56 protein-coding genes and 1 pseudogene (1 of these 57 only partly in view) are annotated in these 55665 nt (G+C 60.0%); 24 read left to right on the top strand and 33 right to left on the bottom strand.

All coding sequences use genetic code 11. The features are described from left to right. The 8 genes in view from AC1DNK_RS13055 to AC1DNK_RS13020 are tightly spaced (at most 40 nt apart) and all read right to left on the bottom strand, a layout consistent with a single transcriptional unit that may run on beyond the window. On the bottom strand, positions 1-435 hold the 5' portion of the coding sequence (locus tag AC1DNK_RS13055) for a beta-N-acetylhexosaminidase (RefSeq protein ID WP_477941478.1). The gene continues 1587 nt to the left of window position 1, outside the view; the window shows 435 of its 2022 coding nt (coding positions 1-435); the start codon lies at positions 433-435; its stop codon lies beyond the left edge, outside the window. A gap of 16 nt (positions 436-451) precedes the next feature. Further along, positions 452-928, bottom strand: a complete 477-nt coding sequence (locus AC1DNK_RS13050) for a GNAT family N-acetyltransferase (RefSeq protein WP_477941476.1) — start codon at positions 926-928, stop codon at positions 452-454. A 12-nt stretch (positions 929-940) separates the two neighbouring features. Beyond that, a complete protein-coding gene (locus AC1DNK_RS13045; RefSeq protein WP_477941475.1) occupies positions 941-1873 on the bottom strand; it encodes an ABC transporter ATP-binding protein in 933 nt (310 codons plus the stop codon). Beyond that, the gene (locus AC1DNK_RS13040; protein WP_477941473.1) at positions 1870-2685 is read right to left on the bottom strand and encodes an ABC transporter ATP-binding protein; all 816 of its coding nucleotides are present in this window, start codon (positions 2683-2685) and stop codon (positions 1870-1872) included. The genes AC1DNK_RS13045 and AC1DNK_RS13040 overlap by 4 nt, the downstream gene beginning before the upstream one ends. After that, positions 2682-3584 carry an ABC transporter permease gene (locus AC1DNK_RS13035; RefSeq protein WP_477941471.1) on the bottom strand — a complete coding sequence of 301 codons (903 nt, stop codon included), beginning with the start codon at positions 3582-3584 and terminating at the stop codon, positions 2682-2684. Before AC1DNK_RS13035 ends, AC1DNK_RS13040 begins: the two co-directional genes overlap by 4 nt. After that, positions 3584-4564: an ABC transporter permease gene (locus AC1DNK_RS13030; protein WP_477941469.1), complete on the bottom strand. Its 981-nt coding sequence runs from the start codon at positions 4562-4564 to the stop codon at positions 3584-3586. Before AC1DNK_RS13030 ends, AC1DNK_RS13035 begins: the two co-directional genes overlap by 1 nt. Positions 4565-4584: 20 nt before the next feature. Next, on the bottom strand, positions 4585-6273 hold the full coding sequence (locus tag AC1DNK_RS13025; protein ID WP_477941468.1) for an ABC transporter substrate-binding protein: 1689 nt from the start codon (positions 6271-6273) through the stop codon (positions 4585-4587). A gap of 40 nt (positions 6274-6313) precedes the next feature. Next, complete coding sequence (locus AC1DNK_RS13020; protein WP_477941467.1) at positions 6314-6562, bottom strand: hypothetical protein; 249 nt, start codon at positions 6560-6562, stop codon at positions 6314-6316. An 80-nt stretch (positions 6563-6642) separates the two neighbouring features. Here AC1DNK_RS13020 and AC1DNK_RS13015 point away from each other — a divergent pair, with 80 nt between their 5' ends. Beyond that, positions 6643-7473 carry an inositol monophosphatase family protein gene (locus AC1DNK_RS13015; protein WP_477941465.1) on the top strand — a complete coding sequence of 277 codons (831 nt, stop codon included), beginning with the start codon at positions 6643-6645 and terminating at the stop codon, positions 7471-7473. Here AC1DNK_RS13015 and AC1DNK_RS13010 read toward each other — a convergent pair. The 5 genes from AC1DNK_RS13010 to AC1DNK_RS12990 are packed head-to-tail and all read right to left on the bottom strand — an operon-like array spanning position 7470 to position 12283. After that, positions 7470-8318 carry a glycerophosphodiester phosphodiesterase gene (locus tag AC1DNK_RS13010; RefSeq protein WP_477941463.1) on the bottom strand — a complete coding sequence of 283 codons (849 nt, stop codon included), beginning with the start codon at positions 8316-8318 and terminating at the stop codon, positions 7470-7472. The genes AC1DNK_RS13015 and AC1DNK_RS13010 overlap by 4 nt on opposite strands. Beyond that, positions 8311-9387 (bottom strand): ABC transporter ATP-binding protein, encoded by a 1077-nt coding sequence (locus AC1DNK_RS13005; protein WP_477941462.1) that lies wholly within the window; start codon positions 9385-9387, stop codon positions 8311-8313. Before AC1DNK_RS13005 ends, AC1DNK_RS13010 begins: the two co-directional genes overlap by 8 nt. A gap of 33 nt (positions 9388-9420) precedes the next feature. Continuing rightward, positions 9421-10251: an ABC transporter permease gene (locus AC1DNK_RS13000; protein ID WP_477941461.1), complete on the bottom strand. Its 831-nt coding sequence runs from the start codon at positions 10249-10251 to the stop codon at positions 9421-9423. Beyond that, the gene (locus tag AC1DNK_RS12995) at positions 10248-11138 is read right to left on the bottom strand and encodes an ABC transporter permease subunit (RefSeq protein WP_112514435.1); all 891 of its coding nucleotides are present in this window, start codon (positions 11136-11138) and stop codon (positions 10248-10250) included. Before AC1DNK_RS12995 ends, AC1DNK_RS13000 begins: the two co-directional genes overlap by 4 nt. Then, entirely contained in the window at positions 11138-12283 is a 1146-nt protein-coding gene (locus AC1DNK_RS12990) for an extracellular solute-binding protein (RefSeq protein ID WP_112597365.1), read from the bottom strand. The genes AC1DNK_RS12995 and AC1DNK_RS12990 overlap by 1 nt, the downstream gene beginning before the upstream one ends. A 400-nt stretch (positions 12284-12683) precedes the next feature. Here AC1DNK_RS12990 and AC1DNK_RS12985 point away from each other — a divergent pair, with 400 nt between their 5' ends. From AC1DNK_RS12985 to AC1DNK_RS12970, 4 genes are all read left to right on the top strand, one after another. Continuing rightward, positions 12684-13670: an aldo/keto reductase gene (locus AC1DNK_RS12985; RefSeq protein ID WP_477941459.1), complete on the top strand. Its 987-nt coding sequence runs from the start codon at positions 12684-12686 to the stop codon at positions 13668-13670. Position 13671: 1 nt separating this feature from the next. Further along, the gene (locus tag AC1DNK_RS12980; protein WP_477941458.1) at positions 13672-14694 is read left to right on the top strand and encodes a hypothetical protein; all 1023 of its coding nucleotides are present in this window, start codon (positions 13672-13674) and stop codon (positions 14692-14694) included. 167 nt (positions 14695-14861) lie between these two features. Next, entirely contained in the window at positions 14862-15323 is a 462-nt protein-coding gene (locus tag AC1DNK_RS12975; RefSeq protein ID WP_112514431.1) for a helix-turn-helix domain-containing protein, read from the top strand. Between the two features lie 228 nt (positions 15324-15551). After that, on the top strand, positions 15552-15794 hold the full coding sequence (locus AC1DNK_RS12970) for a hypothetical protein (RefSeq protein WP_112514430.1): 243 nt from the start codon (positions 15552-15554) through the stop codon (positions 15792-15794). 200 nt (positions 15795-15994) lie between these two features. Here AC1DNK_RS12970 and AC1DNK_RS12965 read toward each other — a convergent pair whose 3' ends face one another. Beyond that, positions 15995-16948, bottom strand: coding sequence for a sulfonate ABC transporter substrate-binding protein (locus AC1DNK_RS12965; protein WP_112514429.1), 954 nt, complete (start codon positions 16946-16948; stop codon positions 15995-15997). A gap of 209 nt (positions 16949-17157) precedes the next feature. Further along, entirely contained in the window at positions 17158-18201 is a 1044-nt protein-coding gene (locus AC1DNK_RS12960; protein ID WP_112444394.1) for a LacI family DNA-binding transcriptional regulator, read from the bottom strand. Between the two features lie 161 nt (positions 18202-18362). Between AC1DNK_RS12960 and AC1DNK_RS12955 the strand changes: the two genes are divergently transcribed. Both AC1DNK_RS12955 and AC1DNK_RS12950 read left to right on the top strand, forming a co-directional pair. Next, positions 18363-19631: an ABC transporter substrate-binding protein gene (locus tag AC1DNK_RS12955; protein ID WP_477941457.1), complete on the top strand. Its 1269-nt coding sequence runs from the start codon at positions 18363-18365 to the stop codon at positions 19629-19631. Between the two features lie 19 nt (positions 19632-19650). Further along, the gene (locus AC1DNK_RS12950; RefSeq protein WP_477941800.1) at positions 19651-21303 is read left to right on the top strand and encodes an acyltransferase; all 1653 of its coding nucleotides are present in this window, start codon (positions 19651-19653) and stop codon (positions 21301-21303) included. A 95-nt stretch (positions 21304-21398) separates the two neighbouring features. Here AC1DNK_RS12950 and AC1DNK_RS12945 read toward each other — a convergent pair whose 3' ends face one another. Then, positions 21399-23741, bottom strand: coding sequence for a methyl-accepting chemotaxis protein (locus AC1DNK_RS12945; RefSeq protein ID WP_477941456.1), 2343 nt, complete (start codon positions 23739-23741; stop codon positions 21399-21401). 326 nt (positions 23742-24067) lie between these two features. Between AC1DNK_RS12945 and AC1DNK_RS12940 the strand changes: the two genes are divergently transcribed. Continuing rightward, complete coding sequence (locus AC1DNK_RS12940; protein ID WP_112388787.1) at positions 24068-24271, top strand: cold-shock protein; 204 nt, start codon at positions 24068-24070, stop codon at positions 24269-24271. 140 nt (positions 24272-24411) lie between these two features. After that, on the top strand, positions 24412-24846 hold the full coding sequence (locus AC1DNK_RS12935) for a ProQ/FINO family protein (protein WP_477941454.1): 435 nt from the start codon (positions 24412-24414) through the stop codon (positions 24844-24846). A gap of 9 nt (positions 24847-24855) precedes the next feature. Here AC1DNK_RS12935 and AC1DNK_RS12930 read toward each other — a convergent pair whose 3' ends face one another. Next, entirely contained in the window at positions 24856-25485 is a 630-nt protein-coding gene (locus AC1DNK_RS12930) for a TetR/AcrR family transcriptional regulator (RefSeq protein WP_112388789.1), read from the bottom strand. A 145-nt stretch (positions 25486-25630) separates the two neighbouring features. Here AC1DNK_RS12930 and AC1DNK_RS12925 point away from each other — a divergent pair, with 145 nt between their 5' ends. The 4 genes from AC1DNK_RS12925 to repC all read left to right on the top strand — a co-directional run bounded on the left by AC1DNK_RS12925 (position 25631) and on the right by repC (position 31887). Further along, positions 25631-27667: an NADH:flavin oxidoreductase gene (locus tag AC1DNK_RS12925; RefSeq protein ID WP_112538250.1), complete on the top strand. Its 2037-nt coding sequence runs from the start codon at positions 25631-25633 to the stop codon at positions 27665-27667. A 487-nt stretch (positions 27668-28154) separates the two neighbouring features. Continuing rightward, the gene (gene repA, locus AC1DNK_RS12920; protein ID WP_477941453.1) at positions 28155-29369 is read left to right on the top strand and encodes a plasmid partitioning protein RepA; all 1215 of its coding nucleotides are present in this window, start codon (positions 28155-28157) and stop codon (positions 29367-29369) included. Between the two features lie 51 nt (positions 29370-29420). Beyond that, the gene (gene repB / locus AC1DNK_RS12915; RefSeq protein WP_477941452.1) at positions 29421-30467 is read left to right on the top strand and encodes a plasmid partitioning protein RepB; all 1047 of its coding nucleotides are present in this window, start codon (positions 29421-29423) and stop codon (positions 30465-30467) included. Positions 30468-30618: 151 nt separating this feature from the next. Continuing rightward, positions 30619-31887 (top strand): plasmid replication protein RepC, encoded by a 1269-nt coding sequence (gene repC / locus AC1DNK_RS12910; RefSeq protein WP_477941799.1) that lies wholly within the window; start codon positions 30619-30621, stop codon positions 31885-31887. A gap of 129 nt (positions 31888-32016) precedes the next feature. Here repC and AC1DNK_RS12905 read toward each other — a convergent pair whose 3' ends face one another. The 6 genes from AC1DNK_RS12905 to AC1DNK_RS12880 form a co-directional block, all read right to left on the bottom strand. Continuing rightward, the gene (locus AC1DNK_RS12905; RefSeq protein ID WP_477941451.1) at positions 32017-33213 is read right to left on the bottom strand and encodes an MFS transporter; all 1197 of its coding nucleotides are present in this window, start codon (positions 33211-33213) and stop codon (positions 32017-32019) included. A gap of 78 nt (positions 33214-33291) precedes the next feature. Continuing rightward, positions 33292-34728, bottom strand: a complete 1437-nt coding sequence (locus AC1DNK_RS12900; protein WP_477941450.1) for a M81 family metallopeptidase — start codon at positions 34726-34728, stop codon at positions 33292-33294. Between the two features lie 10 nt (positions 34729-34738). Continuing rightward, positions 34739-36655, bottom strand: a complete 1917-nt coding sequence (locus tag AC1DNK_RS12895; RefSeq protein ID WP_477941449.1) for a beta-N-acetylhexosaminidase — start codon at positions 36653-36655, stop codon at positions 34739-34741. A gap of 31 nt (positions 36656-36686) precedes the next feature. Further along, positions 36687-37463 carry an SDR family oxidoreductase gene (locus AC1DNK_RS12890; RefSeq protein ID WP_477941448.1) on the bottom strand — a complete coding sequence of 259 codons (777 nt, stop codon included), beginning with the start codon at positions 37461-37463 and terminating at the stop codon, positions 36687-36689. A gap of 22 nt (positions 37464-37485) precedes the next feature. Further along, positions 37486-38352, bottom strand: coding sequence for a MurR/RpiR family transcriptional regulator (locus AC1DNK_RS12885; protein WP_477941447.1), 867 nt, complete (start codon positions 38350-38352; stop codon positions 37486-37488). 25 nt (positions 38353-38377) lie between these two features. Beyond that, entirely contained in the window at positions 38378-38764 is a 387-nt protein-coding gene (locus tag AC1DNK_RS12880; protein WP_112388797.1) for a RidA family protein, read from the bottom strand. Positions 38765-38875: 111 nt separating this feature from the next. Between AC1DNK_RS12880 and AC1DNK_RS12875 the strand changes: the two genes are divergently transcribed. From AC1DNK_RS12875 to AC1DNK_RS12860, 4 genes are all read left to right on the top strand, one after another. Next, entirely contained in the window at positions 38876-39361 is a 486-nt protein-coding gene (locus tag AC1DNK_RS12875) for a hypothetical protein (RefSeq protein WP_112514418.1), read from the top strand. A 30-nt stretch (positions 39362-39391) separates the two neighbouring features. Further along, a complete protein-coding gene (locus tag AC1DNK_RS12870) occupies positions 39392-40867 on the top strand; it encodes a M81 family metallopeptidase (RefSeq protein ID WP_477941446.1) in 1476 nt (491 codons plus the stop codon). A gap of 1 nt (position 40868) precedes the next feature. Next, positions 40869-41969 carry a D-TA family PLP-dependent enzyme gene (locus AC1DNK_RS12865; RefSeq protein WP_477941445.1) on the top strand — a complete coding sequence of 367 codons (1101 nt, stop codon included), beginning with the start codon at positions 40869-40871 and terminating at the stop codon, positions 41967-41969. A 73-nt stretch (positions 41970-42042) separates the two neighbouring features. Further along, positions 42043-42252, top strand: a complete 210-nt coding sequence (locus AC1DNK_RS12860; RefSeq protein WP_477941443.1) for a hypothetical protein — start codon at positions 42043-42045, stop codon at positions 42250-42252. Positions 42253-42289: 37 nt separating this feature from the next. Here the strand turns inward: AC1DNK_RS12860 and AC1DNK_RS12855 are convergent, their stop codons facing one another. The 5 genes from AC1DNK_RS12855 to AC1DNK_RS12835 form a co-directional block, all read right to left on the bottom strand. Then, positions 42290-43423, bottom strand: coding sequence for a sn-glycerol-3-phosphate ABC transporter ATP-binding protein UgpC (locus AC1DNK_RS12855; RefSeq protein WP_112538258.1), 1134 nt, complete (start codon positions 43421-43423; stop codon positions 42290-42292). Positions 43424-43508: 85 nt separating this feature from the next. After that, positions 43509-44711 carry an ABC transporter substrate-binding protein gene (locus AC1DNK_RS12850; RefSeq protein WP_477831183.1) on the bottom strand — a complete coding sequence of 401 codons (1203 nt, stop codon included), beginning with the start codon at positions 44709-44711 and terminating at the stop codon, positions 43509-43511. Between the two features lie 66 nt (positions 44712-44777). Next, positions 44778-45638 carry a carbohydrate ABC transporter permease gene (locus AC1DNK_RS12845; protein WP_112597407.1) on the bottom strand — a complete coding sequence of 287 codons (861 nt, stop codon included), beginning with the start codon at positions 45636-45638 and terminating at the stop codon, positions 44778-44780. Further along, positions 45635-46519 (bottom strand): carbohydrate ABC transporter permease, encoded by an 885-nt coding sequence (locus AC1DNK_RS12840; RefSeq protein WP_442208402.1) that lies wholly within the window; start codon positions 46517-46519, stop codon positions 45635-45637. The genes AC1DNK_RS12845 and AC1DNK_RS12840 overlap by 4 nt, the downstream gene beginning before the upstream one ends. A 12-nt stretch (positions 46520-46531) precedes the next feature. Further along, a complete protein-coding gene (locus tag AC1DNK_RS12835; protein WP_477941441.1) occupies positions 46532-47689 on the bottom strand; it encodes a Gfo/Idh/MocA family protein in 1158 nt (385 codons plus the stop codon). Positions 47690-48034: 345 nt separating this feature from the next. Here AC1DNK_RS12835 and AC1DNK_RS12830 point away from each other — a divergent pair. From AC1DNK_RS12830 to AC1DNK_RS12815, 4 genes and pseudogenes are all read left to right on the top strand, one after another. Then, positions 48035-48178: pseudogene (locus tag AC1DNK_RS12830) on the top strand (helix-turn-helix domain-containing protein); the annotation flags it as partial. 238 nt (positions 48179-48416) lie between these two features. After that, a complete protein-coding gene (locus AC1DNK_RS12825; RefSeq protein ID WP_477941439.1) occupies positions 48417-48551 on the top strand; it encodes a hypothetical protein in 135 nt (44 codons plus the stop codon). A gap of 219 nt (positions 48552-48770) precedes the next feature. Then, the gene (locus AC1DNK_RS12820) at positions 48771-49262 is read left to right on the top strand and encodes a hypothetical protein (RefSeq protein WP_477941438.1); all 492 of its coding nucleotides are present in this window, start codon (positions 48771-48773) and stop codon (positions 49260-49262) included. Between the two features lie 642 nt (positions 49263-49904). After that, positions 49905-50105, top strand: coding sequence for a ParB N-terminal domain-containing protein (locus AC1DNK_RS12815; RefSeq protein WP_477941437.1), 201 nt, complete (start codon positions 49905-49907; stop codon positions 50103-50105). Positions 50106-50247: 142 nt separating this feature from the next. Here the strand turns inward: AC1DNK_RS12815 and AC1DNK_RS12810 are convergent, their stop codons facing one another. Then, entirely contained in the window at positions 50248-50883 is a 636-nt protein-coding gene (locus AC1DNK_RS12810) for a hypothetical protein (RefSeq protein WP_477941436.1), read from the bottom strand. A gap of 1023 nt (positions 50884-51906) precedes the next feature. Between AC1DNK_RS12810 and AC1DNK_RS12805 the strand changes: the two genes are divergently transcribed. Both AC1DNK_RS12805 and AC1DNK_RS12800 read left to right on the top strand, forming a co-directional pair. Then, positions 51907-52635 carry a thermonuclease family protein gene (locus tag AC1DNK_RS12805; protein WP_477941435.1) on the top strand — a complete coding sequence of 243 codons (729 nt, stop codon included), beginning with the start codon at positions 51907-51909 and terminating at the stop codon, positions 52633-52635. A gap of 30 nt (positions 52636-52665) precedes the next feature. After that, positions 52666-52845: a hypothetical protein gene (locus tag AC1DNK_RS12800; RefSeq protein WP_477941434.1), complete on the top strand. Its 180-nt coding sequence runs from the start codon at positions 52666-52668 to the stop codon at positions 52843-52845. Between the two features lie 192 nt (positions 52846-53037). Here AC1DNK_RS12800 and AC1DNK_RS12795 read toward each other — a convergent pair whose 3' ends face one another. The 4 genes from AC1DNK_RS12795 to AC1DNK_RS12780 form a co-directional block, all read right to left on the bottom strand. Further along, positions 53038-53424 (bottom strand): DUF1515 domain-containing protein, encoded by a 387-nt coding sequence (locus tag AC1DNK_RS12795; RefSeq protein ID WP_477941433.1) that lies wholly within the window; start codon positions 53422-53424, stop codon positions 53038-53040. A 261-nt stretch (positions 53425-53685) separates the two neighbouring features. Continuing rightward, on the bottom strand, positions 53686-54045 hold the full coding sequence (locus tag AC1DNK_RS12790; RefSeq protein ID WP_477941432.1) for a hypothetical protein: 360 nt from the start codon (positions 54043-54045) through the stop codon (positions 53686-53688). Next, positions 54045-54512, bottom strand: a complete 468-nt coding sequence (locus AC1DNK_RS12785; protein WP_477941431.1) for a lysozyme — start codon at positions 54510-54512, stop codon at positions 54045-54047. The genes AC1DNK_RS12790 and AC1DNK_RS12785 overlap by 1 nt, the downstream gene beginning before the upstream one ends. After that, positions 54487-54741 carry a DUF7940 domain-containing protein gene (locus tag AC1DNK_RS12780; RefSeq protein ID WP_112388073.1) on the bottom strand — a complete coding sequence of 85 codons (255 nt, stop codon included), beginning with the start codon at positions 54739-54741 and terminating at the stop codon, positions 54487-54489. Before AC1DNK_RS12780 ends, AC1DNK_RS12785 begins: the two co-directional genes overlap by 26 nt. Positions 54742-55242: 501 nt before the next feature. Between AC1DNK_RS12780 and AC1DNK_RS12775 the strand changes: the two genes are divergently transcribed. Beyond that, on the top strand, positions 55243-55665 hold a 423-nt coding region (locus tag AC1DNK_RS12775; protein WP_477941430.1), incomplete at its 3' end, for a hypothetical protein.

Here is a 55665-nt window from a genome sequence, read left to right as displayed (position 1 = left end):
CTGGGCAGGCACCGGAAAGATCTCTGCGCCACGCTTGAGCGGCGCGTTGCTGGCCGACGACCGTGTCGGTTCGCATTCGAGCGCGATGATGCGCCCGTCATCAAGCGCCAGGTAGGCGTTAGTCGCCCCGTCCGTCCAATGCTGAAATTGCCAGCTCAGTGCAAAGACCGAGATCGACCAGGTGTCTCCCTGGGCAAGCACGAAGCCTTCAGGCGGACGGAATTCCGTAAAGTTCGAGAGACGTTTGGAAACAACCGCACCTTCGACCCGGCCAGCCGGATCGACACGTCCCGGCCCGCTGACACAGAGGGCGAAATTGGTCAGCGGTTCGCCTCCCATGTGCTTCAAGCGAAGTGCATAGGAGAAATCTGCGTTGCCGGATGGCGGATTCCATATGGTCTCCAGCCGCAGGGCGGAGCGTTGAGGTGCGGACATGGCTATTCCTTTGGGTTCAGTTGTCAGTTTTGAGCATGCCGGCATAAATGCCGGGCTCGGAATTCGGGATCGGCGTTGCCGCAACGGCCTTCTCGTAAAACACGGACGGCCCGACGTCGCCGATGATCGCATAGGCATATCCCAGCGACTTAAGGTCGTTCAGGCTGGCAAACAGGAGAGCACGGCCGATGCCGACGCCGCGCGCATTTTCATCAACGCCGGTTGGGCCGAAGAAGCCGCGCGCCGTGGCTTCGTGGCAAGCAAAGCCGATCAGCGCGCCGTCGCGCGTCGCGACAAAGCAGGTGGGCGGCTGGCGAGTCATGGCAACCGCTGCTTCGCTCGCCCAGCCCGCTCCAAAATTGTCCTCGATCCAGCCTGTGATCAGCTTGAGCTCAGGCGGCAGGGCGCGCCTGATTGTCACCCGCGCCTCCGTCATAGCGGTTTGTGACGTGTTGTCGACAGGCAAGGCCGACAGGTTGACGAGATAATCCATTCTAGTTTGGCCTTATTGAGCTGTGTTGCCGGGCATTCGGACAAAGTGGTTCGCGCCCACCTGATCGATCGTTGGCGACGCTGGGCGGCTGAGGCTGCGGACCTTTTCCGCCTGTTCAAGAAAGCGCGCACTTCCGCCGGTCACGAACGGCCTGCCGCCGTCGGGCACGGCAGAAAGCAGCAGCCGGGTGTAAGGGTGATGCGGCTGGCCCAGCACGGCAGACGTATCGCCCCATTCGACCATCTGCCCGGCAAACATCACAACGATTTCCTCGGCGACGCTGGCCGCAGTGGCGATATCATGGGTGATGTAAAGCAGAGCGAGGTCATTTTGCTTTTTGACGCGCGCCAGGAGGTCGAGAATGTCCTTGCGAATGGAGACATCGAGCATCGACGTCGGTTCATCGGCAACGAGCACGCTCGGTTGAACGGCAAGCGCCCGAGCAATGTTGACGCGCTGGCGCTGACCGCCCGAGAGCTCGTGCGGAAACTTCCGGCGCGAGACCGCAGGGTCGAGCCCGACGCTTTCAAGCAGTGCCCCGATACGCTCATCCAGCACCTGCTTTGAAAGACCGTGCTGGTGAAGTTCGAGCGGCCGCGACAGATGATGGTTCACGCTGAAGGCGGGGTTCAGGGAGGAAAACGGATCCTGAAACACCATCTGGACATCCTTGCGGTAGCGCCGCTCCTCCTTCGGGGTACCGCGAAGCGTCAGATCCTGCCCCCGAAAGAGCAGCTTGCCGCCAGAGGGTCTGTCCAGGCGGGCGATGATCCGCGCGCAGGTGGTCTTGCCGCATCCGGATTCGCCGACAAGCGCCAGAGCCCGTCCCGGATAGAGCGAGAAACTGATGTCCCTCAAAGCCTGGACCGGGCCGAAATGCCTGTTGATGCTTTCAAGCCGGATATGCGGCAAAGCTGCGGTGGATATGCTCGGCTCGGCTCTCATGCTGTAACTCCGGAAGACAGGTCATGGACGGGAAGCTGCGGGATCGCGTTCCATAGCTTGCGCGTGTATTCGTGCTTCGGCACCGTGCTGACCTGATGGACATCGCCGACCTCGACCAGCTCGCCTTTCAGCATCACTCCGATGCGCTGACACAGCTGCGCCATCAAATGCAGGTCGTGGGTGATGAACAGCACCGAGAAACCATGAGTTCTCTGCAGATCGACGACCTGCTCGAGGATCTCGCGCTGGACGACGACATCGAGCGCTGTCGTCGGCTCATCCATGATGATCAGTTCGGGCTGGAGGGCCAGACATATGGCGATGACGATGCGCTGACGCATGCCGCCTGAAAACTGATGCGGATAGTCGGCAATGCGATGGGGCGGTATGCCCACCAGCCGGAACATCTCCTCGCCGCGTGCCCTCGACTGGTCGCGCGAACATCCGGCATGCCTGAAGAGCACGTCATGAAACTGCGCTTCGACCCGCATCAGAGGGTTAAGCGAGTTCATCGCACTCTGGAACACCATGCCGACGCGCTTCCAGCGGATCTTCTGGAGCTCGCGCTCGGTCAGGCGCAGCAGATCTTCTCCGCCCAATTTGATGCTGCCGCTTGTGATCCAGGCCGGCGCCTTGGAGAGCCGGGTGATCGCATACGCGATCGTGCTCTTGCCGCATCCGGACTCGCCAGCAAGCCCAAAGATCTCTCCCTTGCCGATGTTGAAGGAGACGTCGTTGACGGCGCGGAACTCGCCTTTATCGACGAGATAGTCGATGTTGAGATGCTCGATTTCCAGCAGATTGTCGCTCATCGGCGTGCCTCCAGTTCGCGATTGCGGGCACGATTAAGACGAAACCAGCGAGCAAGGGCAGGGCCCGAGCGCAGCTGCGGATTTGCGATCTCATCGAATGTGAAGTTGAGAAGCGCCAGTCCGAGACCGGTCAGTGCAATCCCGGCCGCCGGAACGCCGACGTCCCACCACGCGCCCACCATGATCGCCGAGGCGTTCTGCGCGTTGTAGAGCATCGTGCCCCAGGAGACCTTTAGGGGATCGCCGAAACCCAGATATTCCAGCGTCGTCTGTGCGACGACAGCATAGATGATGCTCCCGACCAGATTGATACCGATGAGGGGCGCCAGATTGGGCAGGATGTCGACGAAGATGATCCGCCATGCCGGCTCGCCGATCATTTTCGACGCCGTCACGAAATCACGGTTTCTAATCGACATGGTCTGCGACCGCGTCATTCTTGCGCCCCATGGCCACGATGTCAGAGCGATGATCATCATGATCGTCATCGGACCGACCGTTCCCGCGAATGAGGCAAGGAGGATCAGCAGCGGCATGTTCGGGACGACGAGAACGGCATTGGTCGCGAGATCGAGGGCGGCGTCGGTCTTTCCACCGGCATATCCGGCAACAAGACCGATACCGGTGCCGATGACGGTGATTGCAATGCCGGTGGCAAACCCGACGGAAAGCGAGCTTCGCGCACCCCAGACAAACTGGCGATAGACATCGCGCCCCATCTTCGTGGTGCCGAGAACGTGTTCCATCGACGGGGGCTGATGGGAACGGCCGACACGCGCGCCGGGCTCGCCCGGCGCAATAAGCGGAGCAAGAAGCGCGATCGCCCAGATGGCCGCGACGATAATCAATCCGGCAACGGCCTTGCGCTGACGAAGGATGGCCCCAAGAGTGAAGCTCATTAGTTTGCCTCCCGCAGTCGTGGGTCGATCAATCCGTAGAGAATGTCGACGAGAAAATTGGCGCCGAGAGTGGCAAGCGTCATCAAGAGCAGCTGGCCCTGAATGACCGGATAGTCACGCGCGATACTCGCGGTGTAGAGGGTCAATCCGAGCCCCGGGTAGTTGAAGACGATCTCGGTAACGATCGACCCACCGAAGACCGCGCCGATCATCAGTGCCAGATTGGTGAGAACGGGAAGCATCGCGTTGCGGGCGCCGTATCCGAACATCACGGCACGGTGGCTGAGGCCCTTGGCACGCCCCATCGTGACGTAGTCTTCGCCAAGCACCGAGATCATCGCCGAACGCATCGTCGTCTGAAATTCACCGATGAGAAACGGCGACAGCGTCAGTACCGGCAGAATGGCGTGAACGAGCACGCTGCCTGCAAAGGTGAAGTCGAAACCCGGGTCCAGGTTCGGATCATAGGCATAGCCAACCGGAAACCAGCGAAGCGAGACACCAAAGATGAAAAGCGTCGTCAATGCGATGATGACGGGAGGGACGGAGATCATCACGACCGAAAGCGGCGAGACGATCGTGTCAAACCGGCCGCCGCGCCGCCATGCGGCGACAGCGCCGAGAACCACCCCCACACACAGCGAAAAGAGGATGGCGGTGACGACCAGAAAGGTTGTCCAGATGGTGGCTCTGCCCAAAACCTGAACAACCGTTTGCGGATAATATTTGACCGATACGCCAAGATCCAGCGTGGCCAACCCCTTCAGATAGTCGGCGAACTGGCTCATCATCGGGGCATCGACCGCGCCAAAGCGAGCCTTGATCGCTGCCACGGCTGCCGGCGTGGCGCGTGGCCCCAGCTGGGCCACCATGGCATCGACGGGGGTCCCCGGCATAAGCCGGGGAAGGATGAAGTTCATCAACACAGCGAACGCCAGAGCGACCGCATAGACGCCGAGGCGCCGGCTCGAAATGCGCATATCTTCTATCCCTGGCCGGCTTATTGAACCGGCTTGAGGCGCAGGAGATGCATCAGACGCATCCGGTTGTTGTCATGATCTTCCGGGTTCATGACCGGATCCTTGTCCGTCACCCAGCCGGTAAAGCGCTTGCTGGAGAACTGATACCAGGTTGGACCGTTGAACACGGGCACGACCGGGAAGTCATCGGCGACCAGGAGCTGGATGTCGTTGAAAATCTTCTTGTGGTCATCATCGGTCGTGGCCTTCAGATACTGACTGAAGAGCGCGTCCAGCTTCGGATTCGAATAGCGGGAAGGCGCGCCGGTGATGCGTCCGGCATAGGCTGTGGACAGGCTCTGATAGTAGCCGCGGAACGGCGTCGCCCCGTCGGCACGCGAGTTCATGACCACCTCGAAGCTTCCGTCAAGGATCTGCTTGCGCCACTGCTCGTATTCGGGCGTGGCGACCGACGCATTGATGCCGATGGCGCGAAGTCCCTCGACGGCAATCTGGACCGCGTCGATCCAATCGGTCCAGCCGTTTGGAACGATGACCGGAAACGCGATCGGCTTGCCTGTTGGTGTCGTCCGGAAGCCATCGGCGCCCTTCTTGAAGCCCGCGTCATCGAGAACCTTGTTGGCCTTCTCCGTGTCGAAGCCCATGAAGGCGTCCTTGTCACCTTCCGCGGCCTTGTTGCGCCAGCTTTCGAAGCGCGGCGGCAGGCCGCTGGCATGAAGGTTTACCACCGGGTAGCCGAACCCGGCGATGTCCACCATCGACGGGCGATCCATGGCGAGGCTGAATGCGTGACGGAAATTGACGTCCTTGTAGGCCTCGAGGTTGCCCTCGTTGGCGCTCTTGAAGTTCATCTGGAAGGCGACCGTCTCGGCCGGCGGCTGCCAATAGCCGTTATGATCCGGATCGAGTGCTACGAAGGTTTTCTTAATTTCCGGAATGAACGATCCAATCCAGTCCATGTTGCCTTCCGGCAGGATCGCCAGCATCTGATCGTTGCCAGAGATCTGCGGCAGCCGGATGCAATCCACATGAAGGGACGCCGCATCCCAGTAATTCGGATTGCGGCATTGCTCGTAAACCTGCGGCGTGAACCGGCGCAGCTCGGTGAGAGGCCCGGATCCGATCGGCTTCTCATTCTTGAATGCGACGGGGTCGGAAACATCCTTCCAGACATGCTCGGGAACGACGGCCAGATCTGCCAGCGACTCAGGGAAATCGGAATTGACGTCCTTCAGGTTGATGCGGACTTCGGTCGGTGATGGCGCCTCGACGGATGCGACAGTTTCGCCGACACCGACCGTATCGAGAGCCGCGTTCTTCAGCATCAGATCGATGGTGTATTTGACATCGGAGGAAGTCAGCGGCTGACCGTCCGACCATTTCAAGCCAGGACGCAGTTCATAGGTGATCGACTTGAGGTCATCTGAGAATTTGAAGCTCGTCGCCAGCCGCCATACCGGCTTGCCACCGTCCTCGGCGTTGAAAATGACAAGTGGCTCATAGATAAAATCCATCGTGCTCTGCCGGCGCCCGGCGAGGTCGAACGGATTGAAATTCTGCACCCAGCTGGTCTGCTCCTCAATGTGCATTGTCAGGACCGCCTCGGCGCTGAATGCACTCGAAGCGCCGAACAAGGCGATATAGGCAGCGGTCGTCGCCCAGCCCGCCTTCGCGATAAAATTGCGATACCCAATTCCAGTGATGTTCATGAAGGTTCCCTCTTTTTTATTTGAACTCAATCAAATTGATTTAATAATGGATACCGATCTTGATGATGCCGGTCAATCGGTGAAAATCAGAAATTTGGGTTTGAAAATGCGCCCGCCGGAAAGCCTTCATTTCTTTCACGAAACGGCATAGAGGCGGAGGTGTGGGCTGCCCGGACGCCGGCATCGTCTGCGCACGGAATGTGGATCGCGAAGGCAATTTCCGCGTCATTGCCGATCGTCCATCAGAACCAAATAGTTCAAGGTCGCCAAGTTTCTTCACGGGCGACATGGCAGGCGTTTCGTCATAAAAGCGTAATGTGCCTTTGCGATGCCTCAGGTCTCCAAATTTGAATCACTTTCCAGGTTTCCATGACAATTCCCGACGTTGCCGACCGACTCCATCCCGCGGCATCGAGCCGTCTCAGGCTCTTGGCAGAAGCCGTTCTCAAGGCCGGCACGCTCGCCCGTTCCTCCCTGAAACGCCGCCGTGTCAACGAGATGCTGGCGAAGGCTCCCAGAGATTATCAGACGGAGATCGACGTCGCGGTTGAGCGGATCATTGTCGACGAGATGGTCAGGGCATTTCCGGATTACGCAATCCAGGGCGAAGAGGCCGTCGGCAATCGCGACGCCGGGCCGGATACGCCAGTGATCTACATCGATCCGATCGATGGCACGACGAACTATGCGTGGGGAATACCGCATTTCGGCATGACGATTTCAATCGTGGAGCATGGCAGGATCACCCTGGGCGTCGTCTATGACGCAATGCTCGACGAGCTCTTCAGCGCCGAAGCCGGACAGGGTGCCTATCTCAACGGCGAGAAGATCAGCTGCATCGACAATGGCGATATCGAGAATGTCCTGATCGGCGCCGGCCTTCCCGTTCCCGGCCAGGTCAAGGCGGTCAGGAAGGAAACCTATCTCTCGGCATTGCAGCGGCTGATGGATGAGACGGCCGGCGTGAGGCGGCTCGGCTCGGCGGCGCTCTCGATCGCCTATGTGGCCTGCGGCCGCCTCGATGGCTTCTTCGAGGATGGCCTGTCGCTGCACGACTACGGCGCCTCGGCATTGCTTGTCGAAGAGGCAGGCGGCAATGTCTCCGCCTTCTCGGGTGGCCCGGTAACGGCGAATGGCGATATCCTTGCGGCCAACGCCGCGGTCCACGCCTGGCTGGTCGATGGCTTTCGCGAAGGCTAGTGGCCGGAGGTGATCAGCGTCTCAAGGCCAACCGGGTCATCGGTGGTGATCTGGTCGGCCTTCAGCGCCAACAGGCGGCGAACATCGGGCAAGACATCGGGGATGGCGCGATTGATCGTATAGGCGTCGATCGTCCGGCCTTCCTGATGAAATGCGCCGATCATGTCGAAACCCGCTGCATCGGCAAACAGCACCAGCTTGTGATGCAGATAGATCATCGTGGCCTTTGGCGAGGCCGCAAGCGCGCCAGCGACGAAGCCCGCGAAATCGCGATTTTCCATCAGCCGCTCGATTGCGCCGTCATGGCATGGGTCGTAGCCGACAGGCATATCGGGGACAGCGCGCGACAGGCGCTCCACGGCCACGGCGTCGCCGCCTGACAGAATGACGGATTTAGCCACCGGCGCGATCGCCCTCGCAAAGGCAGCAACGTCGGCTTCGCTGATGCGGACAGAATATTCCTTCAGATCCAGTTGCAGGACCGCATCTGGATGGCAATCGATCTCCTGCAGCAGACGGCCGAGATCATCTATCAGCATGACCGGATGACCGGTCGGCTGGCCCTCGTGGTCGCGCAGATAGAGGCTGCGGAGATAGTCGGCCGAGGCATCGGCGACAGCGCCCTCGCCCGTCGTTGCCGGATGCAGCACGTCGTCGTGCAGGACGGCAAAGCCATCACCCGCGAAACAGACGAGATCGATCTCGACGCTTGCACCGAGCGCCATGCCCTCGACAATCCGCTGGCGCGTGAAGGAAATGTCGCCGGCCTGCCGGTGGCCGCGATGCCATTTCAGCCAGGTGAGATGGCCATCCGCCTTGATTGCTACGCCCGTTGTATCAGACATGACCGAATACCTGCCTCTGTCCCTGATGGCCGGCTTGCGGCGATTGATAGACGAGGCCGTTATCGCGGAATGCGAAGTAGGCTGCAACCTTGGGCTCGACCAGACTGCCCTTCGCCCAGTTGGCATCCGGCGCGGTCATCGATTTCAGCCGGCTACCGTCGGTGAGATCGATATCGACAAGCTTATGGGTCCCGAAATCGATGGTGCGGTGAACCGACGCTGCTTTCTTCTCTGAGAGAGAAAGCGAAAGCGCCTCGGGCCGGAAGGCGATCTCCACCTCGCCATCGCCGACCGGTACGGCGAGCGGAAAGGCCGGGTGCTCACTGACGCCGTTCTTGACAGTCGTGCGGACGAAATTCATCGAGCCGATAAACCCGGCGACGAAGGCCGTCTGCGGCTCGCGATAGATGACGTCTGGCGGTGCGATCTGCTCGGTGCCGCCGTCTCGCATGACGACGATGCGGTCGGCAAGCGCTAGCGCCTCGTCCTGACCGTGGGTGACGAACAGCGTGGTGATGCCGAGACGCTGCTGGATGTCCTTGACCTCTTCGCGCAGACGCTCGCGCAGATGCTGATCGAGGCTGGCGAAGGGTTCGTCGAGCAACAGGATCTTCGGCTCCAGCACCAGCGAACGGGCCAGCGCGACGCGCTGCTGCTGGCCGCCGGAGAGCTGCGTGGTCTGGCGTTTGCCGTAGTTGGACAGGCCGACGAGCTCAAGGGCGCCTTCGACACGGTCGCGGATCTCCGCCTTCGGCAGATGCCGCAGCTTCAGGCCGAAGGCGATGTTGTTGAAGACATCCATATGCGTCCACAAGGCGTGGCTCTGGAATACCATGCCGGTGGGACGCTTTTCCGGCGGCAGGTCGGTCACGTCCTTGGCGTCAATCAGGATCGAACCGCCCGTCGGGCGCTCGAAGCCGCCGATCATGCGAAGCAGCGTCGACTTGCCGGACCCGGAGGGGCCGAGAAGGCAGACCAGCTCGCCGTCTTCGACATCGAGCGAGAAATCGCGCACGGCGAAAGACGTGCCGAAGCTCTTCGAAACGCCGTTGATCGTCAAACGTGCCATTAGCAGCCTCTCTTGGGGCGGAACCCGACCATATTATGCACCGAAGCCCCGGGCGAATGCACCCGTGCCGATGACGCGGCGGGCAAACATCAAGGCGATGAAAGACGGCACCCACAGCATCACCGAAAGCACAGCGCCGTACTGAACGACGATCTGATTGTTGATGAAGGTGATCATCAGCACCGGCATGGTGCGGATTTCGGGGGCGCCGATCAGCCAGGCGCCTTCGGTTTCGTAGAAGGTGCCGACGAAGATCAAAAGCAGGGCGGCGGCGATCGTCGGCCCGGCCTGCGGCAGGGTGATCGACCAGAAGACGCGCAGTGGTGCCGCACCTGCGTCCCGCGCCGCCTCTTCCATGCGGCGATCGACATTCTGAAAGGCCGCGACCGGAATCCAGATCATCAGCATCAGTGTGCCGACGAGCTGGATCAGCACGACACCCCAGAAGGTGCTGATGAGCCCCAATTGCAGGAAGATGCCGGCGATCGCCACCAGCAGGCCAAATTTCGGAAAGGCATGCGATGCGAGGAAGGACAGGAAGAGGATGTTGCGGCCCGGAAATTTCATCCGCGCAAAGGCATAGGCCGCCGGAAGGCAGATGATCGCCGAAAGGATGGTGACGGTTGCCGTCAGCCGCAGGCTCAGCGTCAGCGCATCCCAGACATCGGCACGCGACAGCGTCTGATGCCAGAAGCGCAGGCCGAACTGCTGCGGAATGACGGAGGGATAGCGCCAGACCTCGGTAAAGGCCCAGGTGCCGACAACGACCAGCGGCAATGCGATGAACAGCGTCAGAAGGACTGCGAAGCAGATCCCGGTCCAATCGATCCTGGCGCGTGAAGCGGTGTTTTCAACCGGCGTCATCGGCGGCCCTCCCGGTTCCTGGCGATCGAGCGAACGTAGAAGATCCCGAAGACCAGGCAGAAGGCGAAGGAAATAACCGCCTGCGTCAGTGCGTTCAGCGGATCGTTCATGTCGGAGAAGGTGCGCTGCATGAACGGCCCCATCATCTCGGGCGAAGCGGGGCCGAGAACATAAGGCAGCGTAAAGGACGAGAAGATGCCGAGAACGGCGAAAGATGCGGTCACCAGCAGGGAGTTGCCCATGCGCGGCATGATGATCGAGATGAAGACGCGCAAGGGCTTGGCGCCGACATCACGCGCGGCCTCGATCGAGCTTTTCGAGATGCTGCTGAGCCCGGCCGTCAACATCAGCACGGTCAGCGGCAGGTTGTCCCAGACGAGGCCGATCACCGGCCCCCAGGGTGTCAGATAGGGCGATGGCAGCTTCGGCAGACCGACAGCGTTGAGCAGGATATCGACGGTACCATTCGGGCCGATGGTGCGGATCAGCGCGTAGGAAAGAATGATCGACGGCACGAACATCGGGAAGATTGCAAGCCCCTGCACATAGCCGGCAAGGCGGCCCTGGGAAAAGCGAAGATAAAGCGCAATCGGCAATCCGATGACGACAAGCAGCACGCCGCAGACAAAGGTCGTCCAGAGCGTTACCCAGAGATTGGCAAGGCTGTAGCTGTCGGTGAAGAAGAACTGGTAGGAAGCCAGCGAGAACTGCGAAGTTCCATCCGCCCGGCGCACAAAGATCGTACCCATGACGGCCGATATGATCGGATAGACGATAAGCCAGCCGAGCAGGAGAATCGGCAGGGCGACCAGAAGCAGCCCCGCCGAGGCACTCTTGGCCGGCGCGCGCTCACGCGCCGGCGAATTTACCGGTATCCGTCTGCGCATCAGGTACGGCTGATGTTCGGCGCTACATTGCGGTACCAGCCGTCGTTGATGTTGGTTTCCCAATCACCACTCGGGAAGGTCGGAATGGTCTTCGGGATGACGTCGGCATACTTCTTGCGAAGGTCGTCCGAAATGTGATCCCAGGAGACGCCCGGGAAGCCACCGATCTCGGTGATGATGGATTCCTGGATTTCCTTGCTGAGCAGGAACGAGGCGAGCTTGAGAGCGGCATCCTTGTGGGCGCCGTTCGAGAAGACAGTCATGCGCGAGAAACCACCGCAGAGCGCGAGATCGCTTAGCTGGACGAGGCCGGTCGTCTCGGGCAGCACGCCCTGCGAGATTGCCTGCAGAATCTGATCCGACCAGACAGGGGTCATGGTGACGACACCCTGTGCGAGCAGCTGGATCGACTGCGTGTTGCCAGCGGTGTAGGCACCCTTTTCGTAGAGCGAGGGAGCGAGGTCAGTGAGAAGCTTCCAGGCCGGAGTCAGCGTCTGGTTGGCGTAGTCGGCGGTGAAGTTGTCGACGGTGAACTTGCTGGGGTCGCGGCCATTGGCTTCATGAATGGCGCGGCGGACGAAGTTACCGCCAGAACCGCCCTTGTCGGGACGGTTGTAGATGAACTGGCCGGGGTTGGCCTTGATCCAGGCCGTCAACTGTTCCCAGGTCTTCGGCGCGTTCTTCGGGTCGAGCTTCGTGGTGTCGTAGGCCAGCAGAACCTGCGAGCCGCGATAGGGAAGCGAGTATTCGCTATCGACGCTCAGCGGGTTGACGTGGTCGAAGCCTTCGATGTTCTCGGCCGAGAACTTCACCCAGAGACCGGCGTCGATGCCGCCTGCCGGAAGGCGTGGGTCGAAATGTTCGAAAATGTCTGCCTGCGGATCGGTCTTGGTCTTCAGCGCGGCGAGACCGCGATCGGCGATGGCGCGCAGACCGGTGTTGTCGCCGGCGTCGGTGACCTTGATGGCCAGCTCCGGATGGGCCTTCGAAAACGCCGGAACGACGATGTTGCTCCAGAAATCGATAATGTTGGCGTCAGAGCCACTGTAGAGATCAATCGTCTCTCCAGCTGCAAACGCAAAGCGCGGCATCGCCAGAAGGCCCGCCACCGCCGACGAAGTGACTAGAAATTCGCGTCTGTTCATGACCTTCTCCTCTTCCTGGGCCTCATTCCGAGAGGCCTTCGAAAGCCTAGCTATCCGTGGTGGATGACACCCCAATGACAAAAACCCACTTTTTGCACGCCTGTGCATTTTTTGACCTGAGAGCGTCCCGCTCCCGGCTGAGTTGCCGATAATATCGCGACATCACCATCAATGACCGGCAAACCAAGCGTTGCCGCGCTATCCCAATTCACCCGCAAGATTTCATTCGTCCGGTTACATTGTTGTACGACAAATTATATGCAATATGTGATGGCGAGGTAACGCAGGAAGGCGCGAAGCCCCGCATCACATCAGACGATCGAGCGAAGAAGTGTCAGGAAAATCAATGCCAAAACTGGAGAAGAGAAGCGTCAATGGGAATGGGCCTGAGGTTACAGTCATGGGCCTGGGCGGAACCGGCCTTGGCAATATGTACCGCGCGACCGACCCGCAAGTGGCGCTTGACACCGTTCACGCTGCTTTCGAGAAGGGCTTGCGCTATTTCGATACGGCACCGGTCTATGGCTTCGGCCTGGCGGAGACCCGGCTTGGCGAAGCGATCCGCACGCTGCCGCGGAGCGAAATCGTCATCTCGTCCAAAGTCGGATACGATCTGGTGCCGATCCCCGACAGCGAGGTCAAACCTGTTCTGTGGGACGAGGCGCCGCCTTTTCGCGCCGATTTCGACTATTCGCGCGATGCCGTCTTCCGGTCGATCGAGGGCTCACTGAAGCGCCTCGGCACTGATTACATCGACATGCTGGCGATCCACGATCCGGACGAGGCGATCCACTTCGCCAAGGGTGAGGATCCGCGCGCCCGCAGCCGCTTCAAGGAAGCGATGGACGGCGCCTATCCGGCACTCGACGAGCTCAGATCGCAGGGTGTCATCAAGGCGATCGGCGTCGGCATCAACCAGTGGCAGATGCTGTCCGATTTCGTCGAGGCGGGTCAGTTCGACTACTTCCTGCTGGCCGGCCGTTACACGCTTCTGGAACAGGAGCCGCTGGCAACACTGTTTCCCGCCTGCGAGCGCAAGGGCACGAAGCTCGTCATTGGCGGCCCCTACAATTCGGGAATTCTGGCAACCGGCGCCGTCAACGGCGCGACCTTCAATACGCGCAATGCGCCGCAGGAGGTTCTGGATCGCGTTGCCCGGCTGAGCTCCGTCTGCGAAAGACATAAGGTGCCGCTTGCCGCTGCCGCTCTTCAGTTTCCGCTGGCCCACAAGCTTGTTGTCAGCGTCATACCCGGCGCCCGTTCGGTCGCAGAACTCGAACAGAATCTCGACTATCTCGCATGGCCGATCCCGGCGGGCCTGTGGTCGGATCTGCGCGATCAGGGGCTGATCGATCCGGCAGCGCCGCTCCCCGGCGATACGCAGTGAGATGATGCCTCCGCGGCCGGCGATCGCACCCATCGGCGAATTGGAGACGATCCTGTCGTCGACGAAAGCCGACCTGACGTCGGCTGCTGGCTTTCCCGAACTGGAGATATCCGGCCGGCGGATCAGGCTGTTCTTCGTGCGCGAGACCCAGGCGGCGATCACCGACTGGCCGGCGCTCAAAGCGAAAGCCCGGCGCGTTGCCACGGCGCTTGCGCGGGTGGATGCGACGCCTGTTCTGGTCACCGCGCTTGCCGCATCTCCGCTTGCTGCGGTGTTACAGGATGCGGGATGGGCCATCCTGCGTGAAGGCAGCAACGAGATTGTACCGGGCGGCCCTCCAGCGGACATGGCAGACCGGAAAATTCAGGGTTTCGGAAGCCGGAAGCTCAGCCTTCTCTGCGCCCTTTGGCATCTGCGAAACGAAAGCTTCGAAGCGTCGAAACTCGGCGCTGCCGCCGGCGTTTCGGCGACCGCGGCGCGCAGCGCCATTTCCGATGCCGTGCAGCTGGGCTGGCTCGTTCCGCAGGCCCGTGGCCGCAGCCACCGCTACGCCGTCGATAATTCGCAGGCGATCATCGATACGGTGAAAACAACGGCAACGGCGTCAAGCCCGCGCTGGCAACACTACGCCGTTCCCGCCGATGCCCTCACATCTCTGCCGCAGCGGCTCGATGGATTCTGCCGGACTCATGATATCGGCTATGCGATTACCGGGCGCTTCGCTGCGATTTATTATCTCGGCAGGCGCAGCGATGTGCCGGAGTTGCAGATCAGGCTTTCGCCGTCGGTCGACATCGCCGACCTGCTCGCCCATCTCAGGGCCGCGCCGGTCAAAGCGCCCGGCAATCTCGCGATCGTGATTTCGGCGGATGCCGCCAGCTGGCTCCACGCCAGGCGCGCCCACGGGCTCGCTCTTGCCAATCCACTGATCGTCCTCTGCGATCTCTTGAGTCTTGGAAGCCCTGCTGCCGAAGCGATCGAGGCCTGGCTCAAAAGCAGCGAATGCGCTTCAGACGGGGGCTAGTGCCACCCATTGGTACTATATACACAAGCGCGTAGCGGCGAATGGTCCATCCCCAGAAGTAGCGATTGAATTTTTCACTCTGCTCATACACTATCTATTCGCGCCCCCCTATTGATCGGTCCTCCGCAAGGACGCCAATCGACCCTCGCGGTAAACGGAAAAAAGAAATGAACGCCAAGGCCCCGAATGCAATCGACGTCTATGTCGGCTCCCGAGTAAGAATGCGCCGGCTCCTTCTCGGCCTTAGCCAGGAAAGGTTGGCCGATCAGATCGGCGTGACGTTCCAGCAGGTCCAGAAGTATGAAAAAGGCATGAACCGCATCGGCGCCAGCCGCCTGCAAAAGATCGCCGAAGTTTTGTCGGCACAGCCGAGCTATTTCTTCCAGCAGGACGACAACCAGCCGCTGACGCTCGAAGGCCTGGAGATGCCGCAGAAGGCTGATCCGGTTTCAGAATTCCTCCGCTCCAAAGAGGGCCTCGCTCTCAACCGCGCCTTTCTGAAGATCAACGATCCGCAGATCCGCGAAAAGATCGTTTCGCTCGTCAAGGCGATGGCACAGGCCGAAGGCCACCGCGAGGTTGCCGCCGACACGGGCGCTTCGGATTCCAGCGTCCCGCTGAACGGCTAATCGCTGATCCAGCAAAACGAGCACATCGAGGCGCGGCCATCCGGACCGCGCCTTTTGATTTCCGCAGCCTATGATCCGAATGGTTGCATCCGGATTCCAGGTTGAATTCCGAAGCGTATTCCGACGCCTAGACGTGTGTCACGCTTGTGTCACGCGCGTCCTGCGGGAAGTTCAACTAGCCTCGTCATGTGGCCGTTTGCAGCGGCAACGATCTCATGGGGTGTATCAATGGAAGATGCGGTCATCGACATCAGGAACGCGAAGAGCGAAGAACAGCTGAAGGAGCTGGCCTCGCTTGCGAGACTGATTGCCTTCGCGCGTGAGAATGCCAGGGAGCTCAATGCAGAATTCCCGGCCCATTGCCTGGATATGGCGCTGAATGCCCTGCTTCAGGATCTGCAGGGCAGCGCAGCGCCCGCGATCGCCGAGGAAGGGCAGCGGCTCGAAGCGGCTTTCGCCGTCCGCCACTGACAGAGCCATTTTCTTGCTCCGGAAAACCGGGGCAAGATGATCGCTCGCATGCTTGCTTCAACTGCTTAAACGTTACAGCAAGCTGCGCGCAGCCTGCCGGTAGCGATGCTCGCGGTGATGATCGCGATAGTCCGATTTGCCTTCAGCCGATGATGCCGGAGAACTCCACCGGCTGAGGCCACACATGCTTTCATGAGCCGTCAGGCCTTGCCGCCGCGCACCGCGTCGGCGATCGTGACCTTCTTCGGAATGAGCTTGAGCTCGTAGAAGGTGTCGGCGATCGCCTGCTGCTGAGCGACGACAGAAGCATCCAGGCTCTTCACGCCATAGGACTGACGTTCCAGCGCGCGGACGAGGACCGGTTCCGGAATACCCACGGACGGCGACAGTTCGGCAGCTGCTGCCGCAACGCCGGATTTGGTCCAGTCGTCGATTTCGGAAATCGCTTCGATGACCACATCGATAGCCGCGCTGTGGCCATCGACCAGAGTTTTGGTCCCGAGATAGAACTGATGGTTCGGGACGATACCCTCGCCGTTTCTGAGCTCTCGCGCTTCGATCGCGATCTCTGCCGCCGCCTGGAAGGGATCCCAGATAACCCAGGCATCGACGGCGCCCTTTTCGAAAGCGGCGCGGCCATCGGCCGGAGCGAGGAAGGACGGCTCGACGTCGGCATAGGTCAGGCCCGCTTCTTCGAGCGCCTTAACGAGCAGATAGTGAACATTCGAGCCCTTGTTGAAGGCGACCTTCTTGCCCTTCAGATCGGCAACCGACTTGATCGGGCTATCCTTGGGAACGAGGATCGCTTCGCCGCGCGGGGCCGGCGGCTCGTGTGCGATATAGACGAGCGGCGCATTGGCCGCCTGTGCGAAGATCGGCGGCGTCTCGCCGGTCGAGCCGAAATCGACGGCTCCGGCGTTCAGCGCCTCGAGAAGCTGCGGGCCACCTGGGAATTCAGTCCATTCGACCGAATAGCCGATCGTCTCGAACTTCTTCTCCAGGATACCCTTGCCCTTGAGCAGCACCAGGGTGCCGTATTTCTGGTAGCCGATGCGAACGACCTTGTCGGCTGCAATAGCGGTCCGAACCCCGACCAGGGGAGCGGCGATTGCGCCGGCCATGGCCACGGTAAATGCGCGTCTCGAGATTTTCATAGTGAGCCCCTCCGTTGAATTGGTTGGGCCAAAATTAAATTATGTCTACAGCTTTACTAGACTAATCGTGCTGTTTTCGGAGCAGTCCAAGGATTCCATTTTTGATTTTTGCGTCATTCGCAAAATGGGTGCTCGAAAGAGCGTTCAACCGCCTGGTATCCAAGTGATACGGGCGCATTTTCATCGCCAGACGGCGACCCGCGCAGCGTCTATTGCGCACGAAGATAGTGGCGCGGCGGGCCAACGGTTCCCCGTTCGATCAGCCGGACCGACATGCCGACGCGGCGCACCCGCGCCTCGGCATTCAGCGCTCTCTCCTTCAGCATATCCCAGCCGACGCGGCCGAGCTCTTCGCGCTCGATGCGAAGCGTCGTCAGTGCCGGGGTGCTGTGCTGCGCGATCGAGATATCGTCCATGCCGATCACCGAATAATCACGCGGGAGGATGTTGCCTCGGGCGCGCAAGGCATCGATGACGCCGAGCGCCATGATGTCGTTGCTGCAGACGAATGCCGTCGCCTTGGCGAACCGGCCCTTCTGCATCGCGTCTATCAGGGCATTCGAGAGATCAGGCTCGAGGATCCCCGCAGCCGTCAGGTCAAACAGGTGCCTGTCGGGGTCAATGGCAATTCCGGCCTCCTGCATGGCATCGCGAAAGCCATCGAAGCGTTCCTTGAGCGACGTCCGGAACAGCCGGCTTACATGCACGATTTCAGTATGGCCTTCCGACAGCAGCCTTGTGGTCGCCAGCCAGCCGGCGGATCTGTTGTCGGGCAGCACGCAGGAAAGCCGCATCGTCCGGTCGATGCCGTTGACGATCACCGCCGGCGCATGACTTCTGGCCACCTGCTCGATCAGGACAGGATGGTCGAGACCGACGAGAAGCAGACAGGCGCCGTCTGCACCGAGCAGATTTTCGACGTTGACGCTGCCGGTTTCGATATCCGGCGTGAGCAGATGGACCTTGGCATCGACGCCGCCCTCCCTTGCGGCATCGAGCGCACCCTGAATGACGCCCTCATAGAATTTCGAATTCAGATAAAGTGCCGCTGTGGTCACAACCGCCAGACCGGATGGAAAGGCTTCCGTTAACTCCGTCGTCTTGTGGCGATAATCGAGACGCGCAGCCGCCTCCAGGATCCGCTCCCGGCTCTCGATCCCGACCCCTGACCGGTTGTTCAGCGCCTTCGACACCGAGGCAATTGAAACGCCTGCGGCTTCGGCAATATCAGAGATACGTGATCTGCGTGTCATCCAGGGATTCTCCTCGGACCTTGACTAGCACGCCCGGTTCAACCTCGCCACTGTTCGAGAAATTTTCTCCATCAACGAAATTTTTCTTTCCCGATCTATTTTTTCGTTTATCGTTGCACAGTCGCCGCATCAAGCGGGCGGCATTGACCTGGGAGGGGAAGATGCTGAGACGTCGAGAATTCATCGCAAGTGCAATTGCCGCCGCCATGATCGACATTCCCGCGGCACTCGCCGCGGACGAATCGCTGAGAGTGTTCTGGTGGGGCAACCCGGACCGGGCAAAACGGACTGGCGAGGTCATCAAGCAGTTCGAAGCCGCCGCGCCTGGCGCAAAATTTACCGGGCAGGTCGCCACATCCGACTATTGGGTGAAACTGAGCACCATGGTCGCGGGCCGCAATGTGCCCGATGTCTTCGCGCTTGAGCCGGTCACCTTTGCCGACTATTCCCGCCGCGGCGCGACGCTGGATCTCACGCCGTTTCGCGACAGCATCATCAAATCGACGGATTTCGCCCCCGGCGCACTCGATCTCGGCACGGTCGATGGAAAATTGACCGGCATTCCGACATCGCTCAACGCCGCGGCCCTGATCGTCGACAAGGCAGCGCTGGAGAAAGCCGGAGTTCCGGTGCCGGCGGCGTCCACGACCTGGGAGCAGTTCAAGACGATCTGCACCGACTTCAAGAAGGCCGCTGGTTCCGCAAGCCTCTTTGCCGTCGGCAACGGCGCGAGATACAGCTTCGTCTTCGAAGTCTGGCTGCGCCAGCGCGGCAAGACACTGTTCACGCAGGACGGACAGCTGGGCTTCCAGGAAGCCGACGCGATCGAGTGGTTCGATTACTGGGATCAGCTGGCGAAGGCTGGCGGTTGCGTGACCGCCGATATTCAGGCCCTCGACAAGGGCAATATCGAAACCAACCCGATCGCCAGCGGCAATGCCGTGATGGCATTTGCCTATTCCAATCAGCTTGCCGGTTACGGTGCATTGGCAAAATCGGAAATGTCGATCGGCTCGCTGCCGGTGCAGGAGGCGTCCGGTCCCTCGGGGTTGTTTTACCGGCCCTCGACGCTATGGTCGATATCGCCCTGGTCGAAGTCGCCGGAGACGGCTGCGAAGTTCATCAACTTCTTCGTCAACGACACCAATGCCGGGCATGCTCTTGGAACCGAACGCGGCGTTCCCGTGAATGCGAAGATCCAGGGCGACGTCGCTGCCACCGGCGACAAGGTTTCGAAGCAGACGATCGATTACATCGTCTCGTTGAAGGATAGGGTCGGCCCCTATCCGCCTGCAATCCCGATCGGCGCTGCCGAGTTCTCGCAGCAGGTTTTGACTGCGACTGCCGACAGCGTCGCCTTCGAGCAGATAACGCCATCCGACGCTGGCAAGCAACTCATGTCGGAAGGCAAGCGCATATTCGGCGGATGAGCAGCACCGGGGAAGCATGATGGATCAGCGCAATAGTCCGCAGCAGCCGTTGGACGAGCACAAGGAAGCGCGCAGACTGCAGTTCCTGCCGTGGGAGCGTGCCGCTGCCGACCTCGACCATCCTGACCATATCGAACGAAAGACTGCGCTGCAGGAGTCCTGCGGCGCGGAATTCGCCGATACGTCCTACATCGCCGAGCACGCGGCGGTCTTCACTGAAAGCCTGAAGATGGGCGAGCGGTCATGGATCGCGGGGCATGCGCTGGTCCGCGGTGCAGTCGTGCTTGGCGATGACTGCACCATCAACCCCTTCGCCTGCGTCTCCGGAAAGGTGACCTGCGGCAATGGCGTGCGGATCGCATCGCATGCGTCGATCGTCGGCTTTAATCACGGTTTCGACGATCCCGGCGTGCCGATCCACCGGCAGAAGGTGACCACGACTGGCATCACCATCGGAGACGACGTCTGGATCGGCGCCAATGCCGTCGTGCTTGACGGCGCCGTCATCGGCAGCGGGGCGGTCATTGCGGCGGGTGCTGTCGTTTCCGGCGAAATTCCGCCGATGGCGATCGCCGGCGGCGTACCGGCGCGGGTCATCCGCATGAGAGGCCAGCCGCCCCGGTCATCCCGGCCCGGTAGCATCGAGGGCAATCTTCAGGCGCTTGGACAGAAGGCGCGGGATCAGTGGCCGGAGATCCTTCAGCGCTGGAAAACTGCCGACGCCTATCTGTCACTTGAAGCTGATGGCGTCGCCCGCCCGGCTGCCCGCCATCTCTGCGATGCGATCGAGATTGCTGCAGGCTTCGGCGAACTGCCGCCCGGACTGAATGTGGCGGAGACCATCGAGCGGCTCCGGAGCCTTCAGGACCGTGAGACCGGTCTTTTCCCGGAAGCTGGGACACACTTCACCGGCACCGCACTGCGACGGGATCCGAAAGCGCTCTATAATGTGCTCTCCGCAGGCTACGCACTCGAAGTCCTGGGCTCCCATCCGCAGCAGGCAATCCAGGCCGTGCAGATCGATCCCGCCGAACTCGATCGCTGGCTCCTGGGATTGCCCTGGAAAACCGCAGCCTGGAGCGCGGGCAGCGTCATCGATGCGATCGGTACCGCCATGTATTTCAACGCGAGATATTTCAACGTGGACCAGCCACGCCAAGCGCTGTTCGAATGGCTGACGCGGCATGTCAACGTGGCGACAGGTGTATGGGGCGAACCGACGGCGGCGGAAGGCTGGCTACAGCCTGTCAACGGCTTCTACCGCCTGACGCGTGGAACCTATGCACAATTCGGCGTGCCCCTACCGAAGCCGCATGAAGCGTTTGAAACGGTGCTGCTGAACTACCGGAACCATCAGGGCTTCACCGGCTCCAAATACACCGCGTGCAATCTTCTCGATACGATCCATCCTCTCCTGCTCATCGCGCACCAGAGTGACTACCGGCGTGGCGACGCCGAAGACATCGCCAGGAAGATCATCGCCAGAGCGGTGGACCGCTGGCAGGACGGCGAAGGTTTCGCCTTTGCCGATGGCAGCCCGGCCAGCCTGCAGGGAACCGAAATGTGGCTGTCGGTCGTTCATCTGGCAGCCCAGTATCTTGGCCTGGCGAACGCATTCTCCTTTTTGCCAAAGGGCGTCCATCGCACGGCCGCCGTCGGTCTCGGTTTATAGCGAGAACTCCGACCGCGCCCGCAGAACGGAAAAGGCCGCAACGAAATCCATCGCTGCGGCCCTTCCGTCACTCTCGCTGCCGCCGCAGCCGAGCGTTAGAACTCTTTCCAGTCGTTGCTGGCCGAATGCGTCGTCCCGCCCGACCCGCCGAAGGCAACGGCGAGCTTTGTCGAGAGCGTGCGTGCCGGCGAGGCGACCGCGTGAAGCCTGCTGCCGTTTGCCGTTCTATGGGTATTGCCCGAGACGTCGTAAGGCCGGTTTCCGTTAGCGCCGTCGTCCAGCTTGAACTGCGCAAGACGTTCCGCCAGCGCCGCGACTTCGGTCGCCAGTGTGTGGCAGGCGGCATTGGATTCTTCGACCATGGCGGCATTCTTTTGCGTTGCCTGGTCCATCTGGTTCACCGCGGTATTGATCTCCTGAAGGCCCGTTGACTGCTCCCTCGCGGACTTGACGATCGCGTCGACATTCTGGTCGATCTGCTGCACCTGACCGACGATGGCCGATAGCGCGTTGCCGGTCTCGGTGACCAAATCAACGCCAGTCTTGACCTGCGATCCCGAGGAGACGATCAGCGTCTTGATTTCTTTGGCGGCACCAGCCGAGCGCTGGGCAAGCTCGCGAACCTCCTGCGCGACGACCGCGAAGCCCTTGCCGGCCTCCCCTGCCCTTGCTGCTTCGACGCCGGCGTTGAGAGCCAGCAGATTGGTCTGGAAGGCGATGTCGTCAATGACGCCGATGATATTGGAGATCGACCGCGACGATTGCTCGATCGCATGCATGGCATCGACAGCGCGCCGGACGATCTCGCCCGAGCGCTCGGCATCGCCCTTGGTGCGAGCGACCATCGATCCGGCCTCCTCGGCACGGACGGTCGAATCCTTGACGGAAGTGGTGATCTGTTCGAGCGCTGCTGCGGTTTCCTCGACGGACGCTGCCTGCTGCTCCGTGCGCCGCGCCAGATCATCGGCGGCGGAGCGAACCTCGCCGGCGCCGCTCTGGATCACATTGGCATTCTGCGAGAAGGAGACCATCGCCGAGCGAAGCTTGACGATCGAGTCGTTGAAATTGACGCGGGTCTCATCGAGAGCAGCGGTGAAGGGCTGCTCGAGCACCGTCGTCATGTCGCCTTCTGCAAGCCTGGAAAGTCCGCGCGCCAGCTCGCCGACGGCGAATTTGACGTCGGCTTCCTGCGCCGTGTTCAGCCGTGCGCGCTCTGCCCGCTCCTTCTCCTGCTGCGCATGCGTGGCAGCAGCCTGATTTTCAAGATCGGACTTCTGTCGATTGCTCTCCAGCAGTCGGCTCAGCGAGCGGGAGAGATCGCCGATCTCATCCTTCGAACCGGCGTCCTTGATCTGCACGTCGAGCTTGCCGGCGGCGATCTCGGCCGTCTCGGAAATCACGTTGGAGATCCGGCCGATAAAACGGCGTGCGATCAGCCAGCCGGCGAGGCCGAGCATCAAGGCGGCAACGCCGGTCGAGATCAGCGCATCGCGGATCATTGCATTCAGCTCGGCAAAAAGCGTTGCCTTCGGTACGGATATCACCGCATACCAGTCCGGCCCCTCGCCGAGCTTGACGGGAACGGCGACCGCCAGAGAAGCAGTGCCATCGCTCGCCATCAGCTGCTGCTCGGCACCGGGTTTGGCAATCAGGCCGTCCCATCCGGCCGTCTCATCGCCTGCCTGGCTGAGGCTCTTTCCGATCAATGCAATATTCGGATGGCTGACAATCTTACCGCCGCCGCTGACGAGCCCGATAAAGCCTGTCCCCATTGGCTGGATCTGTGACAGCGCCTTGCTGGTATCCTGAAGCGAAAGATCGAGCCCTGCGACGCCCGCCGGCTTTCCGTCGATGATGATCGGTTTGGTGACCGAGGTCATCAGCACTTCCTTGCCATCGATCGTGTAGGGATAGGGCTCGACGACGGTAGTCTTGCGCGTCGTGAATGGAACCTGATAATAATCGCCCGGACCCGGCGTCGCATAGTCGGTCAATGCGGTATGGGTGATCTGCGTGCCGCTGCGAACCCAGTAGGGCACATAGCGGCCGGTCTGGTCATAACCTTCCTTGTTGGCGAAATCCTTGTCCTTGCCGTCGAAGGCATCCGGCTCCCAGCCGGTCCAGGTCGCCAGGATTGCCGGATTGGCCTGCAGCATGTTCAAGAGAATCGTGTCGGCCTTGGTGCGATCGGCATCGCCGGTCTGCTTCAAAGTCTGCAAAACGGCATCCAGGCTATCGACGATATGGACGGTACCGCCAATATCGCGCTCGACAGCAATCGCCTCGGACCGGGCGATCTGGCGCATCTGATCCATGCTTTCTGTGCGTATTTCCGTGTAGGATCTGAAGAAAAGGACGCCGGATGCGGCAATAACGGCAACGACGCCGCAAGCGCCAATCGAGAATAGATTACGACCTGTCGTTGTTTTGAAGAGCATATTAATAACTCGTTCCCGTCATGATTGTTTTACGTTGAACCCGCCGCCGATATTCTTGGCTTTAGACTTACAATTTTAGCTATTCATGATTAAGGAATGTTTGATTGACAGATATCTTGGAAAGCAATCAGACGGGCGTCACGAGGCGCCTTTGGCGTCAAAATTGCTTTTGCGATGCCGATCGCAAAACGATTGCTGGACCAAACGCCGTTCTTCTGCGAAAGAACTACACCCTGTAAAAAGGCGTAAACCGTTGATAAGCCGGCGCGCGAGCGATAGGCTCCGGCGGCGATTGAAAACGGCTAAGAGAAGTAAAAGGAACTCTGATGGCTACTGGTACTGTAAAATTCTTCAACGATGACAAGGGCTTTGGCTTCATTACCCCGGAAAGCGGTGGCGCTGACGTATTCGTGCACGTGTCTGCTCTGCAGCGCGGCGGCTCGCTTCGCGAAGGCGACAAGGTGAGCTTCGAAGTCGGACAGGACCGCAAGACCGGCAAGTCCAAGGCCGAAAACGTCGCAGTTCTCTAATATTTTGCAAGGCCCAGCCGCACGCCTGTGCCGGCTGGGCCTTCATTCGATGCTGATGATCAGGTCTCCGTCACGGGAACATCAGCGGATGTCGCGGTTTTTTCACAATGGCAACGTATGGAAGCCATGTGGAGTAAATCATGCGCAAAGCCTGGACTGTCAGCCGCGGACCGCTTGCGGCAACCGAAGCGGATGTCGAGAAAGCCCGGGCGATCAACGCCATGCTGACCCGTTCGATTGGAATTCTGCCCGAAAATCCCGGTGACCCCATCCTGCCCTTCGCGGTCGGCCTCTTCAACGAGATCAAGGCGCTGCTGAAGCCGGAGCATGGCGTGAGCAGCCTGCGCCGGGCGACGGCGTTCCACATTTTCTCCAAGCGCTATTATTTCGCCAGCGCCCAGCCCGATTCGATGCGCCACGACATCGACGGCAGACCGGTCGAACCGCTCAGCGCTGCAGACCGCCTTGCGGCGCAGAAAAGCTTTCTCGACGTGAAGCGGCAACTGATGCGCACGAGCATCGAAAGACAGCAGGCCAACAAGGCACACATCGATGAAGCGCGCGCCGGACACTAGCGGGCCCTTTCAGCCCGGCACGTAGCCGTGGCGTGAATAGAATCTGTCGAGTTCGCGGTTTTCCGGCGACCGGCCAGTGAAGATTTCCACGTATTCCGGGATGCGCTTCATGCGTACCGCAAGATCTTCCTGCGACTGCATGGAGATATAACCGATCTGCACCAGATAAACGGTGCGGGCCCGGACATCGGCCCTGGCTTCGTCTTCACCGAAGCGGTGCAGCATTTTCGTCAGGGCGGAAATCCGAAGCTGATCGGCTTCCTGCACTTCCGCAAGCGTTTCCGCCGATTGCAGCGCCCAGCTTCGGATGGCGAACTCGAATTTGGCGTCGAACAGTGCAGGATCGATCCAGCAGTCGAAAACGTTCAGCATCGCCTCGGCCACCGTTTCCGCATAGGCTTCCGAACGCCTGACCAGATTTCCGGTATTCTTGTCCCGCCATCTGGCGACCAGCGCGCCGAGCAACTCCTCGCGATCCTTGAAGAACCAGTAGAAGCTGGTGCGCGACAGCGTGAGCTTCTTCGCGAGCGGCAGGATACGCACGCTATCGACGCCCGATTCCAGCAGCGAGGCATAGGCCGCCTCAAGCCACACATCCGGCGAGCCCCGCCAGCCGCTATCATTCTGTAATCGCTCCATGGCGCAGAGGTACCAAACTCCCATCGCGGCAACAACGGGTTTGTGCATCGCTGTCTGTCAGCAAGACAGCAATGCCTTCTAAATTGACATAGGTGTACATTTCTGGATAACCTTCGATCCCAGTCATGAACACTGGAGCACCGCGATGTCGAACGATCCCCTCCTGCAACCCTACAAGCTCAAGCACCTGACGCTTCGCAACCGGATCATCGTCACCTCCCACGAGCCTGCCTATCCCGACGACGGCATGCCGAAGGAGCGGTACCGCGCCTACACAGTCGAGCGGGCCAAAGGTGGTGTGGCAATGACGATGACCGCGGGCTCGGCCGCAGTCTCACGCGACAGTCCTCCCGTCTTCAACAACCTGCTTGCCTACAAGGACGAGATCGTCCCGTGGATCCGCGACATGACCGATGCCGTCCACGAACAGGGTGCCGCGATCATGATCCAGCTGACCCATCTTGGACGGCGCACCCGCTGGGACAAGGGCGACTGGCTGCCGGTTCTTGCACCCTCGCACCAGCGCGAGGCCGCGCACCGGGCTTTTCCGAAGAAACTTGAAGACTGGGATATCGAGCGCATCATCAAGGATTTCGCGGATGCCGCGGAGCGGATGAAGGCGGGCGGCATGGATGGCGTCGAGCTGGAAGCCTATGGCCACCTGATCGATCAGTTCGCCTCACCGCTGACCAATGAACTCGACGGCCCCTATGGCGGTTCGCTGGAAAACCGCATGCGCTTCTGTTTCGACGTGTTCAGGGCGATGCGAGAAAGAGTGGGCGACGATTTCATCCTCGGCGTCCGCTATACCGCCGACGAGTGTCTTCCCGGCGGTACCGATCGCAATGACGGCATCGAGATTTCGAAACGGCTGCGCGACAGCGGGCTGATCGACTATCTCAACGTCATCCGCGGGCATATCGACACCGATCCGGGCCTGACCGACGTCATCCCCATTCAGGGCATGGCGAACTCGCCGCATCTGGATTTCGCCGGCGAAATCCGCGCCGCGACCAATTTTCCGACCTTCCATGCCGCGAAGATCCCCGACGTCGCAACCGCCCGCCACGCCATCGCCTCCGGCAAGGTCGATATGGTCGGCATGACTCGGGCGCACATGACCGATCCACACATCGTTCGAAAGATCATCGAGAAGCGGGAGGAGGATATCCGCCCCTGCGTCGGCGCCAATTACTGTCTCGACCGGATCTACCAGGGCGGCATGGCCTTCTGCATTCACAACGCCGCCACCGGCCGCGAAGAGACGATGCCGCATGTGGTGGAAAAGGCGGATGCCCGCCGGAAGATCGTCATTGTCGGTGCCGGCCCGGCCGGGCTCGAGGCGGCGCGCGTCGCCGCCGAGCGCGGCCACGAGGTCGTCGTCTTCGAGGCCGCCAACAATCCCGGCGGGCAGATCCGCCTGACGGCACAAAGCGAACGCCGCAAGGAAATGATCAGCATCATCGACTGGCGCATGAGCCAGTGCGAGAAACGGGGTGTGACCTTCCATTTCAACAGCTGGGCCGAGGCTGACACTATCGCCGCCGAAAACCCTGATGTTGTGATCATCGCCACCGGTGGCCTACCGCATACCGATGTCCTGTCGAAGGGCAACGAGCTCGTTGTCTCCGCCTGGGATATCATCTCGGGCGACGTGAAGCCCGGCACCAATGTGCTGATCTATGACGATGCCGGCGACCATGCCGGTCTGCAGGCGGCGGAGATTATCGCCAGGACAGGCGCGAAGGTCGAGATCATGACGCCGGATCGGTCCTTTGCGCCCGAGGTCATGGCGATGAACCTCGTTCCCTATATGCGCACGCTGCAGAAGCTCGACGTCATCTTCACCGTCACCTTCCGTCTGGACCAGGCAGAGAGAACAGGCAATCAACTGCTGGCGCATGTTGGCAGCGATTACGGCGGCGTTTCCAAGCAGCGAATCGTCGACCAGATCGTCGTCAATCACGGCACAATCCCGTTTGATGACCTCTATTTCGAACTGAAGCCGCTCTCCAGCAATCTCGGAGAGCTATCGCACGATCAGCTGCTGGCCGGGGAGCCGCAGACCGTCACCCGCAATGCCGATGGCAAATTCCAGCTGTTCCGGATCGGAGATGCAGTGGCGGCGCGAAACACCCATGCCGCCATCTATGACGGCTTGCGGATCGCAAGCCGCCTTTGATCCCGGCGCGGGAATGCAGCCGCGTCGTCCCCGAGTCGCAGCAGGGACAGGCGGCACCCGGCCTGAGGCAAGGCCGGGCGTTTGTCGCAACCAGCGCTTTTGCGGCTCATATCGGTCGGATTGTTCACAGCAGATCGGTCCGTAAACCGTTGATCGGCGAGCCGAAATGGGCTCAAGATAGGCAGTGGCAAACGAATTGCGATTCGATTCGCGGCTTCCGAGACCCAAAACCGACAGTGGCTAATGCCGTGATATGGTTAATGTTCTCTCCTGAACGGAAGTAGAAACGCTGTTCGCTTCCGCTGCCTATACATAGGCTTATCCGGCGCGGAAAACCGCTCTTTTCAGCCGCCAATCTGTTCAAGGCTTCTCGAAGAAATCCGGTTAACTCCCTGTTAATCCTAATTGCCTTGCAAGAAAATGAGAATCGGAGCTAAATGCGCTTTCAAAGCCCGTAGGGTGTTTAAATCGCATTTTCGAGATTTCCATGAATATGGCACCGACAGTTGATAAGGCAATTTCTGACGTCGATCAGCTGATCATCGCTCAGGCGCAGGAACTGTCCGAGAAGCTGAAGCAGCACCGGCTGGAGATGTTTCCGCCGCGGGCCATGAAGGATCTGCGCGAGTTCCAGCTGGCGGAGGCTGCGCACTTTCTCGGCGTCACCAGCGGCTATCTCAGGAACCTGTCGCTGGAGGGCAAAGGCCCCCTCCCCCAGGTCACCTCGTCCGGGCGCCGTTCCTACACCGCCGTTCAGATGAACGAGATGCGCCAGTTTCTCGACCAGAACGCCCGTGGCGGCACGCGCTACGTTCCGCATCGCAAAGGCAACGAGCATCTTCAAGTCGTCGCCGTCGTCAACTTCAAGGGCGGCAGCGGCAAGACCACGAGCGCAGCCCATCTTGCCCAGCACCTGGCCCTCACCGGCCACCGGGTCCTGGCTGTCGATCTCGACCCTCAGGCCTCACTGTCCGCCATCCATGGCTTCCAGCCGGAATTCGACGTCGATGAAAACGAGACGCTTTACGCGGCGATCCGCTACGACGACGAGCGCCGGCCGCTGAAGGAAATCATCCGCAAGACCAATTTCCCCAACCTCGACCTCGTCCCCGGCAATCTCGAGCTCATGGAATTCGAGCACGACACGCCGCGCATTCTCGCGCAGGGCAAGACCAGCGATTACGGCCGGATCTTCTTTGCCCGTCTCGACGAGGCGCTGTCTTCGGTATCAGATGATTACGACGTCGTCGTCATCGACTGCCCTCCCCAGCTCGGCTTCCTGACGATGAGCGCGATCTGCAGCGCGACCGCGGTGCTGATCACCGTTCATCCGCAGATGCTCGACGTCATGTCGATGTGCCAGTTCCTGCAGATGCTCGGCGAGGTGCTGAACACCCTGAAGGGCGCCGGCGGCAACATGAACCTCGACTGGCTGCGCTATCTGGTGACCCGCTACGACCCGCAGGACGGGCCGCAGACGCAGATGGTGGCCTTCATGCGTTCAATGTTCCGCAATCACGTTCTGACCAATCCGATGCTGCGAAGCGTAGCGATATCGGATGCGGCCATGACCAACCAGACGCTTTACGAGGTCGAACGCAGCGCCTTTACGCGCGCCACCTATGACCGCGCAATGGAGGCGATGGATTCAGTCAACGGCGAGATCGCCGATCTCATCCACAAAGCCTGGGGCCGCAAATGATAACTCACGGCTTCACCACGGGAAACCGATCGACCGTCCGGAGGGAGACATATGGCACGTAAGAATATCCTCTCGGGCCTGATGGACGATTCCAAGAAGTTTACCGCGGTAAATAGCGAAGCCGATTCCGGTGCCGAAAAGCAGCAGATTGCCTTCAAGGGAATCGGGGCGCTTGGCGCCGTGACCCGCAGCATCGACGCGTTGGCGGCGAGGGCGGATGCGGCGCGCGATATCGAAGAAAAGCTCGCTCATGGCGAAACGGTTATCGATCTCGATACCGCTCTCATCGAGGAGTCCTTCGTAAGCGATCGTCTGGTTCAAACCGACGAGCAGTTTCAGGAATTGCTTGAAGCGATCCGCTCGCGCGGTCAGGACTCCCCTATTCTGGTGCGTCCGCATCCGCAAAAGGATGGCAAGTATCAAATCGCCTTCGGTCATCGCCGTGCGCGCGTTGCTAAGGAGCTCGGCCGTCCGGTTCGCGCCGTCGTCAAGAAGCTCGACGACCGTGACCACGTCATCGCCCAGGGTCAGGAAAACTCGGCGCGTGCCGACCTCTCCTTCATCGAGCGCACGATGTTTGCCGACAAGCTCGATACGCTCGGTTTCGACCGCGAGACCATCATGTCGGCGCTGAGTGCCGATAAGACGACGGTCTCCAAGATGCTGTCGGTCACCCGCCGCATCCCGGCCGAGGTTCTCTCGGCAATCGGCGCTGCGCGCGCCACCGGCCGCGACCGCTGGCACGATCTTTCGGTCAAGTTCGAAGAAGAAAATTCCGCCGAGCGGGCAACTCTCTTCGTTGAGACGCCCGATTTCGTTGCTGCCGAACCGGACGTGCGTTTCGATATGCTTGTGCAGTTTCTGAACGGCAAACCGGTTTCCACCGCTCAAAACCAGGCGCAGCCGGCATCCATCAGCCAATGGCAGCGACGCGACGGTTCGGTCAAGGCGAAGATCAAGGATAACGGCAAACAGTTCACAATCGCGCTGAAGGCAGCCAAGGCATCGGCCTTCGGCGCCTATATAGCAGACAATCTGGATCGTCTCTACGAGGCGTTCGAGAAGGACATGATTTCATCGAAGAATGGAGATCAATAAGCAAAAGAAAAGGCCCCCAAAACGTTGCCGTAGTGGAAGCCCTCTCTGATCTAGACACCCAGAGAATCACATTTCCACTCCACATAGTCAAGAGTCCCCGGCACCTATTTTTGGTGAGCTGACATCTTTTGCCTTGAAGAAGGCGAAGAAAATGGATGGTGGAAGTGTGACGACGCCCTTTGGGCGGCGGCCGATGACGCTTGGCATGCTTGCAAGCCAGGTGAGGGCCCAAAAGATCGAGAGCAGTGCCTCGGTCGACAAGTGGAAAATTTATCGCGCGCTCTGCGAAGCCAAACCTCTGCTCGATATTTCCGACCGGGCGCTCGCGGTGCTGAATGCGCTTCTGAGCTTCTATCCACATGGCGAACTCTCTGCCGAGCGCAGCCTTGTCGTGTTCCCATCTAACAACCAGCTTTCAATTCGATGCCACGGCATGGCCGAGCAGACGGTGCGGCGGCATATGGCATCTCTCATCGCCTCCGGCCTGGTGCTCCGCAAGGACAGTCCGAATGGTAAGCGTTATGCGCGCAAGGACCGTCAGGGCGAAATCCGGGATGCCTATGGTTTCTCGTTAGCGCCGCTGCTTGCCCGCGCTGAGGAAATCGCACGTCTCGCAGCCAAGGTCGCTGCCGAGAAATTGCATCTGCAGACCATCAAGGAACAGCTCACCCTTTGCAGGCGCGATATCTCGAAGCTGATCACAGCTGCGATCGCCGAGTCGGCCGATGGCGACTGGTGGGCGATCGATGAGGCGTTTCATTCCATCCTCAACAAGCTGCCACGCGTTGCAACCCCGCATCTGATCGCCTCGGTTCTGGCCGAGCTCGAGGAATTTCGCGCCGAAATCGTCAAGCAACTGGAAACACAGATTAAAACCGAAAATTCGAGCGCCAATGCCTTACAGAATGAGCGGCACATACAGATATCAGAATCTGAATCTATTTCTGAATCTGAACATCCGGTTACGAATGCCGGGGATGGGTTGACCGCAGTAAACTCCGCTGATCTCGGCGACAACGCTTTAGAAGGACAAAGGCTGCTACCCGGGAAGGCTTCGATTACCTATCCGATCACCACAGTGACCGAAACCTGCCCCGATATCGCTCTTTACGGACCGGGAGGAAGTGTTCGAACGTGGAGCGATCTGATCAGCGCCAGCACCATCGTCAGCACCATGCTGCAAATCGATCCATCCGCCTATCATCAGGCCGTCAGCAGGATGGGCGTGCAGAATACGGCTGTCGCGATCGCCTGCATATTCCAGAAGGGTAGTACGATTGCGTCTCCAGGCGGCTATTTGCGGACATTATCGCGCCGCGCCGGGGAGGGGCGGTTCAACACATGGCCAATGCTTGCCGCTTTGCGACGGGCGAACATATCGGAGCCTGCGGCAGGCCCGCCAAAACCTATTACCCAATGATGGAAGCAAACTATTCATTGAGTTCCGTTGCGCTAGGAAAACATCGGGTAAACAACGATTGGAACGTCGGGAAATCAGGCCATGAGAGCGCCATATGGACTGAAATCCAAGCGAATCCAGTCGTTTAGCCTAACGTCGGCGTCCATCGAGAAAGAGCAGCAGAGCGAGCCCGGCCATCCCCGAGATCGCACCGACGAATGCCGTCCCGGAATAGGTTGTCAGAGCCGTCCCCGCAGCAAAGAGCAAGGCGCTCAATCCGGCGCTGAGGAATATGTTGACCGAGATCAACGCGCTGCCGAGGCCCGGACGCTCGGCGATCAGATCCTGCAGATAGGTGATCGGAACACTGATCAGGGCGGCTGCGCCAATCCCGCTGATAAGGGTGAGGGCGTAGACCTGCCAGGGCGCGGAGGCGAGGGCGAGCAGCACGAGATAGACGGTGTAAATGATCGTTCCCGCGGCCAGAGCCGTCAGCTGGCTGATCACCCTCAGCAGCCGCGACCAGAGAATGATGAAGATGACCTCGAGGAAGGCGACAATGCCGACGAGGACACCGACATCGGCAACGGTCCCATGCGCAGCGCCGGTGACCACCAGCGGCAGGATCGCGCCGTTGACGTGAAGCGTGCTGCTGATCAAGGCTATAGCTATGACGCGGCTCAGGATCTTCGGCGAAACGACCTGCCCGAGCGCAGCGAGATAGGAGAGATGATGGGTGGCCGCATGGTCGGTGCCGCTCTGCCGTGGCAGAAACAGCCCTATCAACGCCAGACAGACGACACAGGAAATACAGGCAAAGAGATAGGCGGGCAGCATGGTCGGCGAACCGGAGAGCAGAATGCCGGTCAGCCCCGGCACCAGAACCCAGGAGAGGGAGATCATCGCCCGCACGCCCGAATTGACGGTCGCGATATCGCTTCTGTTCATGTCTCCGGTCGCCGCTCTGACATTGGCGAACAACAGCGAGCTCAGCGAACTATAGACGGGCAGGATGAGAAGAGCGCTCAACACGAAGACCTGTTCGGTCGGAATGAGATAGATGGCGCCGTAACCGGCAATGCCGAAGATCGCGGCGATCAGCATCATCGTCCGGTATTCGCCCAGCCGGTCTGCAAGATTGCCCAGCAGGATGCTGACGACGACATTGACGGTTGCGGCCGCGAAGATCAGTGCGGAATAAAGCGCGTTCGAAAGACCCAGCTCTCGAATACCGACGACGGACTGGTAGGGCGAGGTCGTCGCGCCGGCAAAGCCGAAGGTGAAAATCGCAAGCATGCTCACCCGGATGACCGGGTTGCGGAAGACGTCGGGGATAAGGCGATTCATGTTCTTCATCGAAGACTGGCGAATACAGGCCGGGCGGGGATGAAGCCACCCGATATGGACAGTCGCCGTATGTTGTTGTCAATCTTTCCAGGAAGCGGAAAGACGCGCCTCCGGCGTATAGGCGAAATCGCGATCGAATGGAAAGGCTGGACGCTGCCGGCGCAGGCTGACAAGGTTTTCGATATCCTGCCCAACCACGCCATCCGTCAAAGCCATCAGGTTGGGGTTTGCGATCGGGGCCAGCTCCGGCGAGAGATAGCCGGATTTGACGACGAGAAGTCCTACGGATTTGGGATCAAGGCCGAGGCGGGTGAAATCCGCGATATTGTGGTAGGGGCGCCGGCGCGCAGCAAGAACGACCGTCACGCCGCCGATCCTCACAACGGCCTGCCGGTCGGCAGGGATGCCTGGGTCGTCGAGGGTCAGGATTTCCGCTTCCACATTGACCGGTTGGCTCGACGGATCCAGGCTGCCGCCGATCGATAGCGTTACCCTTGCAGAGTTTACTGCAGTAAAACATGCGTCAACCGTCGGGCGATCCGTGATGCCGGCAAAGAGAACGCCGGTCAGATTGCGGCTCAGAACGGCTCGCAGAACGTCCGCGCGGTCACCGACGCCGCCACCGGTCGGATTGTCCGCAGAATCGGCAAGAATAACCGGACGTGACGATAAATTCTGAGCGATATCAAGGACTTCGTCCAATGGACGGGTGACCGGGCCGAAACGAAAATCGGCGCGTGCATCCCAATAGGAGAGAGCAATCTCCTCTGCCGCCTTTATAGCCGCAGCCTTGTCTTTGCCCGTCACGACGGCGCAGGCCGTCGCGCGCGGCTCATCAGCCCAGACGTAACCGATCATAAGGTTGGCATCGAGAATTCCGTCGCGGGCGTCGAATTCGGGCAGCCTGGCATAGAGCCCCTTTGCCGGCTCGTCCTCAGTCGAGGTGCGCTCGCCGGGCCAGAGAACCGGGACCGGCGCCCAGGCGACACCCGGCCGCTCGCCGGTCTTCAACGCATCAACGAGCATTGTCCATGCACGGACCATCGTCTGGCGTACATCGATATGCGGCGCTGTGCGGTAGGCGGCAAAGATATCCAGGTGGTCGACGATCGTCTGGCTGACATTGCCATGCAGATCGTAGCTCGCCGCGACAATGCAGGCATCGCCGACGACAGCGCGGGCTGCCGAAATCCAGTCGCCCTCGGCATCGTCCATGCCCTCGACATTCACCGCGCCGTGCATGGCGAGGTAGAGGCCGTCGAGCGGCAGCGCCGCTTTCAGCCTCTCGATGAACTCGGACTTGAAGGCTTCGTAAGCGACGCGCGACACCGGGCCCCCGGGCACGGCGCGGGCGTGAAGCAGCGGCAGCAGGTCAGCACCGCTCTCGTGGACGAAGTCGAAATAGGCCGCGCCGAGGAGCTCTTCCCCCCGCAGCACCTTAAAATCATCCACGGTCATCAGCACCGGCGAGTAGGTGCTGCATTCTGTGTGAATTCCACCGATCGCAATCCGCATCGCTGTCATCCTAGAGCATCGGGCTCAGCGGAACGATGGCAGCGAAGCGATGCCAATCCTTCGCGGCCTTCGGCGTCCATGCCGCCTCCGCGATAGCCGGCAGGCGCGGGAAGACGAGACGGTTGAAATAGCCGCGCGACAGGAAATGCTCAGACCAGATACAGGCCTGAACACCCTTCAGCCGATCCTTGAGCTCTTCCGGGAATTCGCCTGCCGCCTCATAGGCGTAGGTATGGGCGGGCGGCACCGTTCCGGCCCAGCTGGCACCGGGTTCCTGGAAAGCTGTCGCCTGAACCATGTCGAGATAATAGGCTTGGCCCGGCGTCATCACGACGTCATAGCCTTCCCTGGCGAGCTCAATACCGACCTGCGGATTTTCCCAGGCCATCAGCAGGCTGTTCTTTGCCGCAACGCCGCCGCCATGGGCCACCTCGTTCCAGCCGGCGAGCTTGCGGCCACGCTTGTCGAGCATCGCCTTCACCTGCTTCAGGAAATAGGACTGCAGCCCGAACGTGCCTGAGATGCCTTCCTTCTCCATCAGCTTCTTGGCAAGCGGCGAGGCAAGCCACGAGCCGTTTGCCACTTCGTCACCGCCGATATGGATGTAGGAGGAGGGGAAAAGCTCGACCATCTCGTCGAAAACTTTCTCCAGGAATTCATAGGTCATCGGTATGGCGGGGTTCAGCGCATTGTTGGGATAGCCCTGAACGGAATGATAGCTGTCGGGCGCTTCTTGGCCGTCGGTGAGTTCGGGCAGTGCAACGAGCGTTGCCGCATTGTGACCGGGAATGTCGATCTCGGGAATGACCTCGACACTCAGCGAACCGGCATGGGCGACAATCTCGCGGATGTCGTCCTGCGAATAGAAGCCGCCGGTGGGCTCGGCACCATTGCCGAGTTGTGGAAGCAGCGGTTCGTCGGGCCCGCGCAGAACGCCAGCCGCCGTCAGCTGCGGGTAGGCCTTGATCTCCAGACGCCAGGCCTCGTCATCGGTCAGGTGCCAATGGAAGATGTTAAGCTTGAACCAGGCGAGAATATCGATCAGCCGCTTGACGTCGGCAACCGGATAGAACTGGCGCGAGACGTCGAGATGGCAGCCGCGCCAGCCATAACGTGGCTTGTCCGATATCGTCCCTGAAATTGGGAAACGGAATTTGTCTTTGGTGACGCGAGCGCCGTTCAGCAATTGGGCGAGCGAAGTCAGGCCATATTGGCGTCCGGCAGCACCGGAATAGCTGAGCGTCACGCTGCCGGATGTGAAATCCAGGCGATAGGCTTCTGCCTCAAGGGCGGCATCCGTCTTGAAGATCAGCGGGCGGCCCTGCGGCGAGGCGGCAAGATTGAAGACCGAGTGATCGCTCTCGAACAGGCGCCTCGTGAGCGAGATGACCGTCGAGATGGCTGTGAGTTCCTCGATGTTGGCACCCTGCGGAAAGAGCACGACCGGGAAGCCGTCGCCCGGTGTGGCAGTGATCTCGGCCGGCCATGGCTGAAGCGCAAAGGGGAGATCGAGGCGGCCTTCCGGCAGAAGCTCTGGCGGCGGCTCGCTGGTGCGGCCTTCCAGCAAGAGGTCCGACACGGCGACCGGCACATGCTTGCCCGAGGAGAGAGTCAGGTAGGCGGACTTGGCGCCGTCGGTGCAGTGCTGCGCCTTGCGGTGCAGGCCGGCGACGGTGAAACTCCAGCTTTCGCCGGGTGCGAGCGTGAGACCGGCGGGCGGACCGAACTCATGGAAATTGGCGTTGCGGCGCAGGAAGATGGCGTTGCCGCAGGCTGCTGCATCGATGACGCGGGTAAGTGAGGTATAGACGAGCTTGAAACCGGAAAGCGGCTCGCCGGACAGATTGAAGAGCGTGAAGGTGAATGCACCGTTCGGGCCGCCATCCGGGTTCCAGCTGTTTTCCAGGCGGTAGTAAACCGGTTTCATTTCTGTTCCTCTCGTTTTCTCTTATGATTTTTCAATAGTGCTCGGATTGGGAGAAGGTGCGGGCGAGCTCTGCCTGACCGGCCGTCAGGCCGCAATCGACAGGCAGGCAGACGCCGGTGATCGCCGCCGCCAGCGGTCCGGCGAGAAAGCCGACGGCATTGGCGACATCCTTCGGATCGACGACACGCTGCAGCGGATACCAGCGGCGGGCATCCTCGAAGACATTGGGATTGGCCGCGGCGCGGACTTCCCAGGCCTGGGTCTTGACCGTACCCGGAGCCACCGCATTCGAGCGGATACCAAACTTGCCGTACTCGACGGCCACCAGCCTCGTGAAATGCAGAAGCCCCGCCTTGGCGGCACTATAGGCCGGATGCCCGAAAACACTCATGCCGTTGACCGACGCGATGTTGACGACCGATCCTTTGCTCGCCTTCAGCTGGTCCTCGACGGCCCGGAAGGTCAGGAATGCTGCTTCAAGATTGAGCGCATTGTCCGCCCGCCAGATCTCCGGCGTCGTGTCATGCAGACTGACGGCGCGGGCGGCGCCTGCATTGTTGACCAGCGTGCGGACCGTTCCGATCTCTGCTGCCCGCCTGGCGAGCGCTGCAACGCTGCTCTCGCTGGTGACGTCGCATTCGACCGGGATGAAACGATCGGCGCTGCCGAGTTTCGCCGCGGTTGCTGCCGCAGCTTTCGGATCGATATCGGCCAGCAGAACAATGTCGTGATCCTCGGCCAGTCTCGCGGCGATCGCCGCGCCGATGTCGCCTGCTGCTCCCGTCACGATGGCCGCCGATTGCGTCATTGCTGCTGTCCTCTCATGTCAATCAGTCTCCAAGCAGCTGCCGGTCGTCGGTGCCGTCACGGTGGGCGACGAGTTGCTGCTTGATGCGGCGGAGCGTCGTCGTTGCCTTCGGCTGGATGGCATAGGCGACGAGGCTCGCAAGAATATCGACCGTCGCGATATAGGCGATGCGGGTCGATGTCGGCCGGTAGATATTGGTGCCTTCGGGCAGGTCGATCGGAACGACGATCTCGGCGGCCTTGGCAACCGGGCTGCCGGTCTGCGTCAGCGCGATGGTCTTCACCTTGGCCTCGCGTGCCAGAGCAAAGGAGCGAACCAGCTCGGCATTGCGGCCGGAGAAGGAGGAGCCGATGATCACGTCGCCGGATTTGGCCGCTGCCGCCATCATCAGCTGCATGCTGTGGTCGGAGCTGGCGGTAATCCGCAGCCCGAGACGGAAGAGACGGTTCTGCAGCTCGTCGGCGATCATCGAGGAATTGCCGCCGGAGCCGAAGGCGTAGATCATTTCCGCCTTGGAGATCAGCGCGACAGCCGCCTCGATCGCCGTCAGATCCAGCGAGCGGTGCAGCAGGAACAGCGCGTTCTGGGCCTTGGTGATGATGTCCTGGGCAACGTCGGCCGGATCGCTGCTCTTCGATTCCGGCTTGAGATAGCGCACACCGATATGGGCGGTGCGGGCGAGCTGCACCTTGAAGTCGGAGAAGCTTTCGCAGCCAAGCCGCCGGCAGAAGCGGGTGACGGTCGGCGGGGAAACCTGGGCGCGCTCGGCGAGCTCGATGATCGAGGCGTTTACCGCAAACTCGAAATCATTGACGATGATCTCGGCGATGCGGCCCTCGGAGGCTGAGAGCCGGCTCTTGTCTTCCTGCAATGTGGAAAAGATATCCAAGCCGGTCCCCCCGTAATCGCCGCTCTCAGTCTTTCTTCTTATAGGCGACGCAATCAATCTCGACCTTGCAATCGACCATCATGGACGATTGGACGCAGGCGCGGGCCGGCGGGTGCTCGCCGAAATATTCCTGATAGATCTTGTTGAAGGTCCAGAAATCGCGCGGGTCGTCGAGCCAGACGCCGACGCGAACGATGTCCTCGACGCCGTAATCGGCTTCCTTGAGAATGGCGAGCACATTGGCGATCGTCTTGTGGGTCTGGGCAATGATATTGCCGTCGATGATCTCGCCATTTTCCATCGCCACCTGGCCGGAAACATAGAGCCAGCCGTCGGCTTCCACAGCGCGTGCGAACGGCAGCGCCTTACCACCGGCGCCGGTTTGAACAGTGCCATAGCGTTTGATGGACATGCCCGGTTCCTTGCAAATTATTTTCTTGATAAGTTGACAAGTGACCATAGAAAGCAGAATTTGACCAGCGAAAAACGCCATTTATGAAAACTATTTAAATCGAGGGCGGCCATGCGTGATCCTTTCCAGAATCCTTTCCCGTCCTCGGATACCGCCAGGCACAGCATCTGGGAGATGCTTGTTCCCCGCGATATCGACGCTTTTCTGGCCGCCGACTGGTCCGCGGTCGAGCATGATTTCGTCGAGGAAGGCTTCATCGGCATCGATGGCCGCAAGGAAGTCAGCCCGGACAAATGGCGCCTCGCTTTTCCGACGCTGAAAGCCTATCGCGACGAGTGGCTGAAGCAGGCGAAAGACTTCGCCACGCAAAGCTTTGCCGAGGATACCCGCACCGCAATCTTCACCACCACGACGCTCGAACACATCGAGATCGAGGGCGACATGGCGCTTGTTCGCAAGAAGTTCGACGGCGGCCTGACGAAGAGCGACGGCAGCCGCGACATCATGCAGTGGCAGACACTCTATTATTGCAGGCTCCACGAAGGACGGTGGAAGATCTGCGGTTTCACCGGCTACCTGCCGAACCCGATGGGTTGACGCGGGGCCGACATTAAAAGGCCTAATCACTTGCGCATTTTCACGGCAGCACTGGCGACCGAGACCAATACCTTTTCACCGATCTGCGTGGACCGCCGCGCTTTCGAGGCCTCGCTTTATGCGCCGCCCGGCCAGCATCCCGAAACGCCGACCCTCTGCACCGCCCCGATCACGGTCGGCCGCCGTGTCGCCGCCGAAAAAGGCTGGGAGCTGATCGAGGGGACCGCGACCTGGGCGGACCCGGCCGGTCTCGTCAATCGTAACACCTATGAGGAACTGCGCGACGAAATCCTCGGCCAGCTGAAGGCTGCGCTGCCCGTCGATGCCATCGTCATGGGCTTGCACGGTGCGATGGTCGCTGCCGGCTACGAAGATACCGAAGGCGATCTGCTTTCCCGCATGCGTGAAATGGTCGGGCCTGACGTGCTGATCTGTGCCGAGCTCGATCCGCACAGCCACCTCACGAAGAAGCGTATCGAAGCGCTTAACTTCGCCGTCTATTTCAAGGAATTCCCGCATACCGATTTCGTCGATCGCGCCGAAGACCTGTGGCGGATCGCCGTCGATGCGCTCGAGGGACGGGTGAAGCCTGTCAATTCGGTGTTCGATTGCCGGATGATCGATGTCTTCCCGACCTCGCGCGATCCGATGCGCTCCTTCGTCGACAAGATCATGAAGATCGAAAGGGACGACCCGGATGTCCTGTCGATCTCGGTCGTGCATGGTTTCATGGTCGGCGACGTGCCCGAGATGGGCACCAAGCTTCTTGTCGTCACCAACAACAAGCCGGAAAAGGGCGCCGCCTTGGCGCGCGAACTCGGCATGGAGCTGTTCTCCAAGCGCGGCACCTTCATGGTGCCGCAGATCGACGAGAAGGAAGCGGTGTCCCGCGCACTTGCCGCAACGGCCTGGCCTGTCGTGATCGCCGATGTCTGGGACAATCCGGGCGGCGGTACGGCCGGCGACGCGACGGTCATTCTCGAAGAGCTGATCGCCCGCGGCGTCAAGAGTGCTGCCATCGGCACGATCTGGGATCCGGTCGCCGTGCAGATCTGTTTTGCGGCGGGCGAGGGGGCCGAGATCCCGCTCCGCTTCGGCGCCAAATCGGCACCCGGCACCGGCAATCCTGTCGACGGCACCGTTAAGATCGTCAAGCTGGTGAAGAATGCCGAGATGCAGTTCGGCGAGAGCCTGGCGCCCTTCGGCGATTCCGCGCATATCGTGCTCGATGGCATCGATATCATTCTGAATTCGACGCGCGCCCAGAGCTTCGATCCAAGCCTGTTCTCGGTGATGGGCATTGATCCCGCGAAGCAGAAGATTCTGGTGATCAAGTCCACCAACCACTTCTTCGCGTCCTTCTCCAAGATCGCGGCCGAGATCCTTTACTGCTCCGCGGGAACGCCCTATCCCAATAATCCGGCGACGACGGCCTATCGCCGGGCGCCGAAGAACATCTGGCCGATCGTGGCCGATCCTCATGGAACCGAACGCGGAGCCGCCTGAGATGCATGACAACCAGTTTGCCGTCGTCGCCAAGGCTGGTGACAGGATCGCGGATCTCTCGACCCCCCGCCCTGTTATCGACGAAGACAAGCTGGCCGCCAACATCCACCGGGTGCAGTCCTATATGGATCAGCATGGGCTGAACTTCCGCCCGCATATCAAGACCCACAAGATTCCGGCGCTCGCCGTCGCCCAGGTGGCGGCCGGCGCCAAGGGCATCAATTGCCAGAAAGTCACCGAGGCCGAGGTTTTCGCCGAAGCTGGCTTCGAGGATATCCTGATCACCTTCAATATCCTCGGGCCGCAGAAGCTTGAGCGGCTAAGCGCTCTCAATGAGCGGATCTCCGGACTGAAGGTGGTTGCCGATAGCGAGGTGACGATCGACGGATTGGCGGCGCATTTCTCCGGCCACCGGCCGCTGACCGTGCTGGTCGAATGTGATACGGGCGCGGGCCGCTGTGGGGTCCAGACGCCGGAGGAGGCTGCATCGCTTGCCAAGCGGATCGCTGCGGCCGACGGGCTGACCTTCGGCGGCATTCTCACCTATCCCAAGCCGCAATCGGCCGATGCCGTCGAGGCTTTCATCCAGTCGACCCTTTCGCTCCTCTCGGCGCAGGGCATCGCCTGCCCGATCGTCAGCAATGGCGGCACGCCGAGCCTGTTCGACGCACATCTCGTCAAGTCGGCGACGGAGCATCGCGCCGGAACCTATATCTATAACGACCGGCAGATGGTCCGCATGGGCCATTGCACGGAAGACGATTGCGCCATGCATATCGTCGCGACCGTGGTCTCACGTCCGAATGCCGATCGTGCGGTCATCGATGCCGGCTCGAAGGCGTTAACCTCCGATCTCCAGGGCTTTAGCGACTTCGGCGTTGTCGTCGGCTATCCGGAAGCCAGGATTGCAAGCCTCTCGGAAGAGCATGGCGTCATCGACCTCTCGGCTTGCACAGGGCCGCGGCCGCAGATCGGCGAGAAGATCTTCATCATCCCCAATCACACTTGCGTGGTTTCGAACCTTTTCGACACGATGGTCTTCCACCGTAGCGGCGTCGTTACCCGCGTCGAGGAAGTCGCTGCGCGCGGCCTCGTCTGGTAACTGATCGGTCAATTGCTGCTTGCGCACGCTGCCGCATTCGCTAGATGAGGTTCATCGAGCGAAGGAGAGTGGCGTGGAAGAGCAAGTGCAGATTGGAAATCGCGGTGATTTCGGCCAGTGGGCAATCGAGGTCGCCAAACTAATCGTCAGCGACCAGGGTTTCGAGCTCGCAAAGGCTGCTCGTGAAGGCAACGAGGACGATGTCCGTGCCGCCGGCGCCGCACTCGGGCAGGCGATCACCGACGCCTTGATGGAAGTCTATGACGGCCTGATCGAAGAATAGCCGGGATCGGACCGCTGCCGCGGTCCGATTGCGATCCTTAGACTGTCGCCGGAGACAGCAGGTTCATATCGATTTCGGTGAGTTCCACCCGGCGTTCGAAGGCGATACCGCCTTCGTCGAAGAGGTGGCAGTCCACGGCGTTGATGCCGACGGTTACGGGAACATCGGCGCGGATGCCGACGCTGCCGGGCAGCATGGCGCAGAAGTTTTCCGTTTCGCTGCCGAGCGCGGCATAGGCAACTGTATTGGCGCCCAGCCGCTCGATGACGCTCGGCGTCACCGTCAGCGAGATGTCGCCATTTGCAAGCTGCACATGCTCCGGCCGGATGCCAAGCGTCAGCGTCTTCCCGGCCATCCCGTCGCGCGGGGCGACCGGCAATGTCGCCGTCTGGCCGCGATAATCGACCGTCACGCCCGCATCGCTGACGGATTTGCAGGTGACCTGCAGGAAATTCATTTTCGGATTGCCGATAAAGCCGGCCACAAACTGGTTTGCCGGCTTGTGATAAAGCTCCAACGGCGCGCCCGTCTGCGAGATATTGCCGGAATCGAGCACGACGATGCGGTCGGCCATGGTCATGGCCTCCACCTGGTCGTGGGTAACATAGATCATCGTGGCCTTCAGCTGCCGGTGCAGCTTGGCAAGCTCGATGCGCATGTCGGCGCGCAATGCCGCGTCGAGGTTGGACAGTGGTTCGTCGAAGAGGAAGATTTTCGGTTCGCGAACGATCGCGCGGCCGATGGCGACGCGCTGGCGTTGTCCGCCCGAGAGCATGCCGGGCTTCTGCTGCAGGCGGGTTTCGAGGTGGAGGATGCGGGCAGCGTTTTCGACGCGCGCCTTGAGCTTTTCCTCTTCCATCTTCTCGACACGCAGCGGAAAGGCGATGTTTTCAAACACCGTCATATGCGGATAGAGCGCGTAGGACTGGAAGACCATGGCGATGCCGCGCTTGACGGGCGGCAGCTCGTTGACGCGCACACCGTCGATGACGATGTCGCCCTTGGTCGTGGCATCGAGACCGGCAATCATCCGCAATAGCGTGGACTTGCCGCAGCCTGACGGTCCGACGAAGACAACGAACTCGCCGTTCTTCACGTCGAGCTCGACGCCTTTCAGAACTTCGTAGTCGCCATAGAATTTTTGAACTTTATTGAGCTGAAGCTGTCCCAAAAATCTGTCTCCGGTCCCGGCCTGAACGCGCATGAGGTTGGTCGGTGAGGATCGCGGCCGAGTGACCGCGATCCCCTGATACGGCTTACTTGAAGGCTTCGATTTCGCCGGCAGCCTTCTTCAGAGCGGCTTCCGGTTCGGCCTTGCCCGTCACGACGGACTGAACCATCTCGATGATCGAGTTCTGGAAGCCCTTGTAGTCGGTGAAGAGCGGCTCGGGACCACCGAAGGCGATACCGTCGATGAACGGCTTCCACGACGGATCGGCCTTGACGAATTCGTCAACCTTCGCCGACGGACGCAGCGGGGTGAGGCCTGCGCCGCCCTGCAGCTCGTATTCGCCCTGCGGGCCCGGCGAGGTGATGTACTTGGCGAATTCGGCCGCCTTTTCCTCGACGCCCGTGCCCTTGAAGACGGCCAGGCTGTCGGTGATCAGCAGCGTGCCTTCACCCTTGGCCGAAGGGCCGAGCGGCAGCGGAGCGACGCCCCAGTTGATCTTGGTGTCCTTGAGGCGGGCAGCAGCGCCCGAACCTGCCTGGATCATGCCGACCTTGCCATCGAGGAAGATGGCGCGGATTTCGTTCTGTTCGTAGGCGGTTGCGCCTTCGACGGAGTAGGGCGTGATGTCCTTGTAGGCCTGCAGGGCTGCGAGAACTTCGGGGCTGTCGATGACGATCTTGTCGCCGTCGATGACCTTGCCGTTGTTGGTGTAAACCCAATGCATGAACTGGTGCATCGTGTTGTCGAAGGTCTTGGCAGGCAGACCGTAGCCGGCAATGCCGGTCTTTTCCTTGATGGCCTTGGCGTCGGCGATTTCCTCAGCCCAGGTCTTCGGCGGGGTTTCCGGGTCGAGACCGGCCTGCTTGAAGAGGTCCTTGTTCCAGTAGAGAGCCTTGGTCGAGAAAGCGACCGGCACGCCCCACTGGTTGCCGTCGAAGGTGACGGTGTCAACGATGTTCGGGTAGTAGCTCTTCTTTTCCTCGTCGGTCATCGGAACTGGAACGATCAGGTCGTTCTGCGCGAATTCCTTCAGCGTGCGCGAGCCGACATAAGCCATGCCGACCGGCGTGCCGGCCGCAGCCAGCGTCGTTGCCTTGTCCTGGCACTGTTCCCAGCCGACGACTTCAGGCTTGACGGTCCAGCCCGGGTTCTTGCCTTCCCATTCCTTGATGTATTTTTCATGGATGGGGTCGATCTTGTCGCCGCAATAGATCCAGCTGATTTCCTGGTCAGCTGCATGGGCGGTCATGGTACCAAGCGCGGTGGAGCCGAGCAGGGCAAGGGCCATGAGGCCGGTCTTGAATTGAATCGTCACTTTTTAGCTCCCATTTTTCTCTGGTGGTTTAGTTTTGTCTTACTGTTTCACCGCGCCCGCGGTCAGACCGCTGACGAGATACCGTTGAAGGAAGAAAATCACGATCATCGCCGGCGCGATGCCGACGAAACTTGCCGCCATCAACTCGTTCCAGACGACTTCCTGGCGGCCGAAATAGGCAAACAGGCCGACCGGCAGAGGGGCGTATTCCGTCTTGGAGTTGAAGGTCAGGGCGTAGATGAATTGCTGGGCGTAGGAGCCGATGAAGGTGGTGATGGCAACGACGGTGATGCCCGGCATGGCGATCGGCAGGATGACCCGGCGCAGCGTATAGAAGTGGCTGGCGCCATCGACGAAGGCCGCTTCATCGAGCTCTCGCGGGATGCGCATCATATAGGTGCGTAGCAGCCAGATCGCCGATGGGATCAGGAAGGCGATGCCGGGAACCATGATGGCGAAATAGGTGTTCAGCAGCCCGAACGAGCGCATCAGCCGGAAGAGCGGGATGAGAAGAACGGCGCCCGAAAACATGTTGACCGCCAGGAACGCGCCGAGCAGCAGCCCGGCGCCGCGGAATTCGAAGCGCGCGAAGGCATAGGAGGCCGGGACGACGAGGATCAGCACCACCGTCGTGACGATCGTCGAGATGAAGAAGGAGTTGAAGATGTAGCGCGCAAAGCCCGGTACGCTCACCCACATGGTCCGATAGGCTTCGAACGAGCCGTTTTCGGGAATGAACCGATAGGGGGACGAAAACAGCTGGCTGAGCGGCTTCAGCGAGACGAGGAAACCCTCGACGAAGGGAGCGAGAACGAAGGTGAGGAACACCAGGATACCGGCATAGATGCCGACGATCTCGTACCATTTGTAGCGGTTGATCAGCAGATGCGGCGTTCTCATCGCTTGTCTCCGGAAGAAAGACGGCTGGTGATGCGGAAGTAGCAGACGCAGAAGATCGACAGGAAGATGCAGATCAGCACGGCGCGGGCAGCGCCCTCGCCATATTTGTTGGAGCCGATCGCCGTCTTGTAGGTGTCGATGATCATCGTCGTGGTCTCGCCGCTCGGGCCACCGCGCGTCAGGATCCAGATGATGTCGAAGGAATTGAAGGTCGAGATCAGCGACAGCATCGACATGGTGATCATCGACGGCACGATCAGCGGCAGGGTGATGCGGCGGAAGCGATAGAAACGTCCGGCGCCGTCGGTCCAGGCCGCTTCGTAAAGATCCTGCGGGATCGCCTGCATGGCCGCCAGCATGTAGAGCGTCACCATCGGCACGCCGATCCAGACGTCGGTGATGATGGTCGCCCAGAAGGCCGTCGATCCCTCGGCAAGGAAGGCGACGGGACCCGACGCCAGGCCGAAGCGCTGCAGCATGCCGGAGATCATGCCGAACTGGCCGTTATACATCCAGCCCCACATGAAGATGCCGATCGCCATCGGAACGATCCAAGGCGGCATGGTCAGCACGCGAAACAGCGCCCGGCCGGGCACGGCGGAATTCAGCATCGTGGCGCCGAAGACGCCGATGATCATCTTGATCGACACGGAGAAGAACGTCCAGATGAAGGTCCGGATGATGACCTCGGCAAAGGTCGAGTTGAAAATTTTGCCGTAATTGACCCAGCCCACCCAGTTGGTGGTCTTCTTCAGCGACGCGTCGGTGAATGACAGGATGAACGTGTCAAGCAGCGGATAGGCGACAATGACTGTCACATAAAGGACGGCCGGAAAGAGAAGGAGCCAGGCGAAGATGATTGTGCTGCGTTGAACACCCATCTCCAGCCCTCCTCAAGCCGCTCTTGCGTGAAGGGCTTCGTCGAAGCGGTCCCAGACGGGACGCAAGTCGACGATCGTCTTTTTCATTCGCGCCTCATCCATGGCAAGCGCCAGAATGCCGGCTTCCAATGCATTCAATGTCGAGACAGGCAACTCGAGGCCAGTGCGGACGCTCTCAAGGATATCGGCGGCCATCTGTTCGTCAGCGCCGTAATGCTGCGAGAGTTCGGTTTCTGCATATTTGGTCTCGAAGACCTTCTTGCCGGTCAGCTGCTCGTGGACATCGAGATAGCCGCGCACGAAATCGCCTTCCGCCATACCGCGCGATCCCATGATCGCGAAACGGCGGAACTGGTCGGGAACGTTCAGGTTGGTGTGGAAATTCATGCCGACGCCATTGGCATATTCGACGATCGCCACCTGGTAATCGATGATATCGCCGTCGCTGTCGAACACCTTGTCGGATCCCATCCAGCCGCTCGGCTTGCGATGGAAGAGTTCGAGGTCGTTGATGCCCTCGCGGGCCGGATCGTTGGCGGGCGTGAAGCTCTTGCGGCCGCCGAAGCTGGCAACGCGCTCCGGCCGGGCGCCGACGACACCATTATAGAGGTCGAGATCGTGGCAGCATTTTTCCAGCATGAAGCTGCCGGAATAGCGTTCGTAACGGCGCCAGTCGCGCATGAAGAAGGCGCCGTGATAGGGCTCGATATGCTCGGAGGCCTCGATGGAAACGATGTGACCGAGCTTGCCTTCCGCCTGAACAGCGCGCAGGTCCTTGTAGAGCGGCGAGTATCGCAGAACGAGACCGACCATCAGCCGCTCATGACCAAACTTGGCCATCAGGTGAGCGAGCTCGATGCTCTCGGCGATCGTCGTGACGATCGGCTTTTCGCAGAAAACCTTGAGGCCGGATTCAAGGCCGAGGCGGATGTGATCGAGATGCATGTGATTGGGAGAGCCGATCATCAAGAGATCGAGCTTTTCGGAAGTAAGCAGTTCCTGCGGCGTGCCATAGGCCTTGCCGACGGAGATGCCCTTTTCCTGCAACCCCGGAAGGCCCGCGGGCTCCGGATCGACATAGCCGACGATTTCGAAGCTGCTGTCGATTGCCGTGAAGACATGGCCGAGGTAGCCGAGCCGGAATCCCAGCCCTATGATTCCCACTTTCATCCCGATGACGTTCCCAATTTAGTAATTTATTTTCTTCAAGTTGGGACAAAAATCAGAGGCCGTCAACCGAAAACGGGCCTGAAAGCGCATTGATGAAATTTATTTTCATCATATACGATCTAGGCGCAGTTTTGGCGGTTTAAACGCGAGCACAATTTGCAGCCGGTGGGGCGGCCGCTGCGCGATAAGTGAAACTGGTTTCTATTTCCGGCACCAGTTACGCCCGAAAACAGTTTTCAGGAAAATGCCCGTTCAATTCAGACTACGCCCGGGGTCGGCGTTCGGCAAGCCATGCCGCTGCGGCGCCAACTGCCGCGTTGCGATGCAATATTGCAGCGTTTTGGGCAGTTAAGCGGGCGGGCGCATGGCATTACCGGGACGACCCTACGCAGGCACCTGGCGGCACTGGTCGAGGCCGGGTTGATCTCGCGCAAGGACAGTGCGAACGGCAAGCGATACCCATGCAAGGACAGGCAAGGAGGGATCGAAAATTTCGCCGACGCCTGTGCCTCGCTGTGGATCGACGGCGAGTTGGTGCATCTCGAAGACATCGTTCTCTACGACGCCTTTAGATTGGGCGCCGATATGGAGTGAACCCCTCGGGCTGAACCAGCGAGGCGCTTCAAACTAAGCGCCGGATTTGCCGTTTCTCAACAAAGGTCATACGATCGACCCCATAGGAGATCGAGATGCTGCTGCAGAAACTTCATAGAATTATGAGGAGCTGATGAAGATCGGCTACGAGGCTCGTGAAGCTGGCCGCAAGATAGGTCTTAAACCGAGCTGCTCAGAGCCTGTCGATCGCCCTCCCGCCAAAGCAAAAGAGCCTGAAGTTGTCGTCCGTAAAGTGATGACGCGATAATCCATGCCGATATGCACTATTCTGGCTGGCCCAAACGGCTCTGGTAAGACGTCGGCCTTCGGGAAGCTGAACCTCGAAGGCGAGTACATCAACGCTGACGAAATCGCGAAAACGCTGGCGCCGGGCGAGAAGCGTGTGGATCGGTAGGCTGGTGAGGCCGCGCTAAAGCTTATCGCCGACAAGATTGCTCGGCGAGAATCCTTCATCTTCGAAACGACATTGAGCAGCAAGCAGTCGATCCGGCTGATGCGCGAGGCCAAGGCGGCCGGGTTTAGCATCGACCTGTATTACGTCGCCCTGGATAACGTCGAACGAAACATCGAGCGCGTGCAGTTTAGGGTGGCGCTAGGCGGCCATGATATTCCAGAAGATGCGATCCGGCGTCGTTATAAGGGGTCGTTCGATCATCTGCCGCAAGCTCTGGCGCTGGCCGATGAAGCTGTGATCGTCGATAACTCCGAGATCAAGCCAAGGATCGTCTCCAGCTCCGGGGAGGCTACGTCGTCGGCCTCGGCATTGTCGAAGGAAATCCACTCCACAGATTGCTACTTCAGAAGGTTGGGCAGTCCGAAATCTTGCGCGGCAGGTAAAGAAGACGGTGGCCTCTGGCAAATCGCCTTTTTGTTGCGTAACTGTCTCGACGCAAACGAGTTTTCACTGCCATTCGGCTGGCCCATGGAATTCATCAGGCGGCGGGGTGGAACTTTGTAACGTCACCGGGTGCTGTCGGCGGCGCTGAAATCAAGCCCTCTTTCTTTCTATTCATGCCTTCCGATAAGGCAGCTTATCGGCACTCAGGTTGCCAAATCGCCGGTATGTGTGATTCGTACTGAAGGCGGATTAGGTTCAAGACAGGGGCGCAAATCTCGATGCTCAGGGGCCTTCGCGGGCGGGGGCGCATGGCGACATTCAAGGCGAACATTCTACGGTCTTCGGGCTGCATCGGCGTGCCAACGAGGCAGACGCTTTGGGCGAGGAAAGCCCTTCTCGCTGCGGAACATCGGAAGCCAGAGAGCAGGCGGCCTCGGAAGGTCACCTATTTCGAGATCATGGAAGATCTCGCGACCGGAAATCCCGGGAGCTTATTCGATCGGAAGATTCAGTCTCTGCTCTCGCTGGAATATGTGGAGTCACTGGGTGGTAAGCTTCAAATTGTTGCCGACGTCGCCGGCAAGAAGGTGGACTTGTCGAGTATGGTGGAGCGGTCACGCCACCGATAGCGCCCCGTTTGTCAGGAAAGCAGGCGCGCCGCCTTCCCGCTGCAGCGTTTCGCATTGTTGTAATAGCTGAAAGCTTGCTGGTGCGAACGATGCCGGGATTGCTCCATCGCTTCTGCCTGATCTGTCCGGCGAAATGGGGGGCATCCCACCCGTCCTCGTTCGACCGCACGCAACGGCGTCTGGCCGTTATGAGATCGCCTATGGCCGGCGCCGCTTGCGAGCGGCTGTAAAGCTGTCGGTGAAGGTGCGAACTGTCGTCCTGAACCTCAGCACGAAGAACTCGTCATCGCCCAGGGTAAGGAAAATCTCGACCGGCAGGATCTCTCCCTCATAGAGAAGGCACTGTTTAGGCGAGGGCATTGCTTGGAATCCAGGACCGGGCGCTGCCGTCCTCGACGCCTTGCTGACCTTTTATCCCGAGTGCGAGATCGCCCCGGACAGGCCGATGATCGTGATCCCGTCGCACGATGCTGCGATCACTCTCCGGCCGACCGTCCGGTCGCGAGCTCCAGCTTGCGCAGGCAGTCGTCATTGCCGGCAAAACGGAAGATGCCATAGACGGCAAGACCGAGATCCTCGCTGCCCGATATCGTCAGGCTGGCGGATTCCGCGTTGCCGAAACGCAGCGACAGATCGTTCCACTGGTCGAAGATCTGCCTGTCTTCGTTGATGATCGCGGCCTCGAACTGACTGTTGTCGCGCAGCTCGCCGTCTTCGGCATGATCGACGGTCTCGTCGGGTTTTCCAAGCTGGCGGCTCATCAGCTGGTAGGCCTTGGCGAACAGGGCGCGCGTCTTGCGGCCATCTTCGTCGCCGGCGATATAAGGCGAGACCGCCGAAATGTTGCAGATTCCCGTGCCCTTCACATAGGCGAGAATATACTCGTTGAAGAGACTGCTGGCTTCCGGGGCCCCCTTGCAGACATATTGTCCGGTCGCATCCGCGCTGCTGCTGCCGCCATCGATCGCCTCGCAGCCAAGCGCCGAGGGACGCATGTCCTGCGCAATGCCGAAGGGCAGCATCGGCGGGGACGTGTCCTGCGGCGCGGCCGATGGGGTGACGATTGCCGCCGCAAGCGCAATCGGAAGCATGCCGAAATCGAAAGCCATCATGTCCTCGTCAGCGATTCCGTTTCAGTCAATCGCATGACAAGCGCGCGATTGCCACCGTCAGCCAAACGCAGCTGTGGACAAGCACGTTCCTTCACGAACTTGCAACGGCATGTAACCCGGGGTGGTTCGCCTTGCGGGGACCAGATTGAAGGTGAACCCTTACTGCTCGATCCGACCTAAATCCGGCGATAAATCTACACACCAAAAAAGCAACACGTACGCCTTTTCCAAGAGGTGGAACGTGGATTTTAGCGTGGTGTGGGTCAAAAGGCTTTGGCCAGATCGATCTTCTCGATCGACCGAAAAAGGCTCGCCGTGCAAATCGATCCGGCGAGCCTTCTGCAATTACCGATCGTCAAGCGACGGCACAGAAGTCCGACAATAACAGCCGGACCTCGATAGCACCTACGAAAGCAGGCGTGAGAAAGTTTCGCGAGGTCAATTGCCCATCGAAGGGGTTGATCGTCGTGCCCGGCATTGATCAGCAACTCGTCCAATGCACAGATAGCAAGCAATTTGAAAAAAATGACGGCGACTATCGATCTAACGCGAATACGCAGTAAACTATCTCATGGCTTCGCTAATATTGGGTCCAATCTCCTCTTGCTGACCCGTTGCGCGCGTCCTCGGGCTGCATCTCGACCGGGGCAGGATCGGGGGCGTGCACTGTCTTCAATGCGAATTGCTGGCTGAGCGCAGTTTACGACGTCTCCGGAGACATACTCGCAACTCATAACGAGGATCCAAGCGCATTCGGTTTCGATAGGCATCAAAAAGTCAAATGAGACGGAAACTTCATTCCTTGCCGATGCCTGTCCTCCCTCTTCTATTGGTTCCAGAAGCTCCGGCTTTGTCGATGTTTTCAGGAATTATCCAAAGCCAATCTCACTTTGAGCTTCATCCCCTCGGGGGAAGGGGCCATATGTCTCGTTGTGCCAATGAAGCTCGGTAAAATTGTAGGCACTGTTGATACCGCAATTTAGCGCGCCAAAGCTATGTTGGTAAAAACTCGGGAGGCGAGCCATGCTGTCAGAGGTCGAGGTCACATATTTCCGTAGCCGTATTGACGACGTCCTTGGAGAAAGACGGATGTCTGAATGGCAGCGTGACTTCCTCCAGGACATGCGGCGGAAGATCGAACGCTACGGCACAAAGACGCGCTTCAGCGAGAAGCAGCTGGCGACTTTGAAGCGATTGACAATGATCAAAGGTGACGCCGACTTGCGTTTGGTCACAAGCAATTTCGCACCTCGTAAGCCGCATCGGAACATACTCTGGGGCCTCAGCTACCGCGAGCAGAGGCTACTCTTCATCGCCGCAATATTAGTCGTCATCATGCTAGCGGCGTTAGGCCGTCAGATTGTCGATAACTTTAGCGCCCAAGTGCTCACAGGCATCACCTCATCATCGCTATCGCGGAGCTTTTCCGTCACCGACGGCGACACCATCAAGATGGATGACGGCACTCGGGTCAGACTTGTCGGGTTCAATACACCTGAAAAATTCGAACCGAGATGTGAGAATGAGCGTGAGCTTGGCATCAGAGCAAGCAAACGCCTGGTTGAGATTGTCTCTTCAGGAAAGCCGGCCGTCACGAAAGTTGCCTGCTCATGCAAGCGGGGGACCGAAGGAGATGGATGTGGAACCTGCTCGCTACCCACGTCCGGAAAAAGATCGTCATGCCGCAATCGGGCTTCATCGACGAAGGCCGAGAGGCTATGCGTCGGGTGGAAGAGCGGTATCATGATCTGATGCGAGCGAATGATCAGAGGGGAAGCAAGGATGGGTGATCTCGATCGACCCCAACAAACGACCTCCGGTCACCACGAGCATTATTGCTGCCATGCTGGCTGTACGAAATGGGGAGGCTACGGCTTCTCGTCGGCGGCGGCGATCGAAACCCGCTGGTGGTGCTGGGAACATTATCCGCACAAGGAACCGATGCGCCTGAAGCCGCGTTGATGCGCTGCTGGCACTCCCTCCAACAGTGGCGGTGTTCATACGCCAGATATGCAGCAATGCCCTGACGCTCCTACCCCTTCTGAATGACTTGCCTGGCCACTTCTCGCCCTATCTAGCTAGCCTAGCGGCGAGCGTAGGATTACAGCCTAAGTTGCAAAAGGGCTCGCCTGTGTAGTGAGTGGCGAGCCCTCTTTATGCAATCTTGAGCCAATGCCTCACGACGGCAGCAAACCAATCCCAGGCAATGGATGCGATCGATGCCGCGGATACCCCGGCGATCACGAGCAGGCTGCTCACGCCCCAACCTAGCGCCTTGATCCGCTTCCACTCCTCGATGGTCGGAGCAACCTCCGCCTGGTTCTTTTTCATGCGCTCATCCAAGGCTGCAATCTGATCCCGCAGCTGCGCCTCGACTTGTCCGCTGATGGCAACAGTGGTTTCAAGCTTTCCGACCGTCTGGGCATGCTCGTCAAGGCGCCGGTGGATCACCGATCGGCTTTCGTGCGCCGTGTCCTTCTCTTCCGAAAAGTCTTCTCGGAGCCTCGAAACGCCTTCTTCAAGGCGGCCGAGCACCCGCATGATGTCGTCATTTGATGCCATTCTATGCCGCCGCCTTTCGCATGCCTATGCTATTTGTCCCGCGCCGCGTCCACCGAGTCCACGCAGGCTTTCCGGCTGGTCTCGCCAGCATTCCTGGCCGCGCGATCCGCCGACCAGTTATTGAAGACCTCTTCCTGCGTCAGATCGCGATCCGGCCTTGGCGACAACGGTGGCGCCGGGCGTCTGCAGATCGGCGGCAAGGTCACGCTCACCACCTTCGTCACCACGATAGGTTCGGGCTTAGTTTGGGAGCAGCCGGCCACGGTCAGCAGACAGGCCAACGGCGCCAGCATTCGGGAGTGCCGCATTGCGCTTCCTCAATTCTTCGAGTTCTCGGGATGCCGCATTGATGCGGCTGTTGGCATCGGCCTCGATCTGCAGAGCCGCCTTCGCTTGGTCAGCCACCTTCTGATTGGCGGCAGCATTTGCTTCCTCGATCTTCGCCGTCCATTTGGCGTCAGCGGCGGCGGTAGCGCTCTCTGCCGCCTCAGACACCATGGATCGGATCTCGCGCACGATGAGCCATCCTGACCCGATCACGAGCAGCACAAGGACGAGGATGCCGATTGCGGTTCCCACCGCTCGGGAAATGCCGAACATCAGGAAGGCAGCCCGGTTAGGCAGAGCGCGCGCTCCGCGATCCGCCGCTTAGTGAGGCCGGGCAGACGAATGCCGGCAGTCTTGTCCCACTTCAGGAACTCGTCACAGGCGCCGCGAATATCGCCGCCGTTGAGCTTCCGCGCCAGGGTAGACTTGCAGAATGCGCCAGTGCCGATGTTGTAGGTGATCGAGAGCGAGGAGACATATGCGCCGGCAGGCAACTGATCTGGTTGCTTCAAGCAAGCGCGCATGCCGGTCTCGAATTCCTTCAGCCGGTCGCCCAGCATCTCCTTGCACTGCGCGACGGTGTAGCTGTCGCCCATCTTCACGCCGCGTGTCTCCCCGAAGCAGACAGTCGCGATGCCGATCGGATCGCGATAGGCGATGGTACGCAGCCCCTCAAATGTACTGACACATGCAATCGCGGCAGCAGCTATCGCGCTACCCTTCTTCAGGCGGCTTGCCATTCATATCTCCTGAGACTTTTTGTTGGACGTAGATGCGGGCAATGATCGCCGCGACGGTTAGCAGGCCGGTAAAGGCCGACATGCCGAACTGGATCCAGATATTTCGGGAGACCCAGGTTGCGGCGACAAAGTTGTAGATCGGCTCAAGGATGATGAAGCAGAGCGCCAGGACCATAAGCCGGACGCTCCACGCGTGCTTCAGCACCGCGCGCCAATTGGGCACGAGCATGGAAGTCTCCTATGTTGGGAAAGGCTCGCGCAAGCTTCGTGGTCTTTAGCTCGCTTGCGAAAATCAAATGACGCGAGCATTATCTCGCGGTCGATCATGAGGATCTTCGGTTATGACGTATGACTGGACTGGCGTCCGTACTCGGCGCATCCGACGCATCAAGGTTGCCGTAGCTGCTGTCGCCGCTCTAGCGGCCTTGACGGTCCCGGTATTAACGCTCGCTTCCTGAGCAAAGCTTCACGTCACAGCCGCCAAGGATGGCGTCCATGCCGTCAACCTGGCTCTGGCTTAGCGTGCCGCCGAACACAGAGGTTCGCACGCTCGCAAAGAATTGCGCTCGGTTCATGGTAGGCTCCATATTGTCGAGAAAGCTAGAAAGAATAGTCGGATGAGCGGGCCGTCGTACATCGAGGTTCGCAGTGTTGCAGTTCCGCACTCGACTCCTGTTCGGAGCAATGCTTCACGTTCTTATCGTCTGCACGCCGAACCTGGAGTCGATTCTTGCCAAGTTTTAGAACTATACTTTTCTGCGCGGCGGCCATCGTCGCGATGTCCCTCGGTATTTGCCACTTCATTCACGAGATACAGCCACTCGGCATCGATAACAAAGTAGCCGGGTTTGATCACATTGCCGGACGCACGCTTGCGGAAATACCCGATGAGGAATTTTCCAGGGCGCATGGTGAAGACGTATTAGACTACATCTCCCGCGTGACCATGACCGTCCATGAAGCAACCTATCACTGTCGACCGACCGACCACGATCTGTCTGCTCTTGGGACGGCGGTAACGACCGTCGGGAAGGTAGTCGGTCTCGATCCTCATCTTGACCTAGGACTTATGGATTTCCGTAAACTTCGGTGTGGGTATTGCAGCGAGCGGTCACTTGCCGCCACGCATGTGCTCAACGAAAATGGCGTCAAC

The organism is Rhizobium sp. 01N424 (assembly GCF_056399485.1).
Note: the sequence above shows the minus strand (reverse complement) of the source record. Positions and strands in the feature narration are given on the sequence as shown.

What these genes read in the sequence shown, in the direction of transcription:
- AC1DNK_RS13050 (WP_477941476.1), bottom strand. Translation starts at nt 928, where the DNA reads ATGGATTATCTCGTCAACCTGTCGGCCTTGCCTGTCGACAACACGTCA.
- AC1DNK_RS13045 (WP_477941475.1), bottom strand. Translation starts at nt 1,873, where the DNA reads ATGAGAGCCGAGCCGAGCATATCCACCGCAGCTTTGCCGCATATCCGG.
- AC1DNK_RS13040 (WP_477941473.1), bottom strand. Translation starts at nt 2,685, where the DNA reads ATGAGCGACAATCTGCTGGAAATCGAGCATCTCAACATCGACTATCTC.
- AC1DNK_RS13035 (WP_477941471.1), bottom strand. Translation starts at nt 3,584, where the DNA reads ATGAGCTTCACTCTTGGGGCCATCCTTCGTCAGCGCAAGGCCGTTGCC.
- AC1DNK_RS13030 (WP_477941469.1), bottom strand. Translation starts at nt 4,564, where the DNA reads ATGCGCATTTCGAGCCGGCGCCTCGGCGTCTATGCGGTCGCTCTGGCG.
- AC1DNK_RS13025 (WP_477941468.1), bottom strand. Translation starts at nt 6,273, where the DNA reads ATGAACATCACTGGAATTGGGTATCGCAATTTTATCGCGAAGGCGGGC.
- AC1DNK_RS13020 (WP_477941467.1), bottom strand. Translation starts at nt 6,562, where the DNA reads ATGTCGCCCGTGAAGAAACTTGGCGACCTTGAACTATTTGGTTCTGAT.
- AC1DNK_RS13015 (WP_477941465.1), top strand. Translation starts at nt 6,643, where the DNA reads ATGACAATTCCCGACGTTGCCGACCGACTCCATCCCGCGGCATCGAGC.
- AC1DNK_RS13010 (WP_477941463.1), bottom strand. Translation starts at nt 8,318, where the DNA reads ATGTCTGATACAACGGGCGTAGCAATCAAGGCGGATGGCCATCTCACC.
- AC1DNK_RS13005 (WP_477941462.1), bottom strand. Translation starts at nt 9,387, where the DNA reads ATGGCACGTTTGACGATCAACGGCGTTTCGAAGAGCTTCGGCACGTCT.
- AC1DNK_RS13000 (WP_477941461.1), bottom strand. Translation starts at nt 10,251, where the DNA reads ATGACGCCGGTTGAAAACACCGCTTCACGCGCCAGGATCGATTGGACC.
- AC1DNK_RS12995 (WP_112514435.1), bottom strand. Translation starts at nt 11,138, where the DNA reads ATGCGCAGACGGATACCGGTAAATTCGCCGGCGCGTGAGCGCGCGCCG.
- AC1DNK_RS12990 (WP_112597365.1), bottom strand. Translation starts at nt 12,283, where the DNA reads ATGAACAGACGCGAATTTCTAGTCACTTCGTCGGCGGTGGCGGGCCTT.
- AC1DNK_RS12985 (WP_477941459.1), top strand. Translation starts at nt 12,684, where the DNA reads ATGGGCCTGGGCGGAACCGGCCTTGGCAATATGTACCGCGCGACCGAC.
- AC1DNK_RS12980 (WP_477941458.1), top strand. Translation starts at nt 13,672, where the DNA reads ATGATGCCTCCGCGGCCGGCGATCGCACCCATCGGCGAATTGGAGACG.
- AC1DNK_RS12975 (WP_112514431.1), top strand. Translation starts at nt 14,862, where the DNA reads ATGAACGCCAAGGCCCCGAATGCAATCGACGTCTATGTCGGCTCCCGA.
- AC1DNK_RS12970 (WP_112514430.1), top strand. Translation starts at nt 15,552, where the DNA reads ATGGAAGATGCGGTCATCGACATCAGGAACGCGAAGAGCGAAGAACAG.
- AC1DNK_RS12965 (WP_112514429.1), bottom strand. Translation starts at nt 16,948, where the DNA reads ATGAAAATCTCGAGACGCGCATTTACCGTGGCCATGGCCGGCGCAATC.
- AC1DNK_RS12960 (WP_112444394.1), bottom strand. Translation starts at nt 18,201, where the DNA reads ATGACACGCAGATCACGTATCTCTGATATTGCCGAAGCCGCAGGCGTT.
- AC1DNK_RS12955 (WP_477941457.1), top strand. Translation starts at nt 18,363, where the DNA reads ATGCTGAGACGTCGAGAATTCATCGCAAGTGCAATTGCCGCCGCCATG.
- AC1DNK_RS12950 (WP_477941800.1), top strand. Translation starts at nt 19,651, where the DNA reads ATGGATCAGCGCAATAGTCCGCAGCAGCCGTTGGACGAGCACAAGGAA.
- AC1DNK_RS12945 (WP_477941456.1), bottom strand. Translation starts at nt 23,741, where the DNA reads ATGCTCTTCAAAACAACGACAGGTCGTAATCTATTCTCGATTGGCGCT.
- AC1DNK_RS12940 (WP_112388787.1), top strand. Translation starts at nt 24,068, where the DNA reads ATGGCTACTGGTACTGTAAAATTCTTCAACGATGACAAGGGCTTTGGC.
- AC1DNK_RS12935 (WP_477941454.1), top strand. Translation starts at nt 24,412, where the DNA reads ATGCGCAAAGCCTGGACTGTCAGCCGCGGACCGCTTGCGGCAACCGAA.
- AC1DNK_RS12930 (WP_112388789.1), bottom strand. Translation starts at nt 25,485, where the DNA reads ATGGAGCGATTACAGAATGATAGCGGCTGGCGGGGCTCGCCGGATGTG.
- AC1DNK_RS12925 (WP_112538250.1), top strand. Translation starts at nt 25,631, where the DNA reads ATGTCGAACGATCCCCTCCTGCAACCCTACAAGCTCAAGCACCTGACG.
- repA (WP_477941453.1), top strand. Translation starts at nt 28,155, where the DNA reads ATGAATATGGCACCGACAGTTGATAAGGCAATTTCTGACGTCGATCAG.
- repB (WP_477941452.1), top strand. Translation starts at nt 29,421, where the DNA reads ATGGCACGTAAGAATATCCTCTCGGGCCTGATGGACGATTCCAAGAAG.
- repC (WP_477941799.1), top strand. Translation starts at nt 30,619, where the DNA reads ATGGATGGTGGAAGTGTGACGACGCCCTTTGGGCGGCGGCCGATGACG.
- AC1DNK_RS12905 (WP_477941451.1), bottom strand. Translation starts at nt 33,213, where the DNA reads ATGAATCGCCTTATCCCCGACGTCTTCCGCAACCCGGTCATCCGGGTG.
- AC1DNK_RS12900 (WP_477941450.1), bottom strand. Translation starts at nt 34,728, where the DNA reads ATGCGGATTGCGATCGGTGGAATTCACACAGAATGCAGCACCTACTCG.
- AC1DNK_RS12895 (WP_477941449.1), bottom strand. Translation starts at nt 36,655, where the DNA reads ATGAAACCGGTTTACTACCGCCTGGAAAACAGCTGGAACCCGGATGGC.
- AC1DNK_RS12890 (WP_477941448.1), bottom strand. Translation starts at nt 37,463, where the DNA reads ATGACGCAATCGGCGGCCATCGTGACGGGAGCAGCAGGCGACATCGGC.
- AC1DNK_RS12880 (WP_112388797.1), bottom strand. Translation starts at nt 38,764, where the DNA reads ATGTCCATCAAACGCTATGGCACTGTTCAAACCGGCGCCGGTGGTAAG.
- AC1DNK_RS12875 (WP_112514418.1), top strand. Translation starts at nt 38,876, where the DNA reads ATGCGTGATCCTTTCCAGAATCCTTTCCCGTCCTCGGATACCGCCAGG.
- AC1DNK_RS12865 (WP_477941445.1), top strand. Translation starts at nt 40,869, where the DNA reads ATGCATGACAACCAGTTTGCCGTCGTCGCCAAGGCTGGTGACAGGATC.
- AC1DNK_RS12850 (WP_477831183.1), bottom strand. Translation starts at nt 44,711, where the DNA reads ATGGCCCTTGCCCTGCTCGGCTCCACCGCGCTTGGTACCATGACCGCC.
- AC1DNK_RS12845 (WP_112597407.1), bottom strand. Translation starts at nt 45,638, where the DNA reads ATGAGAACGCCGCATCTGCTGATCAACCGCTACAAATGGTACGAGATC.
- AC1DNK_RS12840 (WP_442208402.1), bottom strand. Translation starts at nt 46,519, where the DNA reads ATGGGTGTTCAACGCAGCACAATCATCTTCGCCTGGCTCCTTCTCTTT.
- AC1DNK_RS12835 (WP_477941441.1), bottom strand. Translation starts at nt 47,689, where the DNA reads ATGAAAGTGGGAATCATAGGGCTGGGATTCCGGCTCGGCTACCTCGGC.
- AC1DNK_RS12825 (WP_477941439.1), top strand. Translation starts at nt 48,417, where the DNA reads ATGAAGATCGGCTACGAGGCTCGTGAAGCTGGCCGCAAGATAGGTCTT.
- AC1DNK_RS12815 (WP_477941437.1), top strand. Translation starts at nt 49,905, where the DNA reads ATGGGGGGCATCCCACCCGTCCTCGTTCGACCGCACGCAACGGCGTCT.
- AC1DNK_RS12810 (WP_477941436.1), bottom strand. Translation starts at nt 50,883, where the DNA reads ATGATGGCTTTCGATTTCGGCATGCTTCCGATTGCGCTTGCGGCGGCA.
- AC1DNK_RS12805 (WP_477941435.1), top strand. Translation starts at nt 51,907, where the DNA reads ATGCTGTCAGAGGTCGAGGTCACATATTTCCGTAGCCGTATTGACGAC.
- AC1DNK_RS12800 (WP_477941434.1), top strand. Translation starts at nt 52,666, where the DNA reads ATGGGTGATCTCGATCGACCCCAACAAACGACCTCCGGTCACCACGAG.
- AC1DNK_RS12795 (WP_477941433.1), bottom strand. Translation starts at nt 53,424, where the DNA reads ATGCGGGTGCTCGGCCGCCTTGAAGAAGGCGTTTCGAGGCTCCGAGAA.
- AC1DNK_RS12790 (WP_477941432.1), bottom strand. Translation starts at nt 54,045, where the DNA reads ATGTTCGGCATTTCCCGAGCGGTGGGAACCGCAATCGGCATCCTCGTC.
- AC1DNK_RS12785 (WP_477941431.1), bottom strand. Translation starts at nt 54,512, where the DNA reads ATGGCAAGCCGCCTGAAGAAGGGTAGCGCGATAGCTGCTGCCGCGATT.
- AC1DNK_RS12780 (WP_112388073.1), bottom strand. Translation starts at nt 54,741, where the DNA reads ATGCTCGTGCCCAATTGGCGCGCGGTGCTGAAGCACGCGTGGAGCGTC.